We start from the raw sequence: 56,297 nt of genomic DNA on the forward strand, positions 1-56,297 counted from the left end.
AAGGTCCAGGCTGGCGGCCAGGTCAACGGGTCGGTTCATGGCCGCCATTGTCGCCATCGGGGCCGACATGGCGCGGCGCAGGGTCAATCGGCTTCGGACGGCACCGCGGCCTGCAGCTCGTCCAGGCCCTCGGGGCAGAGCAGGCGCGTGCGGTACTGGCCGGGCGACACGCCGAACCAGCGCTTGCTGGCCCGGAAGAAGTTGCTCTGGTCGGCAAAGCCCAGCATGTCGGCCACCTGGCCCAGCGCATAACGCGGCTCGGCCAGGTATTTCTGCGCCAGTTCGCGGCGCGCATCGTCCAGCAACTGCTGGAAGCTGGTGTCTTCTTCCTGCAGGCGGCGCTGCAGGGTGCGGTCGGCCATGGCGAGGCTGCGGGCGATGTCTTCGCGCCGTGGCTCGCCCAGGTGCAGGCGGCGCACGATTTCTTCGCTCACGCGGTGGCCGGTGCTGGCGTTGCCCAGGCGTTCCAGGCGCGCCTCGATCACGCGCTGGTGCATGCCGAACAACACCGGGTCGCTGGAGAGCAGCGGCGCTTCGAGGTCGGACTGGGCCAGCAGCATGCGGTTGCTGGGCTGGCCGAAGCGCACAGGGCAGCCGAAGGCGCGCCGGTAGGGTTCGTCGTTGTCCGGTTGCGGGTAGGTGAACTCCACCGCCAGTGCCTGTATGTCGCGCCGCGTGATCCAGCGGCACAGCGTGGCCACCGTGAGCAGGCTGTATTCAAGCCGCTGGCGGGGCAGGGGTTGTGCGTTGCCGAACAGGTCGATCGCCAGCCAGCAGCCGTCGGGCACCGGTTCGAACTCGAGCGTGATGGCGTCCGAGATCACCGCGTAATAACGCGCCAGGCTTTCCAGGCCGGCCATGAGCGTCTGGCTGGCCAGCATCACGTAACCGATCACGTCGAAGTTGACGTGGCGCCTTGGCTGCTCACGGTCCATGCCCAGCGTGGGGTCGCCCGAGCGGAGCACGGCCAGCTCCCACAGGCGGCTGATGGCATCGACGTCGATGCGCGCGTCGGGTTTGGCGAGCACGGCCACGTCGATGCCGGAGGCGGTGAGCAGGCGCTGCGCGTCCAGGCCCTGCGCGGCGAACATGTCGGCCAGGCCCTTGACCCAGATGGACGAACTGCTTCTTTTGCTGAGGGATTGGCGTCGTGAAGTCACTCGATTGGTCGTGTTGCGATAGCGGCCCATGGGCCATCGCTTCCTAGAATTTTCGTGGACGGTTCAGGTCGCCACACAAGAGCGATTCAACGGGATTTCAAAAGCGGGCGCAAGCGGATTTACGCCTACGGAAAACCAGCGGAGACAAGACATGAAGATCAAGACATCGGTGTACACGGCCCTGTGTGCGGGCGCGCTCGGCATGCTGCTGGCCGCCTGTGGTGGTGGTGGCGACAAAACGCCCGAGGTACCGGCGCCCGAAGTGCGCCAGACCAGCCTGGGCACGGTGACGGGCCGCAACGACGCTGCCAGCAACGGCACCTACGCCTGGAAAGGCATTCCCTATGCCCAGCCGCCCGTGGCCGCGCTGCGCTGGAAAGCGCCGCAGGCGCCGGCCAGCTGGACCGGCAGCCGCGACGCCACCCGCTTCGGCAACGCCTGCTTGCAGAACGGCCGCCTGTATGGGCCTGGCAGCAACAACCGCTACGACACCACCATCGGCACCACGCTGGGCACGCCGGTGGGCCACGAGGACTGCCTCACGCTCAACGTCTGGCGCCCGGCCAACGACACCACCGGCCTGCCGGTGATTGTGTTCGTGCACGGCGGCAGCAACATCACCGGCTACACCGCCGACCCGCTGTACGACGGCGCGGCCCTGGCGCGCAGCGCCAACGCGGTGGTGGTGACCATGAACTACCGCCTCGGCGTGCTGGGGTTCCTCAACCTGCCGCCGCTCAAGACCGGCCTGGATGCGCTGGAAGATTCGGGCAATTTCGCCTTGCTCGACATCGTGCAGGCGCTGAAGTTCGTGCAGCAGAACATGGGCAGCTTCGGCGGCAACAAGGACAACGTGACGCTGATGGGCCACTCGGCCGGCGCCACCAACATCTGGGCCTTGATGGCCTCGCCCAGCGCCGCCGGGCTGTTCCACAAGATCGTGCCGCTGTCGGGCGGCATCTCGCTGGCGAGCAACCTGCCGGCGAACACCATCCCCTCGCTGACCCCGGCCACGACAGCGCAGGGCAATGGCCTGCTGGCCGGGCTGGTGATCGCGGCCGGGCTGGCCACCGACGACGCGGGCGTGCAGGCCTGGCTCGCCACCCAGTCCACGGCACAGGTGGCGGCCTTTCTGCGTGCGCAGAGCGGCAACGAGGTGCTGCGCACCGTGCTCGCCCGCACGCTGGGCGGCTCGGGCCCGATCCCGGATGGCACGGTGCTGCCGCTGGACCCGATTGCGGCCTTCAGCGCCGGCCACTACAACAAGGTGCCCGTGCTCGCCGGCACGACGCTGGAAGAGGGCAAGCTGTTCCCGGGTTTCCTGCCCTTGCTGGGCGCGGCATTCCCGCCGGGCTTCACGGTCAACGACGCCCAGCTGTTCACGCTGCTGCATGACTTCAACCCCGATGCGCCGACCACGCTGACCGAGGGCGACATCCTGAACCCGGCCTACGTGCCGTCCACCACCCCGGGCACGGGCTGGACCGCGTTGACCGGCGTGCTCACCAACGCCTCGTTCACCGTCGGCCGCGACAACGTGCTCAACGCCCTGCGCACGCAGCAGAGCGACATCTGGTACTACCGCTTCGACTGGGCGCAGAACCCCGCGCCCTGGAACACGGTGTACGGCGCGGCGCACGGCTTCGACCTGCCGTTCGTGTTCGGCAACTTCGGCCCCTCGCTGCTGGCCAACGCCATCGGCAGCGGCGCCAACCGCCCGGGCCGCGAGGCCTTGGCGGGCCACATGATGGCCTCGCTGGCCAGCTTTGCGCGCACCGGCAACCCCAACCACACCGCGCTGGGCACCACCTGGCCGGCCTGGCCCGGTCAGCTGCACTTCAACGGCTCGCTCACGCAGGCCCAGATCAGCACGGCACCGTGAAGGGGGCAGCTGTCACGCAACGGACACGGCGCCACGGATTACGTGGAACCTCGGGGTTTGCCCGCAAGCCAAGCGGCTACGATGACCTGCATCCGTAACCCCCTCACCGACAGGAGACATCCCATGCTGGGCCAGATGCAGAGCCAACCCCTTTTGATTTCCTCACTGATCGTGCACGCCGAGCGGCACCACGCGAGCGGGGAAATCGTCTCCCGCCGTGTGGAGGGCGACATCCACCGCAGCACCTGGGGCCAGATCGCCAAACGTTCGCGTCAGGTGGCGCGTGCGATCGACGGCCTGGGCCTGGCGCAGGGCGACCGCGTGGCCACGCTGGCCTGGAACGGCTACCGCCACCTGGAGCTGTATTTCGGCGTCAGCGGCACCGGCCGCGTGCTGCACACGCTCAACCCGCGCCTGCACCCCGAGCAACTCGTCTGGATCGTCAACCACGCAGAAGACCGGGCCGTGTGTTTCGACATGACCTTCCTGCCGCTGGTGAAGGCCGTGGCCGCGAAGTGCCCGACGGTGAAGCACTGGATTGCCCTGTGCGACGCCGACAAGCTGCCGGCCGACAGCGGCATTCCCGGCCTGCAGAGCTACGAAGCCTGGATGGGTTCGCAGCCCGACACCTACGAATGGCCGACCTTCGACGAGAACTCCGCGTCGAGCATGTGCTACACGAGCGGCACCACGGGCAACCCCAAGGCCGCGCTGTACTCGCACCGCTCCACGCTGCTGCACGCGTTCGGCGCGGCGCTGCCCGATGCCATGTGCCTCTCGGCGCGCGACAGCGTGTTGCCGGTGGTGCCCATGTTCCACGTCAACGCCTGGGGCCTGCCGTATGCGGCAGCGGCCATCGGCTGCAAGCTGGTGTTCCCCGGCCCGGCGCTGGACGGCAAGTCGGTCTACGAACTGATCGAAGCCGAGCAGGTGACCATGGCCGCCGGCGTACCCACCGTGTGGCAGATGCTGCTGGCCCACCTGCAGTCGAACAAGCTCAAGTTCAGCACGCTCAACCGCACCGTGATCGGCGGCTCGGCCTGCCCGCCGGCCATGATCAGCGCCTTCAACGACGACTACGGTGTCGAGGTGCTGCACGCCTGGGGCATGACCGAGATGTCGCCGCTGGGCACGGTCTGCACGCTGAAGAACGCGCAGGTGGCGCTGCCGCCGGCCGAGAAGCTCGCGGTGCGCCTCAAGCAGGGCCGCGCCATCTTTGGCGCCGACATGAAGATCGTCAACGAAGCAGGCGACGAGCTGCCCTGGGACGGCAAGACCTATGGCGACCTGCTGGTGCGCGGCCCCTGGATCATCGCCAGCTACTTCAAGGGCGAGGGCGGTGACCCGCTGCACTACGACGCACAAGGCAAGGGCTGGTTCCCCACCGGCGACGTGGCCACCATCGACGCCGACGGTTTCATGCAGATCACCGACCGCAGCAAGGACGTGATCAAGTCCGGCGGCGAGTGGATCAGCTCGATCGACGTCGAGAACATCGCCATGGCGCACCCCTCGGTGGCGATGGCGGCCTGCGTCGGCATGAAGCACCCCAAGTGGGACGAACGCCCCATCGTGGTGGTGGTGAAGAAACCCGGCACCGAGCTCACGCGCGAGGAACTTCTGGCGTTCTACGAGAACAAGATTGCCAAGTGGCAGATCCCCGACGACGTGGTGTTCGTCGACGCGATCCCGCTCGGCGCCACCGGCAAGATGCAGAAGATGACCCTGCGCGAGCAACTCAAGGACTACGTGTTGCCGGGCGCGTGAGGGCGCGGCCCGCGGCACTTCACCAGGCGGCGTTTTGTCGCCTGCGTGATAGATGCCCGGGCAATCCCCTACGCTGCACTGCACCCGATGCCCTTACCCTGCGTTCATCGATTCCCGACACCTCAAACAGAAGGAGACAAAGAAATGAAATGGACCGTGAAAATGATTGCTGGCGCCGCCATGGTGGTGGCCGCAGGTGCTTCATTTGCCCAGGCGGGTGAAACCGTCAAGATGGTGCGGATCGACCCGCTGACCGGCCTTCTCGGTCCCGTGGGTGTGAGCCAGAACAAGGGCTACCAGTTCTTTGCCGAGAAGTTCAGCGGCAAGGGCAACCCGGCCGGGGTGAAGTTCGAAGTGGTCGCGGTCGACAACAAACTCAGCCCGGCCGAAAGCCTGAACGCGCTGAAGGCCGCCATCGACCAGGGCGTGCGTTACATCATCCAGGGCAACGGTTCGTCCGTGGCGCTGGCGCTGGCCGATGCGGTGGAAAAGCACAACGCCCGCAACCCCGGCAAGGAAGTGCTGTACCTCAACGACTCCGCGGTCGACCCCGACCTGACCAACAGCAAGTGCAGCTACTGGCACTTCCGTTTTGATGCCGACACCTCGATGAAGATGGAGGCCATGGCCAGCTACATCGCGACCCAACCCGACATCAAGAAGGTCTACTTCCTGAACCAGAACTACTCGCACGGCCACCAGGTGGTGAAGTACGGCAAGGAGTCCCTGGGCCGCAAGCGCCCCGACATCCAGTTCGTGGGTGAAGACCTGACCCCGCTGGCCCAGACGCGCGACTTCGCGCCCTACATCGCGAAGATCAAGGCCTCCGGCGCCGACACCGTGATCACCGGCAACTGGGGTTCCGACCTCTCGCTGATGATCAAGGCCGCGAACGAGAACGGCTACAACGGCAAGTTCTTCACCTACTACGCGGGCGTCACCGGCACGCCGGCCGCACTGGGCTCCAACGGCGCAGGCCGCGTCTACCAGATTGCCTACAACCACTACAACATGGGTGGGCAGATGGACAAGTGGATGCAGGAGTTCAACCAGAAGTACAACGACGACTTCTACACCGGCGCCACCATCCGCATCTTCGAATTCCTGGGCGCGGCCATGGCCAAGGCCAAGTCGACCGACCCGGTGAAGGTGGCAGCGGCCCTGGAAGGCCTGACCGTCAAGAGCTTCAACGGCGAAGTGCAGATGCGCAAGAACGACCACCAGCTGCAGCAGCCGCTGTACATGTCGGTCTGGCAGAAGGCCGACGCCAAGTACCCCTACAGCCCGGAAAAAACCGGCATGACGCTGGCACCGGTGGCGGAGTACCCGAACTACGTGTCGAGCACGCCGACCAGCTGCCAGATGAAGCGGCCGGGGTAACAAGAGCACCCCCGCCGCGCTGCGCGCGACCCCCTCCAGGGGGCGGCACTGGCGGCCCGGCTAAGCCGGTTCCGCGGTGCCTCTGGAAGGGGACACGTCGCGCCGGCTGCTGACACTTCTTTGGATGTGTCACCTCAAGAGCCCGATCGGGTTGCCGTATCGGGCTCTTCTATATTCCGCGATGAGAAAGGTCTGAGGGAATGGAGTTTTTCATCATCTCGATGCTGAACGGCTTGAGCTACGGGCTCCTGCTGTTCATGCTGAGTTCGGGTCTCACGCTGATCTTCAGCATGATGGGCGTGCTCAATTTCGCGCACGCCAGCTTCTACATGCTGGGGGCCTACATCGGCTACAGCGTGGCGCAGTTCGTCGGCTTCTGGCCGGCGCTGGTCATCGCCCCCATCCTGGTCGGCCTGCTGGGTGCCGGTTTCGAGCGCCAATGCCTGCGCAAGGTGCACAAGTACGGCCACGTGCCCGAGCTGCTGGTGACCTTCGGCCTGTCCTACGTGATCGTCGAGGTGGTGCAGCTGATCTGGGGCCGCATCGCGGTTGAGTTCCGCCCGCCCGAAGAGCTGCGTGGTCCGGTCTTCACTCTCATCAACCACGCCACCGAAGGCCTGCGGCTGGTCTGGGGCGCGGCCACGCCCGAGATGTGCAGTGCCGCCGACGCCGCCGTGCGCGTGGTCTGCTCGCCGTTCCCCGCCACGCGCGGCTTCATGATGCTGGTGGCGGTGGTGATGCTGGCCTCGGTCTGGCTGTTGCTCACGCGCACCCGCATCGGCCTGGTGATCCAGGCCGCGCTGACCCACCCGGACGCGGTGGAGTCGCTCGGCCACAACGTGCCCCGCGTCTTCATGCTGGTGTTCGGTGCCGGCTCCGCGCTGGCCGGCCTCGCCGGTGTGATTGGCGGCAGCACCTTCCTCACCGAGCCGGCCATGGCCGCCACGGTGGGCTCGGTGATCTTCGTGGTGGTGGTGGTCGGTGGCATGGGCTCGCTCTCGGGCGCCTTCGTCGCCTCCATCCTCATCGGCGTCATCCAGACCTTCGCCGTGGCCTTCGAGTACTCGCTGGCGACGCTGGCGCAGCAACTCGGCGTGCCCCTGTCCGACGCCGTGGCCAACAACTCGTACGTCAAACTCACGCTGTCGCAGGTGGCGCCGATCCTGCCGTACCTGTTCCTGGTGCTGATCCTGATCTTCCGGCCGCGCGGCCTTCTGGGCAAGCGGGAGACCTGAACGATGAGCGCACAACACTACAGTTTCAAACCGCTCAACGTCGGCCGCTGGCTGACCTGGGGCCTGTTCGCGCTGCTGCTGATCGTGGCGCCGAAGATGTTCACCAGCGGGCTGGCCATGACGGTGCTGTCCCAGATGGGCATCGCCATCATCGCCTGCCTGTCCTACAACATCCTGCTGGGGCAGGGCGGCATGCTCAGCTTCGGCCACGCGGTCTACACCGGCCTGGGTTCGTTCATGGCGATCCATGCGCTCAACCGCGTCACCGAGGGTGTGCTGAGCCTGCCGGTGTCGCTGGTGCCCATCGCCGGTGGCCTGGCGGGTGTGTTCTTCGCCGTGCTGTTCGGTTATGTGACGACACGCAAGGCGGGCACCACCTTCGCCATGATCACGTTGGGCCTGGGCGAGCTGGTGTTCGCGCTCTCGCTGATGATCCCCGAGTTCTTCGGCGGCGAGGGCGGGGTGTCGGGTGACCGCATGACGGGCGAGCCCTTCATGGGCATCACCTACGGGCCCCAGGTGCAGGTGTATTACCTCATCGCGGTCTACACCTTCGTCTCGGTGGCGTTGATGTTCGCGTTCACGCGCACGCCGCTGGGCCGCATGCTCAACGCGGTGCGCGACAACCCCGAGCGGGTGGAGTTCGTGGGTTACGACACGCAGAAGGTGCGCTACTTCTCGTTCATCATCGCCGGCTTCTTCGCCGGCATCTCGGGCGGCCTGGGCGCGATCAGCTTCGAGATCGTGACCGCTGAGGTGGTGGGCGCGGCGCGCTCCGGCGCTTACCTGCTGTTCACCTTCCTGGGTGGTGCCACCTTCTTCTTCGGCCCGATCATCGGCGGCATCCTGATGGTGCTGGCCTTCGTGCTGCTGTCGGAGTTCACCAAGGCCTGGCTGCTGTATCTCGGGCTCATCTTCCTGTTCATGGTGATGTACGCGCCCGGCGGCATCGCCAGCCTGATCATGATGAACCTGCGCGTGGCCGCCTTCGGCAAGCTGCGCGGCCTCTGGGTGAGTTACCTCGCGCTCGCAGGCACGGCGCTGGTGATGCTGGGCGGCGCGGCGGCCATGATCGAAATGATCTACCACCTGCAGCTCAACACCACGTTGGGTTCCGAACTGCGTTTCCTGGGTGTGCCGCTGGACGCCAAGGGCCTGGACAGCTGGTTCGGCGCCGGCCTGGTCACGCTCACCGGCCTGGGTCTGTTCGAGATCACGCGCCGCCGCTTCCTGAAGGAGTGGGGCGAGATCCAGGAGTACATCGAGAAAGAAATCAAGCGGAGGGAAAGCCTGTGAGCACGGCACCATCGACCTATGCGCTGGAGCTCAAAGACCTGCGCAAGAGCTTCGGCAAGACCGAAATCATCCGCGGCGTGAACCTGGCCGTGAACGCCGGCGAGCGCGTCGGCATCATCGGCCCCAACGGGGCCGGCAAGTCCACGCTGTTCAACCTGATCAGCGGCCGCTTCGCGCCCAGCAGCGGCGAGGTGCTGCTCAACGGCCAGCGCATCGACGGCAAGAAGCCGTTCGAGATCAACCGCGCCGGCCTCTCGCGCAGCTTCCAGATCACCAACATCTTTCCCAAGCTGAGCGTGTTCGAGAACCTGCGCTGCGGCGTGCTCTGGAGCCTGGGCTACAAGTACAGCTTCCTCAAGTTCCTGGCCAACCTGCACGACGCCAACGAACGCGCCGAGCAGCTCATGGAGATGATCAAGCTCGACCGCAAGCGCGACGTGCTGGCCATGAACCTCACCTACGCCGAGCAGCGCGCGCTGGAGATCGGCATCACCATCGCCGGTGGCGCCAACGTGATCCTGCTCGACGAACCCACCGCCGGCATGAGCAAGAGCGAGACAGCCCGTTTCATTGCGCTCATCAAGGAAGTGACCGTGGGCAAGACCCTGCTGACGGTGGAGCACGACATGGGCGTGGTGTTCGGCCTGGCCGACCGCATTGCCGTGGTGGTCTATGGCGAGGTGCTGGCCTTCGACACCCCCGCGGCCGTGCGGGCCAACGCACGCGTGCAGGAGGCCTACCTGGGCTCGCACGTGGCCGACACCCAGGGAGCGGCAGCATGAGCCATCCCCACGAGAGGGCACGGCCCTGCGGAGTACCGACATGCTGAAAATCGAGAACCTTCACGCCTACTACGGCAAGAGCCACGTGCTGCACGGGGTCAGTTTCGACGTGCAGCCGGGCGAGATCGTCGCGCTGCTGGGCCGCAACGGCTCGGGCCGCTCCACCACCGCCAAGGCGGTGATGGGCCTGGTGGACTGCGAAGGCAGCATCCACTGGAAGGACCAGCAGATCCTGGGCCGCAAAGCCTACGAGGTGGCCCACCTGGGCCTGGGCTACGTACCCGAAAGCCGTGACGTCTTCCCCACACTCACCGTGCAGCAGAACCTGATGCTGGGCCAGAAGGGCAAAGGGAAGGGCTCGCGCTGGAGCTTCGAAGACATGTACAACATGTTTCCGCGCCTGCGCGAACGCCAGCACACCGAAGCCGGCGTGCTCTCGGGCGGCGAGCAGCAGATGCTCACGCTGTGCCGCACCCTGATGGGCGACCCCGACCTGATCATCATCGACGAACCCACCGAAGGCCTGGCGCCGAAGATCGTCGAGCTGGTCGGCGAGTACCTGCAGACCCTCAAGTCGCGCGGCGTCTCGGTGCTGCTGATCGAACAGAAGCTGACGATTGCCATGGCGATCTCCGACCGGGCGCTGGTGATGGGCCACGGCAGCATCGTGTTCCAGGGCACGCCGGAGAGCCTGCGCGCCGATCCTTACACGCGCAAGGAGTGGCTGGAGGTTTAGATGGGTTCCCCCCGCGCCGCCTTCGGCGTCACCGCCCCAGGGGGCGATGCCCGTGGGCCGGCGCAGCCGGACCCTCGGCATCTCTGGACGCAGGCACGGGCGCCTGGTCATGCCTCTGCGTTGCGCGGGTCGACGGTCCGTCTGGCCCGCGCCTTCACCGTCCTGTCACGCACCTCGCCCAGGCAGGCAGAGACAAGCCGGCGACACCCGGCCCTTGCGGCGCTGCACAATCTTCCTAGAATCGAACGATCGTTCTTTTTAACAAAGAACGTCACAGTCAACGCCCCCCTCAAGCACTGCCTGACACAACGAAGGAGCTTCCATGACCGCTGAGTACAAGGTCCACGGCGATGTGGCCGTCATCACGATGAACAATCCGCCGGTCAACGGCCTGGGCCTGGCGACGCGCCAGGGCATCACCGATGGGTTGGCCAAGGCCGAAGCCGATCCGGCCGTCAAGGCCATCGTGCTCACCGGCGCCGGCAAGGCGTTTTCGGGTGGGGCGGACATCCGTGAATTCGGCTCGCCCAAGGCGCTGGCCGAGCCCAACCTGCTGTCGGTGATCCTGGCGGTGGAGAACGCATCCAAGCCGGTCGTGGCCGCGATCCACTCGGTGGCCATGGGCGGCGGCCTGGAGCTGGCCCTGGGTTGTCACTACCGCATTGCCGCGCCCGGCACCAACGTGGCGTTGCCCGAAGTCAAGCTCGGCCTGATCCCTGGCGCTGGTGGCACGCAGCGCCTGCCGCGCGCGCTGGGTGTGGAGCCCGCGCTGAACATGATCGTGAGCGGCGAGCCGGTGAAGAGCGAGATGCTGGCGCAGGTGCCCGGCCAGAAGCTGTTCGACAAACTGGCCGCCTCGGCCGAGAGCCTGGCCGAAGAAGCCTTTGCGCTGGCCCGTGAAGTGGCGGCCAAACACGCGGACGGCAGCGCGCTGCCCAAGGTGCGCAACCTGCCGTGCAAGCACCCGCAAGGCGACGCGTACTTCCAGTTCGCACGCAACATGGTCAAGGGCATGGCGAAGAACTTCCCGGCGCCCGCCAAATGCGTGGACGCGGTGGAAGCCGCGACCAAGAAGAAGTTCGACGACGGCATGGTGTTCGAGCGCGACATCTTCATCAACCTGATGTGGACGCCCGAGTGCCGCGCGCTGCGCCACCTGTTCACCGCCGAACGCGCCGCGAGCAAGATCCCTGACGTGCCGGCCGACACGCCCCAGCGCAACATCGCGTCGGTGGCCGTGATCGGTGCCGGCACCATGGGCGGCGGCATCTCCATGAACTTCCTCAACGCCGGCATCCCGGTGAAGATGCTGGAGATGAAGCAGGAGGCGCTGGACCGTGGCATCGCCACCATCCGCAAGAACTACGAAGCCCAGGTGAAGAAGGGCAAGCTCAAGCAGGACAAGTACGAGCAGCGCATGGCGCTGCTGAGCACCACGCTGAGCTACGACGACATCGGCTCGGCCGACCTCGTGATCGAGGCCGTGTTCGAAGAGATCGGTGTCAAGGAAAAGGTGTTCAAGGAACTCGACCGCGTGATGAAGCCCGGCGCGATCCTGGCCTCCAACACCTCCACACTGGACGTGAACGCCATCGCCAACTTCACCAAACGCCCGCAGGACGTGGTGGGCCTGCACTTCTTCAGCCCGGCCAACGTGATGAAGCTGCTGGAAGTGGTGCGCGGCGAGAAGACCGGCAAGGACGTGATGGCCACCGTGATGACGGTCGCCAAGAAGATCAAGAAGACCGCCGTGGTCTCCGGCGTCTGCGACGGCTTCATCGGCAACCGCATGATCGAGCAGTACGGCCGCCAGGGCGGTTTCCTGCTGGATGAAGGCTGCACGCCCGAGCAGGTGGACAAGGCGATGGAGAAGTTCGGCATGGCCATGGGCCCGTTCCGCATGGGCGACCTGGCCGGCAACGACATCGGCTGGGCGATCCGCAAGCGCCGCTACCAGGAACAGCCGGACATGAAGTACAGCAAGACCGCCGACCTGCTGTGCGAGAAGGGCCGCTTCGGCCAGAAGACCGGCGCCGGCTGGTACGACTACGTGCCGGGCAAGCGCGATGCGATCCCCAACGCCGAAGTGGTGAAGATGATCGAAGACCACCGCAAGTCGCTCGGCATCACGCCGCGCAAGATTTCCGACGAAGAGATCGTGCAGCGCCTGATCTACTCGCTGGTGAACGAGGCCGCGCACATCCTGGAAGAGGGCATTGCCAACAAGGCCAGCGACATCGACGTGGTCTACATCTTCGGCTACGGCTTCCCGATCCACCGCGGCGGTCCGATGATCTACGCCGACACCGTGGGCCTGTTCAACGTGGTGCAGAGCATGAAGCGCTTTGCGAAGAACCCGCTGGACGACGCGAAGTTCTGGGAGCCGGCACCGCTGCTCCAGCGTCTCGTGGCCGAAGGCAAGACCTTCAACTAAGCCCACCGCAAGAACACGACCGAACAGGAGAACATTTCATGACCAACGCCGTCATCGTTTCCACCGCACGCACGCCCCTGGCCAAGAGCTGGAAGGGCGCCTTCAACATGACCCACGGCGCCACCCTCGGCGGCCACGCGGTGCAGCACGCCGTGCAGCGTGCCGGCATCGAAGGCGCTGAAGTGGACGACGTCCTCATGGGCTGCGCCACGCCCGAAGGCGCCACAGGCGCCAACATCGCGCGCCAGATCGCGCTGCGCGCCGGCTTGCCCATCACCACCTCGGGCGTCACCGTCAACCGCTTCTGCTCCTCCGGCCTGCAGACCATTGCCATGGCCGCGCAGCGCATCATCGCCGGTGAGGGTGACGTGTACGTGGCCGGCGGCGTGGAGAGCATTTCCTGCGTGCAGCAGGAGATGAACACCCACATGCTGGCCGACCCGTGGCTGGCCAAGAACAAGCCCGAGATCTACTGGAACATGCTGCAGACCGCCGAGCAGGTGGCCAAGCGTTACAACATCGGCCGCGATGCCATGGACGAGTACGGCGCCGCCAGCCAGCAGAGGGCCACGGCCGCGCTGGAAGCCGGCCTGTTCAAGGCCGAGATCGCGCCCATCACCGTGACCGCCGGCGTGGCCGACAAGGTCATGGGCTTGACCACGAAGCAGGTGACGGTGCAGAACGACGAGGGCATCCGCGCCGGCACCACCTTCGAGGGCATTCACGGCCTGCGCTCGGCGCTGCCGGGTGGCCTGGTCTCGGCAGGCAACGCCAGCCAGTTCAGCGACGGCGGCGGCGCCTGCGTGCTGATGAACGAAACCCTGGCCGAGAAGCGTGGCCTGCAGCCGCTGGGCCGTTTCCTCGGTTTTGCGGTGGCCGGTTGCGAGCCCGACGAAATGGGCATCGGCCCGGTGTTCGCCATCCCCAAGGTGCTGGCGCGCCTGGGTCTCAAGATGGACGACATCGACCTCTGGGAGCTCAACGAAGCCTTCGCGGTGCAGGTGATCTACTGCCGCGACAAGCTGGGCATTCCGGGCGACCGCCTCAACGTCAACGGTGGCGCCATCGCGGTGGGCCACCCCTATGGCGTGTCGGGCCAGCGCCTGACCGGCCATGCGCTGATAGAAGGCAAACGCCGTGGCGCCAAGCGCGTCTGCGTGACGATGTGCATCGGCGGCGGCATGGGCGCGGCCGGCATCTTCGAAGTCCTCTGAAGCCGCCCCGCCATGGCCGAGGCCAGCAGCGTCAGCCCCGAGGAGTTTCTGGCCATGGGGCGCGAGGTGCTGGCAGCCCAGCCGTTCTCGCGCCTCATCGGCGCTGAACTCGCCGCGTTCTCCCGGGGGCGCTGCGAGCTGCATGTGCCCATCGGCGAATCGGTGAAGCAGCAACACGGCTTCGTGCACGGCGGTGTGCTGAGCTACGCCGCCGACAACGCGCTCACCTATGCCGGGGGCAGTGCCCTGGGCTTGCGGGTGGTCACGGCGGAGTTCAAGATCAACTACCTGCGGCCCGCCATCGGCGAGCGGCTGATCGCGCGCGCCGAGGCGGTGCACACCGGCAAGACGCAATCGGTCTGCCGTTGCGATGTGTTCGTGCTCAAGGACGGCGTGGAAAAACTCTGCGCCGTGGCTCAGGGCACCATCGCCGCGCTGCCGCCTCAGAACTGAAGAAGAGACCGATGCCATGAGCCTGCGCCCGACCGTCGATTTTTTGCTGAACGACTGGCTGCACGTCGAGACCCTGAACGGGCGCGAACGTTTCGCCGACCACAGCCGCGAAACCTTCGACGCCGTGCTCGACACCTGCGAGCGCATCGCGCGCGAGAAGTACGCCCCCTTCAACCGCGTGGTGGACACGCAGGAACCGCACTTCGACGGCGAGAAGGTGATCCTGCCGCAGGCCACGCACGACGCGCAGAAGGCCTACGCCGAGAGCGGCATGCTCAGCGCCGCGCAGGACTACGAGGTGGGCGGCATGCAACTGCCCTACACGGTGGAAGCCGCGGCCAACGCGTTTTTTGCCATGGCCTCGGTGAGCATCGGCAGCGGCATGCTCACCACCGGCAACGCCAACCTGCTCATGGTGCACGGCACCGAAGCGCAGAAGAGCGTGTTTGCGCTCAACGAATTCTCGGGCCGCTTTTCGGGAACCATGTGCCTGTCCGAACCGCAGGCCGGTTCGTCGCTGAGCGACGTGGCCACCCGCGCCGTGCCCGATGGCCCCGATTTCCAGAACGACCCGCTCGGGCCGCGTTACCGCCTCAAGGGCAACAAGATGTGGATCTCGGCCGGCGAGCACGAGCTCACCGAGAACATCATCCACCTGGTGCTGGCCAAGATTCCCGACGAGCACGGCAAGCTGGTGCAGGGCACACGCGGCATCTCGCTGTTCATCGTGCCGAAGAAGATGGTGAACACCGCCGGTGAACTGACCGGCGAACGCAACGACGTGGCCCTGGCCGGCCTCAACCACAAGTGCGGCTGGCGCGGCACCACCAATACGCTGCTCAACTTCGGCGAAGGCAAGTACCCGGTGCAGGGCGAGGCCGGTGCCGTGGGTTACCTGGTGGGGCAGGCGGGCAAGGGCCTGCACTGCATGTTCCACATGATGAACGAGGCCCGCATCGGTGTCGGCATGGCCGCCACCATGCTCGGCATGGCGGGTTACCACGCCAGCCTCGACTACGCGAAGAACCGCCCGCAGGGCCGCCCCATGGGCCCGGCCGGCAAAGACCCGGCGCAAGCACCGGTGCGCATCATCGAACACGCCGACGTGAAACGCATGCTGCTGGCACAAAAGGCGTATTGCGAAGGCGCGCTGGCGCTGGAGCTGTACTGCGCGCGCCTGGTGGACGAACAACACACGGCCGACGCCGCCACGGCGGACGATGCGCGCCTGCTGCTGGAGGTGCTCACGCCCATCGCCAAGAGCTGGCCGAGCGAGTGGTGCCTGGAAGCCAACAGCCTGGCGATCCAGATCCACGGCGGTTATGGCTACACGCGCGATTTCCCGGTGGAGCAGTACTGGCGCGACAACCGCCTGAACATGATCCACGAGGGCACACACGGCATCCAGGCCATGGACCTGCTGGGCCGCAAGGTGCTGATGGAAGGTGGCAAGGGCCTGAGCCTGCTGGCCGGGCGCATCAACGACACCATCCAGCGCGCGATCCACATTCCCGAGTTCTCTGCCCACGCCAACGCACTGGGCCAGGCGCTCGCGCAGGTGGGCAAAGCCACGAAAGCCGCCTGGGCCACGGGCGAACCGACCGACGCACTCGCCAACGCCGTGCCCTACCTGCAGGCCTTTGGCCACACCGTGCTGGCCTGGATCTGGCTCGATGTGGCGCTGGCCGTGCAGGCTGCGCCCGAATCAGCCGCGCGCACCGGCCGCCTCGCGGCCATGCGTTTCTTCTTCCACTACGAGCTGCCGAAGATCGGCGCCTGGCTGCAGGTGGTGAGCAGCCGCGACCAGACCTGCGCGGCCCTGCCCGAGGAGGCTTTCTGATGCTGCACCACATCGTCATGTGGAAGATCAAGGCCACGGCCGATGGCAGCAGCCGCGAGGCCAACATCGCCAAGGCCAGGGCGCTGCTCGATGCCTGCGCCCATCTGGTGCCAGGCATGGAGCGCTTCGAGGTGGCGGTGTCGCACGGCGACCTGGAATGCACCCACGACCTGGTGCTCAATAGCAGCTTCACCGACCGAGAAGCGCTGGCCGCGTACCAGAATCACCCCTCGCACGCCGCGCTCAAGCCGTTCATGCGGCTGGTCGTTCAGGACCGCCAGTGCATGGACTACGAGACCTGAGGCCATGAAACACCCCCTGCGCCGCTGTGCGGCTTCCCCCTCTCTAGCGCCTTCGGCTGGCAGGGGGACGGCACCTGGGGCCGGCGGAGCCGGACCCTCTGTGCCTCTGGCCGGCGCTGCTGCACGCGTTCCGGGTCGCGCGCCGACGCGATGAAGAGAACGATACAGATCGACACGACACACTCACCACAGGAGACTACACATGACCCGAACCATTCCCCAACTCTTCGACCTCAAGGGCAAGACCGCCCTGATCACCGGTGGCTCGCGTGGCCTGGGCCTGCAGATGGCACATGCGCTGGGTGAGGCCGGTGCGCGCGTGCTGGTGAGCTCGCGCAAGGCCGAAGACCTGGAGAGCGCCGTGGCCGAACTGCAGGCCGCCAACATCGACGCACGCTGGATCGCGGCCGACTGCTCGAAGGAAGAAGACATCCAGCGCCTGGCGGATGAAAGCCTGCAGCGCCTGGGCGACATCGACATCCTGGTGAACAACGCGGGTGCTGCCTGGGGCGCGCCGGCCGAAGACCATCCGGTGGAAGCCTGGGACAAGGTAATGAACCTCAACGTGCGCAGCTATTTCATCCTGAGCCAGCTGGTCGCCAAACGCAGCATGATCGCGCGCAAGTCGGGCCGCATCATCAACACGGCCTCCATCGCCGGCCTGGGTGGCAACCCCGCGGGCATGAACACCATCGCCTACAACACGTCCAAGGGTGCGGTGATCAACTTCACGCGCGCGCTGGCCGCCGAGTGGGGCAAGTACGGCATCACCGTCAACGCCATCTGCCCGGGCTTCTTCCCGAGCAAGATGACCGTGGGCACGCTCAAGACCATGGGCGAGGAAAAGCTCGCTTCGCACGCGCCGCTGCGCCGCCTGGGCGACGACGAAGACCTCAAGGGTCTGACCGTGCTCTACGCGTCCGACGCCGGCAAACACATCACCGGCCAGTGGCTGGCGGTGGACGGTGGCGTCAGCGTCATCACCGGAGGCTGATCGCTCCATGGAGTTTTCCGTCCGCATCCCTTTCGTCGAGCTGCTCGGCTTCGAACTGCACCGGTTCGAAGGCGGGGAGGCGGAACTGCGCTTCAACCCGGGGCCTGACCACCTGAACTCCTTCGACGTGGTGCACGGCGGCGCCAGCATGACCCTGCTCGACGTGGTCATGGCGCATGCCGCGCGCTCCACCGAGCCCAGCATGGGCGCGGTCACCATCGAGATGAAAACCAGCTTCATGCGCGCCGCCAAAGGGTCTTTGCGGGCCACCGGCCGCACACTGCACCGTACCGCCACAATGGTCTTCACCGAAGGCCAGATTGTTGATGCCGACGGCAAGCTCTGCGCGCACGCCACCGGCACCTTCAAGCTCATGCCGCGCCTGGCCACCGGCCCGGGCAGCACACAAGCCCTCAACCGCATCCGGACCGACTGACTGACTGAGACATCAAAGCCCCCTGCGTCGCTTCGCGCCTTCCCCCCGCCGGAGGGACGGGACCTGCGGCCTGGCAGAGCCAGTTCCGCGGTCTCGCTGGACGCAGCCTCGCATCCCTACACGCACACTGCGTGCCACCCCGTAACCTGATTGACCCGGAGAAACACCATGCCCGCCAACCAACAAATCCTTCTCGACAACCGCCCTGACGGCGAAGCCACCGTCAACAACTTCAAGCTGGTCACCACCCAGACGCCCGCGCTGGCCGATGGCCAGGTGCTGGTGCGCCACCATTTCCTGAGCCTGGACCCGTACATGCGCGGCCGCATGAACGACAGCAAGAGCTACGCGGCCTCGCAGCCGCTGGGCGAAGTCATGATCGGCGGCACCGTGGGCGAGGTGGCCGAATCAAAGAACCCCAAGTTCCAGCCCGGCGACAAGGTCGTGGGCATGGGCGGCTGGCAGGAATACAGCGTGGTCGATGCCGCCCAACCCGGCGCGCTGCGCAAGGTCGACACCACGCACGTGCCGCTGTCGCACTACCTGGGCGCCGTCGGCATGCCCGGCGTGACCGCCTGGTACGGCCTGGTGAAGCTCATCAACCCCAAGGCCGGCGACACCGTGGTGGTGAGCGCCGCCACCGGTGCGGTGGGCAGCGCCTTCGGCGCGCTGGCCAAGGCCCGTGGCTGCCGCGCGGTCGGCATTGCCGGCGGCCCGGAGAAGTGCAAGTACGCGGTGGAAGAGCTGGGCTTCGACGCCTGCGTCGACTACAAGCTGCACAAGGACGCGCACTCGCTGTCCAAGGCGCTCAAGGAAGCCTGCCCCGATGGCATCGACGGCTACTTTGAAAACGTCGGCGGCATGGTGCTCGACGCCGTGCTGCTGCGCATGAACGCCTTCGGCCGCATCGCGGTCTGCGGCATGATCGCCGGCTACGACGGCAAGCCGATGCCGCTGGCCAACCCGGCGCTGCTGCTGGTCAACCGCATCCGCCTGGAAGGTTTCATCATCGCCGAGCACATGGAAGTGTGGCCCGAAGCCCTGACCGAACTCGGCCAGCTGGTGGGCAGCGGCAAGCTGCGCCCGCGCGAGAGCGTGGCGCAAGGCATTGCGGCAGCGCCCGAGGCTTTCCTGGGCCTGCTCAAAGGCAAGAACTTCGGCAAGCAGCTGGTCAAGCTGATCTAACCCCCGCGCCGCCTTCGGCGTCACCCCTTCGGGGGGCGCCACTGGCGGCCCGGCGGAGCTGGTTCCGCGGTGGCTCTGGATGGGCGCCGCTTCTACTTTTGGAGGTTTGCCGTGAACGCCACCCATGAAGTGTTCAACCAGCCCGCGCCGCTGGTGGATGTGAACCTGTTCGAAGGCAACCGAGCCATGCAGGCGGCGCTGAAGTTCAACGCGCCGTCGCTCGACACCGCGCCGCTGCGGGCACTGGGTGCCAAGGCCGGCAGCGGCGAGATGCAGACCCATGCACGGCTGGCCAATGTGCACACGCCCGAACTCAAGACGCACAACCGCTTCGGCCAGCGCATCGACCAGGTGGAGTTCCACCCGAGTTACCACGCGCTGATGACGGCCGCCACCGGCGCCGGCCTGCACGGCACCGCGTTTTCGGCCGAGCAGCAGGACAGCGGCCACGCCCACCAGCTGCGTGCCGCCGGCTTCATGCTGTTCACCGAGCTGGAGCCCTCCATCCTGTGCCCGATCTCCATGAGCTACGCGGTCACGCCCGCGCTCAAGGACAACGCCGCCATCTACAAGGACTGGGCGCCCGGCCTCACCAGCCGCGCCTACGATCCCGCGCTCAAGGTCTGGCGCGACAAGCCCGGCCTGACCATGGGCATGGGCATGACGGAGAAGCAGGGCGGCTCCGACGTGCGCGCCAACACCACACGCGCCGAAGCCGTGGGCAGCGACGCCTGGGGTGAGCGTTACCAGGTGACGGGCCACAAGTGGTTCTTCTCGGCGCCGATGTGCGACGCCTTCCTGGTCCTGGCGCAAACCACCAGCGGCCTGAGCTGCCTGTTCCTGCCGCGCGTGCTGCCCGACGGCACGCTCAACCAGATATTCATCCAGCGCCTGAAGGACAAGCTGGGCAACAAGGCCAACGCGAGTTCCGAGGTGGAATTCGTCGGCGCGAGTGCCTGGTTGGTTGGCGACGAAGGGCGCGGCGTGCCGCAGATCCTGGCCATGGGCACCATGACGCGGCTCGACTGCGCGCTCGGCACCAGCGGCCTGATGCGCCAGGCCCTGTCCATCGCACTGAACCACACCGCGCAGCGCAAGGCCTTCGGCAAGGCGCTGATCGACCAGCCGCTGATGAAGAACGTGCTGGCCGACCTGGCGCTGGAATCCGAAGCCGCCACCGCGCTGGCCCTGCGCCTGGCGCGCAGCTTCGACCGCGCCAACGACCCGCACGAGCAGGTGATGACGCGCCTGCTGACGCCGGTGGCCAAGTTCTGGATCTGCAAACGCGGCAGCCACTTCGCCCAGGAGGCCATGGAGTGCCTGGGCGGCAACGGCTACGTGGAAGAGGGCGGCGAGGGCGTCATGGCCCGCATCTACCGCGAGATGCCGCTCAACTCCATCTGGGAAGGCGCCGGCAACATCATGGCGCTCGACCTGCTGCGCGCCCTGCGCAAGGCCGATGCCGCGGCCGCGCTGGCGCAAGAACTCAAACCCGCACGCGGCATGCACCCGGCGCTGGACCACCTGGCCGAACGCTTGCCCGCACGCGTCGAGGAAATGGCCACCGAAATGGAGGCGCGCCGCCTCGCGCAAGACGTGGCGCTGGCCGTGCAGGCCGCCTTGCTGGCGCAAACCGCGCCCGCCGCCGTGTTCGGCGCCTTCTGCGAATCGCGCCTGGGCGGCCGCTGGGGCCACAGCTTCGGCTCGCTCGACGCCGGCACCGACTTCGATGCCATCATCCAACGCGCCATGCCACGCTGAACAGCACACCAATCCACAGGGCCCGCCCCATGTTCGACTCTACGTCCGATCTCATCCTGCACCACTACGCCAGCTCGCCTTTTTCCGAAAAGGTGCGCCTGATGCTGGGCCACAAACACCTGGCCTGGCAGAGCGTGAACATCCCGCGCATCCTGCCCAAGCCCGACGTGCTCGCGCTCACCGGCGGTTACCGCCGCACGCCTTTCCTGCAGGTTGGCGCCGACATCTTCTGCGACACCGCGCTGATCTGCGACGTGCTGGAACACCGCCAACCCACGCCGCCGCTGTACCCCGAGCACCACAAGGGCGTGGCGCGCGTGCTGGCGCAGTGGGCCGACAGCACGCTGTTCTGGGCCGCCATGGGCCACAACCTCAGCCCCAAGGGCGCGGCCGCCCTGTTCGCCGGCCAACCACCCGAAGCCGCACAGGCCTTTGCGGCCGACCGGGGCGCCATGCGTGGCGGCATGACCAGCCTGCGCCCGGGCGACGCCACCGCCGCCTACCGCAGTTACCTGCGCCGCCTTGCGACCATGGTGGAAGAGCAGCCCTTCCTGCTGGGCGCGGCACCGTGCGTGGCCGACTTCGCGGCCTACCACCCGCTGTGGTTCACCCGCGTGGTCACCCCGGCCGTGGCCGGTGTGCTGGATGCCACGCCACAGCTGATCGAATGGATGGACCGCATGGCCGCAATCGGCCACGGCAAGATGAGCAAGATGTCGGCCTCCGATGCCATCGCCATCGCCATCGCCGCTGCCGCCGAACCGGCGCCGCTGGGCGACGAGGTGTTCCAGGACGATCACCACATTCCGCTCGGCAGCCGCGTCACCGTGGCCGCCGAGTCGTTCGGGCAGGAGCCCACCGAGGGCATTCTGCGCGCCGCCACGCGCACCCGCTACACGCTGGAGCGCGAGGACGCAAGGGCAGGGCGGCTGCACGTGCACTTTCCGCGCATCGGTTATGTCTTGAGGGAAGTGCGCGTTTGAGAGTCACCGAACTGCGCTGGCGCTGCCTGCCCTTTGACGCCTTGCACGCCCGCACGCTCTATGCCTTGCTGCAACTGCGCACCGAGGTCTTTGTGATGGAACAGGCCTGCATCTTTCAAGACATGGACGGCGCCGACGCCGCGTGTTTCCACCTGCTCGGCGAAGCGGCCGACACCGGCGTGCTGGTGGCCAGCGCGCGCCTGGTGCCGGCCGGCCTGAAGTTCACCGAGGCCAGCATCGGCCGAGTGGTCACGCGGCCCGACGCGCGCGGCGGCGGCCTGGGCCATGTGCTGATGCGCGAAGCGGTGAGCGCCCTGCACGGCCTGTGGGGCGTGCAGCCGATCCGCATCGGCGCGCAGGCGCGGCTGGAGGCGTTTTACCGCCAGCACGGCTTTGTGCCCGATGGCGGGATCTACATCGAAGACGGCATCGACCACATTGAAATGACGCGAGCCGCCTGAGCCTTTCACACCACAACACACAGGAGACAACAAGATGATTCAGGACTTCAAGGGCAAGACCGCGGTGCTCACCGGCGCGGGCTCGGGCTTCGGCCTGGAGTGCGCGCGCATCGGTGCGAAGCTGGGCATGAACCTGGTGCTGGTGGATGTGCAGCAGGACGCGCTCGACAAAGCCACGGCCGAGCTGCAGGCCACCGGCGTGCAACTGCTCTCGCGCAAGGTTGACGTGTCGGATCAGGCGCAGATGGAAGCCCTGGCCGCCGACGTGTTCAAGACCTTCGGCGCTCCGCACTTCGTCTTCAACAACGCGGGCGTGGGCTCGGCCGGCCTGATCTGGGAAAACTCGGTGAAAGACTGGGAGTGGGTGCTGGGCGTCAACGTCTGGGGCGTGATCCACGGCGTGCGCCTGTTCACCCCGATGATGCTGGACGCTGCCAGCAAAGACCCGAACTGGCGCGGCCACATCGTCAACACCGCCAGCATGGCCGGCCTGCTCACACCGCCCAACATGGGCATCTACAACGTGAGCAAGCACGCCGTGGTGAGCCTGACCGAAACGCTTTACCAGGATCTGAAGCTGGTGAGCGACCAGCTCAGCGCCAGCGTCTTGTGCCCGTACTTCGTGCCCACCGGCATCAGCCAGAGCCACCGCAACAAGCCGGCCGACCTGGCCGACGAGAAGGCCACGCAAAGCCAGCTGATCGGTCAGGCCATGAGCGACAAGGCGGTGAGCTCGGGCAAGGTGACGGCGGCCGAGGTGGCGCAGCTGGTGTTCGACGCCATCAGCGCCGACCGCTTCTACATCTTCAGCCACCCGCGCGCGCTGGGCAATGTGCGCGCGCGCATGGAAGGCATCGTGAACATCACCAACCCGGCCGACCCGTTCCTCGAACGGCCCGAGATCGGCGTCGGCCTGCGCGCGGCCTTGCGCAAGGCATAGCATGAGCCGGGCACCATGTCATGCGCTGCACGCGGCGCTCTGCGAGGTGGGGCGCTGACATGGGCGAGGGCGGCCATGCCCTGTTTGACACCGCGCTCGGTGCCTGCGGCGTGGCCTGGGATGCCGGCGGCGTGCTGGCGGTGCAACTGCCCGAACCCGACGCAGCCGGCACGCGCCGGCGCCTGCTGAAGGGCCTGCCGCCTTTGCCCGAGAGCAGCACACCACCGCCCGAAGCCCGGGCCGTCATCGAGGGTGTGCAGGCCCTGCTGGCGGGGCAGTCGCGCAGCGACCTGCGCGAGCTGGCTCTCAACATGGACCGCCTCACACCGTTCCAGCGCGAGGTGTACGCCATCGCCCGCGCGATTCCACCCGGCCAGGCCCGCACCTACGGCGAGATCGCACGCGAGCTGGGCGACGTGGGCCTGTCACGCGCGGTCGGGCAGGCGCTTGGCCACAACCCGTTCGCCCCGGTCGTGCCCTGCCACCGCGTGCTGGCCGCCGGCAACCGGCCCGGTGGTTTCTCGGCCGAGGGCGGCACCGTGACCAAGATGCGCATGCTGGCGATCGAAGGCGCCTGGCCTCAGGGCACGGCGCCCTTGTTTGACGATCTCTGAACGGCGTCGACCGCCGGCCGGGTCCGCTTGAGCTGCGGTGCGAGAGAAAACGGCCGCTCCACCAGCAGGAACAAGGCCGCGGAGGGCAACAAGGTCACCACAAACATGGGGGCCAGCATGGCCCAGAAGAACCAGCTGCCGAACTGCACCCCGGGCAGCACGCGCGAGAGCAGCAGGAACGCGGCGCTGATCGTCAGGCCGTGGATGAGGTAGTACGAGTAGCTCATGTTGCCGAGCCAGCGCAACGGCGTCCAGCAGAACGCGCGCGCCAGCAGCGAGTTTGGCCGGCTGAAGCAGGCCAGGCAGAACACCAGCAGGGCAGCGCTCTGGATCACGTAGCTCAGCACCACCGTGAAGGCATCCCAGGGGATGGAGGTAGCCGTGGCCGAGATGCCGATCATCAGGGCCATCGCCCCCACCAGGCTCGACGGTGCCCAGGCGCGCTGCGAAGACAACACCTCGTGCAGCAGGACTCCGGCGAAAAACCCCAGCATGCGCAGCGGACCGGCGTACGCCATGCAATAGGCACACAACAGCAGCGCCAAACCGATGAAGAAGATGCAGCGCAGCTCCCGGCTGCGGCGGCGCAGGGCGAACAGCGTGATCACCAGCGGGATCATCAGGTAGAAGAACATCTCGTAGCTCAGTGACCACGCCACCGTGATCATGGGCGGTATCGGAAACAGGCCCGGCAACAGCAGGAAGTTCTGCAGCAGATACACAGACCCGCCCAACCAGGACAGGGGAATCTTGTTTTCCGACGGAAACGCGAACGACAGCGCGATGTACAGCAGAAACACCGGGATGAAGGTCGGGTAGATGCGCTGTATGCGCCGCGCCATGAAACGCGCAAAGGGCTGCGGCCGGCCGATCAGCGAGCCGTAGATCAGGTAGCCGCTCAGCACGAAGAACAGGTCCACACCGGTGCCACCGATGGTGTGCAGGGTGTCGAGCCCCGACATGAAACCTTCACCCGCCGAGAGGAACGGCCTGGAGATGCTCACGTAGTGCACCAGGAACACCAGAAAGACCGCGAAACCCCGCATGCCCTCCATGGATTGCTGGTTGTGGATCTGTCCGCGGGACAGTTCGAACTGTTCTCTCAACCAAAGCATGGCGCTTGTTTCCAGGAGGGCATGAAGTGGAAGGCCTGTGGTCGGCCCATGGAGGCAAGCCGCAGCCGGTGGGGCTCGCCGGGCGCCACGAGTATAGGGCTGTGGTGTGCCGGGCCGGGCCTCCATGTGCCCGCGCGGCGAGCCCTGTTCCAGGAAAGTGCCACGCACGTTTCGCCGCGCTGAAATCGGCGTCAGAGTCGTCACCAGGGCGACATCCACCCCCTCCCCACCAGGGTTTTGGCCTGCCGAAGCGCATGAAACCGGGGTCAATCGAAATAATTATTTGTACGCTTGTGCAAAAATACCGCGCGAAGCACCGCTCCGCGCGTGTATCCGGACATTGAAAGGCATTCCCTCCATGACGAACAGAGATTCGCTCACTCCAACCACCAAGGCACCAGGGCGATGGCCGCTGGTGTTGTTTGGTGTCATCCTGGCCCTCATCGGCCTCGCGCTGGCCATTGGCGGCGTGCGCCTGGCGACGCTGGGTGGCTCCTGGTATTACCTCATCACCGGCGTGGCGCTGGTGCTCAGCGGCGCGCTGTTCGCGCGCAGCCGCATCGCCGGCTTCTGGCTGTTTGCGGCCGTGTTCGTCGGCACCGTGGTGTGGTCGCTGACCGAAGTGGGCCTGGAGTTCTGGCCGCTGGTGCCGCGCCTGGCGCCGGTGCTGGTGCTGGCGCTGCTGGCTTTCCTGGTGTTGCCGCGCATCACGCGCCGCAGCGGTCCGGCCTGGGTGGGTGCGGGTGCCACGGCCGTCGTGCTGGCGGCCGGTGGCATCTCGATGTTCACGCCGCACGGCGTGATCGAAGGCTCTGCCTCGGTGGGTGTGGCTGGTGCCGCGCCGGTCGAAACGGGTCCGACGAGCTGGCAGCACTATGGCCGCACGCCGAACGGCACGCGTTACGCGCCGTTCAACGAAATCAACACGGACAACGTCAAGCAGCTCGACGTGGCCTGGACCTTCCGCACCGGCGAAATCGCCGGCCCGGGTTCGGAAAACCAGAACACGCCCACGCAGATCGGTGACACGGTCTACGTCTGCACGCCGCGCAACAAGGTGTTCGCACTGGATGCCGACAGCGGCGAACAGAAGTGGACCTTCGACCCCGAGGCCAACGCCAAGATCTGGAACCGCTGCCGCGGTGTGGCGTACTACGAGCCGGCTTCGGTGAACGCCCGTGTCGGCGACATCCCGGCCCCGGCACCGTCCGCCGCCTGCGCCCAGCGCATCGTGATGACCACGGTCGACGCGCGCCTGATCCAGCTCGACGCCAAGACCGGCGAACCCTGTGCCGGCTTCGGCACCGGTGGCACGGTGGACCTGAAGCAGGGCATGGGCGAAGTCAAGCCGATGTACTACTTCCAGACCTCCATGCCAACCGTGGTGCGCAACCTCGTGGTGGTGGGTGGCTGGGTGTTTGACGGCCGCGACATCGACGAGCCTTCGGGCGTGGTGCGTGCGTTCAGCGCCGACACCGGTGAACTGGTCTGGGCCTGGGACCTGGGCAACCCGAACATCACCAAGCTGCCGCCTCCCGGCGAGAGCTACACCCGCAGCACGCCCAACGTCTGGTCCACCCCGGCGTTCGACGACAAGCTCGGCCTGATCTACCTGCCCACCGGCAACAACCCGCCCGACTTCTGGGGTGCACAGCGCTCCGAAGCGTCGGAAGCCTATTCGGCAGCCATCGTGGCCGTGGACGTGACCACCGGCAAGGAACGCTGGAAGTTCCAGACCGTGCACCACGACATCTGGGACTATGACGTGCCAGCGCAGCCGGCGCTCTACGACGTGCCGGACGGCAAGGGCGGCACCGTGCCGGCCCTGATCCAGATCACCAAGCGTGGCCAGACCTTCATGCTCGACCGCCGCGACGGCACGCCGATCGCCGAAGTCAAGGAACTGCCGGTGCCGCAAGGCGCCCAAGAAGGCGACTGGGTCAGCAAGACGCAGCCGTACTCGGTGGGCATGCCCGCCATCGGCAACGAGCCGCTGTCCGAAGCCCGCATGTGGGGCGCCACCTGGTTCGACCAGCTGGCTTGCCGCATCGCGTTCAAGCAACTGCGTTACGAAGGCGAGTTCACCCCGCCCACCACCACGCCCAGCCTGATCTACCCCGGCTACTACGGCGGCATGAACTGGGGCAGCGCCTCGATCGACGAGCACAACGGCATCCTGATCGTCAACGACATCCGCATGCCGCAACTGGTGCGCCTGGTGCCGCGTGCCGATGTGGACGAAAAGAAGATCACGCTCGGCCACGGTGTCGGCATGCACCCGCAAGCCGGTACGCCGTATGCGATCACGCAACAGGCCTTCAACTCGCCGCTGGGCATTCCTTGCCACGCGCCCGCCTGGGGCATGGTCACCGGCATCGACCTGAAGACCCGCCAGGTGATCTGGCAGCGTCCTGCCGGCACGGTGCAAGACACCGTGGTGCAGGGCGTCAAGGCCCGCCTGCCAGTGCCGATCGGCATGCCCACGCTGGGCGGCCCGATCACCACCGCCGGTGGCCTGACCTTCCACGCCGGCACGCAAGACTACTTCCTGCGCGCCTATGACACGCTGACCGGCAAGGAACTCTGGAAGGGCCGCCTGCCCGTGGGTGGCCAGGCCACGCCAATGAGCTATGTGTCGCCCACGAGCGGCCAGCAGTACGTGGTGATCTCCGCCGGTGGCGCGCGCCAGTCGCCCGACCGCGGCGACTACGTGGTGGCTTACCGCCTGAAGAAGTAATCTGACCCGACCAAAAAACCGCGGGCGCTGGCGTTTCCAGCGGCCCGCGGTTTTTTTTCGCCTGGCGCAGGGCCAGGCCCCGGCGCTCAGGCCGGTTGTTGCCCGGGCTCGGCGTCGGGCTCGGCCTTTTTCACGGCGTTGCCCAGCACCAGGTCGCGCCCGGCGAACAGGCCACCCGCGGCCTCCAGCGCCATGCGCTCGGCATCGCGCCGGCGCAGTTGCTCCATGACCTCGTCGGCTTCGTCTTCCACCGCGCCCAGGCTCAGCAGCGCCTGGCGGCCCATGGCCATGGCAGATTCAAAAGTCTCGCGCACCAGGTAGGCCACCTCGGCCTTGCGCAGCGCCAGCACGTGTTCGCGGTCAAACGCGCGCACCAGCAGCTCGGCGTGCGGGAATTCGTGGCGCGCCAGTTCCGCGATGCGCGTGGCGGCTTCCGGGTTGTCGATGCAGACCAGGATGGCCTGCGCCTTGTGGGCGCCGGCGGCGTGCAGCACGTCGGCGCGGCAGCCGTCGCCGTAATAGACCTTGAAGCCGTAACGCTCGGCGTCGCGGATCATCTGCACGTTGTTGTCGATGATGGTGATGCTCGCGCCGCGCGCAATCACGCCCTGGCTGGCGATCTGGCCGAACCGGCCGAAGCCGATCACCAGCACGCTGGCGCTCTGGCCGCCGGCGGTGTCGATGCCGTCCATGGACTCGCCCGCGACATGCCGGGCCGCCATGCGCTGGTGCACCACCACGACCAGCGGCGTCAGCGCCATGGACAGCACCACGATGGCCGTCATGTTGGCGTTGACCACCGGGTCGATCACGCGCGCGCCCAGCGCCGCGGCGAACAGCACGAAGGCGAACTCACCGCCTTGCGCCATCAGCACCGCGCGGTCAACGGCGTCGGCGTGTGAACTCTTGGCCAGGCGCGCGACGATGTAGATGCACAGCGCCTTGACGATCATCATTGCCACCACGCCGGCCAGGATGATCGGCCAGTTGCGCGCCACGGCGGCCAGGTCGAGCGACATGCCCACGCTGAGGAAGAACAGGCCCAGCAGCAGGCCGCGGAAGGGCTCGATGTCGGCCTCCAGCTGGTGGCGGAAGGTGGATTCGGACAGCAGCACACCGGCCAGGAAAGCGCCCATGGCCATGGACAGGCCGCCCACTTCCATCAGCAGCGCCGCGCCCAGCACCACCAGCAGGGCGGCAGCGGTCATCACCTCGCGCGCCTTGGCATTGGCAAGAATGCGGAACAGCGGGTTGAGCAGCCACACACCCGCGGCCACCAGCGCCACCAGTGCGCCCAGGGCCATGCCGATGTTGGCCCAGCGCGAGGTGGTGGCGGCCACCGCGCCGCCCGCGTCGGTGGGCGCCATGAAGGCCACCACCGCCAGCAACGGCACGATCAGCAAGTCTTCAAACAGCAGGATGGCCACGATCTTCTGCCCACGCGGCTGCGCCATGTCGCCACGCTCACCGAGCAGCTGCATCACCACGGCGGTGGAGGTGAGCACAAAACCCATGGCGCACACGAAGGACACGCCGAGCGGAAAGCCGAACGCCAGCCCGACCCCGGTGAGCAGCAGGCCGCACACCACCACCTGCATGCTGCCCAGCCCGAAGATGGCGCGCCGCAGGCCCCAGAGGTATGAGGGCTGCATCTCCAGCCCGATCACAAAGAGGTACATCACCACCCCCAGCTCGGCGGTGTGCAGGATGGTGGCCGGGTCGTTGATCAGGCCCATGCCGAACGGGCCGATGGCCAGCCCGCCGGCCAGATAACCCAGCACCGAGCCCAGGCCCAGGCGTTTGAACAAGGGCACCGCCACCACGGCGGCGCCCAGCAGGGTCACGACTTTGAGCAGGTCGCCTGCGCTACTTTCTACGGCCATGAGAAGGTTCTCCGAGGGGTGGGGGAGGGGGTATAGCGGGATGGGAGAGTACAACGAAATTGTGACTTTCAGCGCAAGGCCACATACCAGATCGGCCCGGTTTTTTCGCCGGCAAGGCCATCGCCCGAGGTAGCGACAATATGGGATGTTCTTTACCCGTTACCTCAAGATGGCCCTGATCCTGGGCCTGCTCACCGCCATTGGCCCCTTCGCCATCGACATGTACCTGCCGGCCCTGCCCAACATCGGGGCCAGCCTGGGCGCCGATGTCGGAGCCGTGCAGTTCAGCCTCACCGCGTTCTTCCTCGCGCTCGGTTTCGGCCAGCTGCTGTACGGCCCGATTTCCGACATGGTGGGCCGCAAACCGCCGCTGTACTTCGGCCTGATCCTGTTCACCCTGGCCAGCGTCGGCTGCGCGCTCGCCTCCGACATCCAGACCCTGGTGGCGCTGCGCTTCCTGCAAGGCCTGGGCGCGGCCGCCGGCATGGCGATTCCGCGCGCCGTGGTGCGCGACCTGCACACCGGCACCGACGCCGCGCGCCTCATGTCGCTGCTGATGCTGGTGTTCAGCGTCTCGCCCATCCTCGCCCCGCTGGCGGGCAGCGGCGTGATCGCCATGGCCGGCTGGCGCGGCGTGTTCTGGGCCGTGGCGCTGGCCTCGGTGGCCGGCCTGGTGCTGATCTACACCACGCTGCAGGAAACCCGCAGCGCCGCCGACCGCGTGGAAAGCAGCCTGGGCAGCGCCTTGCGCGCCTACGGCCTGCTGCTGCGCGACTGGCATTACCTCGGCCTGGTCGGCATCGGCGGCACCGCCATGGCCGGCTTCTTCGTTTACCTGGCCGGCTCGCCCTTCGTGCTCATCAACCACTACGGCCTCACGCCCGTGCAGTACAGCCTGGCGTTCTCGTTCAACGCCATCGCCTTCATCGGCGCCTCGCAGTTCACCGCCATGCTTGGCCGGCGCTTCGGCCTGGTGCGGCTGGTGAAAGCCGCGGCCACCGCCTCGGGCATCACCATGACCGCGCTGCTGGCCTACTACCTGGCGGGCGGCGACGAGCTGTGGGTGCTGATCACCCTGTACTTCATCGCCAGCGCCTTCATGGGCCTGGTGATTCCCACCTCGTCCGTGCTGGCGCTGGAGAAACACGGCGCCATTGCCGGCACCGCCTCGGCCCTGCTGGGCACGCTGCAGATGCTGGCCGGCGCCGCCGCCATGGCCATCGTCAGCCTGTTCGCCAACGGCGAGCCGCTGCCCATGGTGATCGGCATGGCCACGGGCGCGCTGATCGGCGTGTCCCTCACGTGGATCACCCTGTCGGGCGATGCCAGCCGGCACCTGGTGGCCGAGACGCACGGTTGACGGTGCCCGCGCCCATGCAAGCGACACCGGTGGTGGTGGACGGGCTGCCGCAGCCGCAACGCGGCCGCGCGGTGGTGGTCATCGTGCTCGGCATCTCCCTGTCCGTGCTGGACGGCAGCATCGTCAACCTGGCCTTGCCGGCCATGGCGCGCGAGCTGAACGCACCGGCCTCACACACCATCTGGGTCGTCAACGCCTACCAGATCGCCTCGCTCGTCATGCTGCTGCCCCTGGCCGCGCTGGGCGACCGCCTGGGCTACCGGCGCGTCTACCTGGTGGGCATGCTGCTGTTCGTGCTGGCCTCCATTGCCGCCATGCTGTCCACCTCCTTGCCCATGCTCACCGCCGCGCGCGCCCTGCAGGGCCTGGGCGCGGCCGGCGTCATGAGCGTGAACACCGCGCTGGTGCGGCTGATTTACCCGAGCACACGCCTGGGGCGCGGCATCGCCATCAACTCCATGGTGGTCGCCACCTCCACCATGGCCGGGCCCGCGGTGGCGGCGGCCATTCTCTCGGTGGCCTCCTGGCCCTGGCTGTTTGCGCTCAACCTGCCGCTGGGCCTGCTCACCCTGTGGATGGGGCGCCGCGCCTTGCCGTTCAACCCGCCGCGCAACAAGGATGCGGCCCCGCAGAAGTTCTCGTTGATCGACGTGCTGCTCAACGTGCTGATGTTCACCCTGGTGTTTGTCGGCGCCGACTACCTCGGTGTGCGCAGCGGCAGCGCCGAACACAGCGCGCCGGTGCTCGGCTGGGCCTTGCTGGCCGCCGGTGTGCTGGTGGGTGTGGTCTACGTGCGCCGCCAGTGGCACCTGGCCACGCCCCTGCTGCCGCTGGACCTGCTGCGCATTCCCGTGTTTGCGCTCTCCATGGGGTCGTCGCTCGGCGCCTTCTGCGCCCAGATGCTGGCCTTCATCAGCCTGCCGTTCCTGCTGCTGGATGTGCAAGGCCGCTCGCACATGGACGCCGGCCTGATCATGACCGCCTGGCCCATGGCCACGGTGCTGGTGGCCCCCATCGCCGGCCGGCTCATCGGACGCGTGCCCGCCGGCTGGCTGGGTGGCATCGGCATGCTGGTCTTCGCCAGCGGCCTGTTGCTGGCCGGCCTGCGCCCCGAACACGCCAGCAGCCTCGACATGGCCTGGCGCCTGGCCCTGTGCGGCGCGGGGTTTGCGCTGTTCCAGTCACCCAACAACCACACCATCGTCACCACAGCACCCCTGCACCGCAGCGGCGCCGCCAGCGGCATGCTGGGCACAGCCCGCCTGACAGGGCAGACGACTGGAGCCGTGCTGCTGGCCGCCATTTATGCGGTGTGGGACCAGCACGATGGCACGGGCGAGACGATTGCCCTGTGCCTGGCGGCGGGCTGCGCCTTGCTTGCAGGCGTCGCCAGCACGTTGCGCGTGAGGGCCAGCCGATGATCTACGGGGCGTGAACCGAACAAGGGGGCCCGCCAGATCCGGGCCTCGGTGCATCACGCGTTGCGCAGGTTTTGCGTTGCGTAGGTCTGAAGGAACGACAGAAGTGCGTCCAGCGCTTGCCCGCGGTCGGCTTCCGCGACCAGCACGCCGATGTCATCGAAAGGCATCTCCTGCGTCCAACGGATTTGCGTCAGCAGCCCTGTTTGCAGAAAACGTTGCATCACGCTCAACGGCACCAGGCTCAGCAACGGTTCCTTGCTCAGCAGTGTCCAAAGCATGGTCGGTGAAGCACAGACGATGTTGTAGTGCCGTACCGAGGGCGTGGCAGTGGAGAAAAAGCGGTCCAACACCTCTCTCGCGGCGATGGAACTGGGTGGCACCAACCAGGTGTTGGACAGGAGATCGCTCATGTTGACGCGGCGTTTTCGCGACAAAGGATGAGAGGCACCCGCCACGATGCCGAACTGGTCGGCCCAGAGCGGTATGAAGGACCAGCCTGCAGGCATGACGGAAGGCCTGCGGCAGATGGTGCAGTCCACCTCACGATTGGCCAAAAGGCTGGCGTGGCGCTGGGCATCGGCCTCGATCAGTTCGATCACCGTTTGTGATTGCTGGCGCGCAAACGCGGGCAAAGCCTCGCCAAGATGACTGCCAATGGCAGCGGAAATCGCCGCGATGCGGATCACCCCCACCGCACCTTGCGCGATCTCGGCAGCCCGTGTGGCGGTGTCGTCCACCAGACCCAGCATGCGCCGGGCCAGCGGCAACAGCAGTTCTCCGGCCCTGGTGAGCGCCATGCCTTGCGAATGGCGCAGAAACAGATTGCACTCGAGCAGCTTTTCCAGGTCGGCAAGGCACTGTGTGGCCGATGGCTGCGTGATGCCGACGGCATCGGCTGCTTTTTTGACCGTTTGCAGCTCGGCCACCTTCACGAAAACGTGCAGGTGGCGCAGGCGCGCGCGACCCAGGAGGCGGTTGCGCAGGGAAGTGGCTGAGACGGGCAAACCCATGGTGCCCTGGATGGTATAGGAGTTGCCAATTCAACCGTTCAATTCTTGATTGGACGGCTATATGAGGGCAAAGGACACTCGCCGCACCCCTACAAAACGGAGACAAACATGAGCATTCGTCGCAGAACCGTATTCGCTTCGCTGGCCTTGCTGGCCGTCGCATCGATGGCCAGCGCCCAGAACTACCCCAACAAGCCGATCACGCTTGTTGTGCCTTACCCGGCCGGTGCCGCCGTGGACCGCGTGGGCCGGGCGCTGAGTCTGGAACTTCAGAAACGGCTGGGGCAGCCCGTGGTGGTTGAAAACCTGGGCGGAGCCTCCGGCACCATCGGCGCCAAGAAGGTGCAGCGCGCCACGCCAGACGGGTACACGCTGCTGGTGGGCACGGTCAACGACATGCTGGTCGCTCCCGTGGTGCTCAAGGCGGGTTACACGAGCAAGGATTTCACCGCCATCACGCGCCTGTCGCACAACACCACGGCGCTGGTCGCGCACCCCAGCTTCGGAGCCAACAACGTCGACGAGTTGGTCGCGCTCGCCAAAAAACACAACGGCCCGCTGCTGGCAGGTGCATCCGGTGTGGCGATGATGCAGACGATCGGTGGCACCTTGCTGGCCGAAGCCGGCGGTTTTAGCCTCGACCATGTGCCTTACAAGGGGGGTGCCCCGCTTCTGAACGATCTGGCCGGCGGGCAGGTCCAGCTGGGTACGGTTGCGCTGATGTCGGCGTTGCCCATGATCCGCGAGGGCCGGCTCAAGGCCATCGGCGTCATTTCATCCCATCGTGACCCCACGGCACCCAACATTCCGACCGTGAACGAGGGCCAGCGTGTCAAAGGCGTCGAAGCCGATCTCTGGACAGGGGTGCTGGGCCCCGCCGGTTTGCCCGAGCCCGTTCTGGCAAGGCTGACTGCAGCGCTGAAGGACATCGCGACCGACGCGGCCTACCGGGATGCCGAGTTCAAGGCGGGCAGCATTGTGGTCGAACCCAATGACAGCAAAGCCTTCTCGCAGTTCTTGCTGCGCGAAGAAGCGCGCTTGAAGCCCACGCTGGTAAATGTGAAAGCGAACTGATGAGTGCACTCCTTGGCCTTCCGCTGCACAGAACCACCGTCTCCGGTGGCTTCGAGATCCACTTTGCAGAGGAGGGTCGAGGGACTCCCCTGGTGTTCATCCACGGGGGGATGGGCGACTGGTCATCATGGGCGCCGCAGTGGGACACCTTCACCCGGCACTTTCGCTGCATCACCTACAGCCGGCGCTTCAGCAGCCCCAATCAAAACGTGCTGGACAGCGGGACGCACTCGGTGTTCGCAGAAGCGCAGGACCTGGTGCAACTGCTCGAGCAGTGGTGCGAAGAGCCTGCCATTCTGGTGGGCACATCCTACGGTGCCTACACGGCACTCCAGACAGCGCTTGCCGCGCCCGGGCGGGTGCTTGCGCTGGTCCTGACCGAACCTCCGGTACTGCCTTTCGCAGATGAGGTGCCTGGCGGCCAAGAGGCGCGGCTGCAGTTTCAGCGCGAGGTGCTGGACCCGGCAACCGAGGCTTTCAGGCAGGGGGATGCAGACCGCGCGGTGCGGATGCTCACCGATGGCATCAACGGACAGGGCCCTGGAGAGGCGGGCACAGCCGACGGCCGCGCGCGCCGCCTTCGCAATGCAGAAGCCATTCGTGCGCTTTGTGTCTCCTCGGACGCTTACCCCGCATTGGACCGCGATGCGCTCAGGGCGTTGAGGCAACCTGTTTTGCTGACACACGGTGATCGCACCCAGGCCATTCATCGTGCAACGACCTCGGCAGTCTCTCGTTATCTGGCGCATGCACGTGTCGCCCAGGTGCGCGACAGTGGTCACGGAGCTCATCGTGACAATCCATCGGACTTCAACGCACTGGTGCTGGACTTCCTAAGAGAAAGTTGCCCGGACGCGTTGCGCGGCGCTCTCCCGACAGCAGGGCGCGCCAGTTCCTGCTAGGCCTTGCGGCCCGCCAACAACCCCTCCGCCAACGCCCGCACCGACAAAGGCGCACACCCCTCCGCCTTGTTGCTGATCGTCACGTAAACGTTCTGCCCCGCGCCGCTCACGCCGGCGATGGTGCGCACCAGCAGGTCGCGGGTGTCCTGGTCCACGTCGTGGACGCGGTCGTAGGGGCTGTACTCGCGTTGCGCGTCTTCGTAGCCGTAGGCGCCGTGCAGCGGGTTGAGGTTCCAGCGGCAGACCATCGGGCCCGGCCAGAGTTTGCGCAGCAAGGGCAGTTGGTCTGCCAGGCGCGGCATCTTGGCGTGCAGGCACAGGCACCAGGTGGCGCCGGCTTCGCGCAGCACGGCGGCGAGTTCGGGCATGAAGACCGGGTCCAGCCACTCGGGGTCACGTACTTCCAGTGCCAGCACGCCATCCGGCGCGGTGGGCGAGAGCGACGGCTGGGCCAGCAGCAGGGTGCGCACGCGTTGCAGCACCAGCGGCAGGTTGTGCAACAGGTGCCGGGGCAGCGGGCTGAGCTGGAACACCAGCGCGCCCACCTTGTGGCCCAGGCCTGCGAGCGCGGGCGCCACGAAATCTTGCGTGGCCAGCACCGGGTCGAGGAACGCGGGGTTGGGCTGCAGGCCGCGGCCGTCTTCGCCGCGCACCATCGCATCGGTCACGTGGCTCGGCGCCTTGACCACGAAGCGGAAATCGTCCGGCACCTGGGCCGCATGGCGTGCGTACTGGTCTTGCGTGAGGGGGCGGTAGAAGCTGCGGTCCACGCTCACGGTGCGCAGCAGGGGGTGTTGGCCGTAGGCGGTCAGGCCTTCGCGGGAGAGCAGGCTGTCGCTGTAGCTGCCGCCGTCCCAGACCAGGTTGGCCCAGCCCGGGTAGCTCCACGACGAGGTGCCCAGGCGCACCCGGGGCGACAAGGCCGCGCCCAGTGCCTGCAGGGTGGCGTCGGGCGGGGCAGGGCTCACCTCGGCCGCGCGCTTGCGCCGTGCCGGGGCAGCAGCGGGCTCGGCTTGCGGCTGGGGCGGGGCAGGTGCGGAGGGAGGGGAGGGCGGATCGCCGAACAGGTCGTCTTGCATGGGGGAACAACGGGCGTGCGTACCACAAACGCCACCCGGACCCGTGGGATGTTAGCCGTGACGGGTGTGGCAAACTTCCGCGCTTCTTTTGTTTCCACAGCGACGGTGCATGCAGCAGATCATCCGGCAGATCGCCACAGAAATCAGGGTTGAAGAACGACAGGTGTTGGCAGCGGCCGAGCTGCTGGATGGTGGGGCCACGGTGCCCTTCATCGCGCGTTACCGCAAGGAGGTCACCGGCGGCCTGGACGACGTCCAGCTGCGCGAGCTGGCCTACCGCCTCGACTACCTGCGCGAGCTGCAAGACCGCCGCGCCACCGTGCTCAAGAGCATTGACGAACAGGGCAAGCTCACCGACGCGCTGCGCGCCGCGATTGCCGCCGCGCCCACCAAGCAGGAACTGGAAGACCTCTACCTGCCGTTCAAGCAGAAGCGCCGCACCAAGGGCCAGATTGCGCGCGAGTTCGGCATCGAACCCCTGGCCGACAAGCTCTTTGCCGACCCCACGCTGGACCCGGCCACCGAAGCCGACGCCTTCACGCGCGAGCCCGAGGTGCTGGACGACGGCAAACCCGGTGCCGATTTCTCCACCGTGCCGGCCGTGCTCGACGGCGTGCGCGACCTGCTGAGCGAGCGCTGGGCCGAAGACCCTTCGCTGGTGCAGAACCTGCGCGAATGGCTCTGGGCCGAAGGCCTGCTGAAAAGCACGCTGGTGGCGGGCAAAGACGAAAACAACCCGGACGTGGCCAAGTTCCGCGACTACTTCGAGTACGACGAACCGATTTCCCGCGTGCCCTCGCACCGGGCCCTCGCCGTGTTCCGTGGCCGCGCGCTGGAAATCCTCGACGCCAAGCTGGTGCTGCCGGAGCCGCCCGACGCGGTGCCGGCCGGCAAGCCCGGTGCCACGCCCTCGCTGGCCGAAGGCCGCATTGCCCTGCACCTGGGTTGGAGCCACCAGGGCCGCAAGGCCGACGACCTGCTGCGCAAATGCGTGGCCTGGACCTGGCGCGTGAAGCTCTCGCTCTCCAGCGAGCGTGACCTGTTCGCCCGCCTGCGCGAGAGCGCCGAGGCGGTGGCCATCAAGGTGTTTGCCGACAACCTGCGCGACCTGCTGCTGGCCGCACCGGCCGGCCCGAAGGTGGTGATGGGCCTGGACCCGGGCATCCGCACCGGCGTGAAGGTGGCCGTGGTGGATGCCACCGGCAAGCTGGTGGACACGTCCACCGTCTACCCGCACGAACCCCGGCGCGACTGGGACGGCTCGCTGCACACCCTGGGCCTGCTGGCGCGCAAACACGGCGTGAACCTGATCGCCATCGGCAACGGCACCGCCAGCCGCGAAACCGACAAACTGGCCGCCGACCTCATCAAGCTGCTGGAGAAGGCCGGCCAGACCGGCATCCAGAAGGTGGTGGTGAGCGAGGCCGGTGCTTCGGTGTATTCCGCCAGCGAGTTCGCCTCGCAGGAAATGCCCGACGTGGACGTGAGCCTGCGTGGCGCCGCCTCCATCGCACGCCGCCTGCAAGACCCGTTGGCCGAGCTGGTGAAGATCGACCCCAAGAGCATCGGCGTGGGCCAGTACCAGCACGACGTGAACCAGAGCGAACTGGCCCGCACGCTGGAAGCGGTGGTGGAGGATTGCGTGAACGGTGTGGGTGTGGACCTGAACACCGCCAGCGTGCCGCTGCTCTCGCGCGTGTCCGGCCTGTCGGGCAGCGTGGCCAAGGCCGTGGTGCGCTGGCGCGAGGCGCACGGTGCCTTCAAGAACCGCCAGCAGCTGATGGACGTGGCCGGCCTGGGCGCCAAGACGTTTGAACAGAGCGCGGGTTTCCTGCGCATCCGCGGCGGCGACAACCCGCTGGACATGACCGGCGTGCACCCCGAAACCTATGCGGTGGTGGAGCAGATCATGGCCAACACCGGCAAGCCGGTGGCCGAGCTGATGGGCCGCGCCGACATGCTCAAGACGCTGCGGCCCGAGCTGTTCGCCAACGACAAGTTTGGTGTGATCACGGTCAAGGACATCCTGGGCGAACTGGAAAAGCCCGGCCGCGACCCGCGCCCCGATTTCCAGGTGGCGCGCTTCAACGACGGCGTGGACGACATCAGCGACCTGCGCGAGGGCATGATCCTCGAAGGCACGGTGAGCAACGTGGCCCAGTTCGGCGCTTTCATCGACCTGGGCGTGCACCAGGACGGCCTGGTGCACGTGAGCCAGCTCTCGCACAAGTTCGTGAACGACGCGCGCGAAATCGTCAAGACCGGCGACATCGTCAAGGTCAAGGTGATGGAAGTGGACGTGGCGCGCAAGCGCATCGGCCTGTCGATGAAACTGGGTGATGCACCCGGGCGCAGCAGCGGCGGTGGTGCCGGTGGCGGCGCACGCGACAACCGCTTTGAGCCCATGCGCGGCAACGGCGGACGCCAGGGCGGTCGCGCCCCCGAGCCGGCCGCGCCTTCGGCCATGGCCTCGGCGTTTGCCAAGCTGAAAAGGTAAGCCGCGGAGTAAGCCGAAAGGGATCAAGTTGCGGGGCAGGGTGCCGATAGAAGGGGGAACCCAAAAACCTCTGCACATCCTTGCTGCCCGATGGAACTTGAAGCCCTACTGAACTACCCGCGGGCCTTGCCCGCCATGTCCCGCACCGTCAGCGACCTGTTGACGGAGATGAACAAGGAAGACCCGGACCCGCGGCGGGTGGCCGACCTGATCTCGCAAGATCCGGCGCTCACCACCCGCGTGCTGCGGCTGTCGAACTCGGCTTTTTTCCGGGTCAGCCGGCAGGTGGGCAACGCGCAGGAGGCGGTGTCCCTGCTGGGCATGACGCACGTGCGCTCGCTGGTGATGGCCGCCGCGCTGGGATCGAGCTTCAAGAACGTGCCGGGCGTGGACATGGTGCAGTTCTGGCGCTACAGCCTGCGCGTGGCCGCCATCTCCAAATCACTCGCGGGCCTGCTGCGGCAGAACGAGGGCAATGCCTTCACCGCCGGCCTGGTGCACGCCATTGGCGACCTGATCATGCACATCGCCATGCCCGACGTCATCGGCCCGCTCGACATGGGAACACCGCCGCTGGACCTGCGGCGCGCCGAGGTGGAGCAATCGTTGCTCGGCTACAGCTATGCCGACGTGGGCGCCGGCATGGCCGAGCGCTGGCAGTTCCCCGAATCCATCGTGCTGGCGCTGCGCCACCAGGTGCACCCGTTTGACGGCGAGCACTACGAGCCGCTGGCCGGCGTGCTGAACCTGGCGTCTTGGCGCGCGCGGGCGGAAGAAATCCAGCTCGACGAAGGCGGCCTGGCCGCAACCTTCCCCGACATGGTGGGCCTGACGCTGGGCCTCGATCTCGACAGTGTGCTCGGCAAAGACCCGACCGAGTGGTCGTTCAGCCAGGCGTTGACGGCATTCATCGACTGACACGGGTTCCCGGCAGTTTTTTGTCGGGCCACGCTCAAGTCGCGCGCGCGACTGTCGATAAGTGACATAGAACCGCACCGCCCGCAGCACACCAACGAAGGCAGAACACCATGCAACTCGAAAAGCTCCTCAAGCAACCGAATGCCCTGCCGTCCGTGCCCAAGGTCATCCGCAAACTCATCGAAACCTTCGACGAGGAAGATGTGGACGCCATCCTGGTGGCGAGGCTGATCGAAGAAGACCCGGTGCTCACGGCCAAGCTGCTGAAAACCGCCAACTCCGCCTTCTTCGGCCTGAACCGCTCGGTGAACACCGCGCGCGAAGCCATCAACGTGCTGGGCCTGATCAAGGTGCGTGCCCTGGTCATTGCCGCCTCGCTGGGCGACGGTTTTCACACCGTGGGCGGCGTCAACCTCAACCAGTTCTGGCGCTACAGCCTCAACACCGCAGCGCTCTCGCGCTACATCGCACTGCCGATCAAGATGGACGAGAACACCGCGTTCACGGCCGGCCTGATCCACGGCATCGGTGAGCTGGTGATGCACGTGGGCATGCCCGAGGCCATGATCGACCTCGACCGCAGCGTGCCCATGCTGGACCTGAAACGCGCCAAGGCCGAGCGCGGCCTGTTCGGCTACAGCTATGCCGAGGTGGGCGCGGCGCTGGCGCGTGAATGGCATTTCCCCAAGCGCATGATCAATGCCATCCTTCACCAGACGGCACCGTTCGACAACGACGTCTACGAGCCGATTGCCGGCGTGATCCACATCGGCTCCTGGCGCGCCCGCGCCGAAGAGCAGCAGATGCGCTCGGAGCTGCTGATCAACACCTACCCCGACCCGGTCGGCCTGGTGCTGGGCATCGACCCCGACACCGTGGTGGTGGAAGACATCCCCTCGATCTCGCGCCACGCCGAGTCGAGCGAAACCCCTGCCTCCACCTTCTGACGCCGGCAGTGGCGGGGCTGCGCGACAATCGCAGCCCTATGTCCGCATTGCGCTTCTATGCCGGCCCCAAGGCCCGGCACCACATCGAACAACATGGCCTGCGTCCGCAAGACGTCGGCATCATCCCCGCCGCTGCCGGCGGGCCCAAGGGCCTGATCCTCGGCCCGCTGGACCGTTTCCTGTTTGGCGACTGGCTGCCGCGCAGCGAACAGCCGGTGCACCTGGTGGGCGCGTCCATCGGCGCCTGGCGCATGGCCACAGCCTGCCTGGAGCAGCCCGCCGCCGCCTTCGAGCGGCTGGAGCGCGACTACATCGCCCAGCACTACGAGCTGCCGCCCGGCCAGAAGCGGCCAACAGCCGACCAGATCAGCGAGCGTTTTGCCGACAACCTGCGCCTGTTCTACGGTGGCCGCGTGACAGAGGTGCTGAACCACCCGCGTTACCGGCTGCACATCGTCACCTCGCGCGGGCGCAAGCTGCTGCACCAGGGCGGCAGTGTGCGCACCACCCTCGGCTACCTGAGCGCCTTTGCCGCCAACGCGCTGGACCGCAAGGCCCTGGGCGCCTGGCTGGAGCGGGTGGTGTTTTCCTCTGCGGTGCCGGGCAAGGGTGTGTTGAGCCCGCTGCCGTTCTCCATCCGTGACTACCGCAGCCGCCAGATTGGACTGGCGGACGACAACTTCATGGACGCGCTGCGCGCCAGCTGCTCCATTCCCTTCATGCTGCGCCCGGTGCGGCACATTGCGGGCGCGCCGCCCGGCACCTACTGGGACGGCGGCCTGACCGACTACCACCTGCACCTGCAATACCAGCCCGCAGCCGGCTCCCCCATCGTGCTCTACCCGCACTTCCAGAAGGCGGTGGTGCCGGGCTGGCTCGACAAGGCCTGGAAAGGCCGCCACATCAGCAGCCCGGCGCTGGACAGCATGCTGGTGATCGCACCCGATCCGGCCTGGGTAAGGGGTTTGCCCAACGGCAAACTGCCCGACCGTGCCGACTTCACCCGCTACGGGCAGGACGTGCAGGCACGCATGAAGGTCTGGAACGGTGCCACCAGCGCGGCGCGGCAACTGGCCGACGAGTTCGCGGCCTGGGTTGAGCAGCCCGACCTGTCGCGGCTGGAGCCGCTTTAGGCGTTTCGAGGTTTCAGGGTTTTGGCGCGTCGAGCAGGTACAGCGTGCTCGCCCGCTCCAGCAGCCATTCGCTGAAGCCCACGCTGCACACCACGTCCTGCCGCAGCGGCAGGTCTCGGCCGAGATTGAATGCCATCAGCACATGGCCCTGGCCGGCATCCCGGTGCACGCGCACGAAGTCCACCCCATGGGCCATCGCCCGGTACGCGAAGCGCGCCGCGTAACCTTCGCGCGCGTCCGGGTCCCGGCACAGCAGTTGCACACGCGGGCCAGGCAGGGTCCAGTCCACGCGTTCATCGGGGTGCAGGTGCAACTCCAGTTGCAGGCGGCGCGGTGTCTCGGCGCGCAGGCGCAGCCCGTGCAGCACCCGGGTGTCGTGGATGTGTTCGATGCGGCGTTCCAGCAGCGGCTCAAACGGCGCGCCGCGCAGGTCTCGCGGCGCCACGTTGCGCGCGTCGAGGAGGGCCACACGCTCGCCGTAGGCGGTGCGCAGGCAGTCGGCATCGCCGCAGGCGTTGCGAACCTGGCGCAACCAGCGCCGCTGTTCGGCACGCAAACGGGCCGCCGCGGGCCGGTCGGCCTTGCGCAGCAGGGCACGGTAGAGCGTTTTGAGGCTCTCGTCGGCCCGGGCCAGGTCGGGCGTGGTGCACACCAGCCGCTCCGCGCTGCGTTCGGCCCGCGCGCAGTCGAAGCCGGGCGACTGCGCGCGGGCGGCCGTGCCACCAAGCAGCGGCGCAAGCAGGGCAAGAGCAGACAGAAGACGTTTCATCGGCGCGCAAGGTAGCACAGGCCCGGCGCGGCCGAGCGCGGGATAATCCCTGCCATGCAAGCCTTTCTCACCGCCGCCCTGTACCAGTTCGTGGACCTGCCCGACTTTGCCGACCTGCGCGAGCCGCTGCAGGCCTGCTGCGACGCGAACGAGGTCAAGGGCACGCTGCTGCTGGCGCGCGAAGGCATCAACGGCACCATTGCCGGGCCCGAGGCCGGCGTGCGGGCGGTGCTTGCCCATCTGCGCGCCGATCCGCGCCTGGCAAAGCTGCCGCACAAGGAATCTTGGAGCGACCACCCGCCGTTCCACCGCATGAAGGTGCGGCTGAAGAAGGAAATCGTCACCCTGCGTGTGCCCGGCCTGGACCCGAACCAGACCGTGGGCCAGTACGTGAAGCCGCAGGACTGGAACGCCTTGCTGGCCGAGCCCGACGTGCTGGTGATCGACACCCGCAACGACTACGAGGTGGCCATCGGCACCTTCAATGGCGCGGTGAACCCGAACATCAAGACCTTCACCGAACTGCCGGCCTGGCTGGATGCGCAACCGGCCCTGCAGGGCGAGGGCAAGAAGCCCAAGGTGGCGATGTTCTGCACCGGCGGCATTCGCTGCGAAAAATCCACCGCGCTGATGAAGATGCGTGGCTTCGACGAGGTCTACCACCTCGAAGGCGGCATCCTCAAATACCTGGAAGAGGTGCCGCCCGAGCAGAGCACCTGGCAGGGCGAGTGTTTCGTGTTCGACGAGCGCGTGAGCGTGGGCCATGGCCTGGCGCAAGGTCCGCACGAGCTGTGCCGCTCCTGCCGCTGGCCGCTGGGCCCGGAAGACAAGGCCTCGCCGCTGTACGTGAAGGGTGTGAGCTGCGCGCACTGCCACGACCAGCGCAGCCCGGAAGAAAAAGCCCGCCTGGCCGAACGCCAGCGCCAGGTGGAGCTGGCCGAAGCGCGCGGCGAGGTGCACGTGGGCGCGCGCATGCCCGGGCCGGAACCGCTGGCCTGAACCGCCGGCGTGAATTGAAGCCACCGCGCGGGTGGCCTCCCATCACATCGATGCGTGCAGCATCGCCCGGTAGTCGTCGGCGCTGGCCAGGCGTGGGTTGGTTTTGTGGCAATGGTCGGCCAGCGCGCCTTCGATCACGCGGTCAAACAGGTCTGGCGTGACGCCCATCGCGGCCAGGCCGGAAGGCAAGCCGAGCCGGGCGCTCATGTCCTTCACCGCTTCGGGCACCTCGCTGCCGCTGGCCAGGCCCATCGCCTGGGCCATGCGCTGCAGGCGTTCGTCTTTCCGCATCGACTCGGCCTCGGCGTTGAAGCGGATCACGGCCGGCAAAAAGACGGCGTTGAGCGTGCCGTGGTGCAGGCGCGGGTTCACGCCGCCCAGGCTGTGGCTGAGCGAGTGCACGCAGCCCAGGCCTTTCTGGAACGCCATCGCGCCCTGCATGGAGGCGCTCATCATGTTCAGGCGCGCCTCGCGGTCCTGCCCGTCTTTTGTGGCGCGTTCGATGTGCGCCCAGCCGCGCCGCAGGCCGTCCAGGCCGATGCCGTCGGCCGGCGGGTTGAAGGCCGGCGCCATGAAGGTTTCCATGCAGTGGGCAATGGCGTCCATGCCGGTCGCGGCGGTCAACATGGGCGGCAGGCCGAGCGTGAGTTCGGGGTCGAGCAGGGCGGTGCGGGGCACCAGGTACCAGCTGTGGAAGCCGAGCTTGCGCCCGTCGTCCACGATCACGATGGCACCACGCGCCACCTCGCTGCCGGTGCCGGCGGTGGTAGGCACCGCAATCAGCGGCGGCACGCGTTCGGTGATCTTCGGCGAGCCGCCTTCGATGGTTGCGTAGGTCTTGAGCGGGCCTTCGTGCGTGCAGGCAATCGCCACGCCCTTGGCGCAGTCGATGGCGCTGCCGCCGCCCAGGGCAATGAGTCCGTTGCAGCCGGCCTCGCGGTACACCGCCACCGCGGCGCGCACCGCGGCTTCGGTGGGGTTGGACGGGGTTTGGTCAAACACGGCGGGCTGCTGGCCGGGCAGGGCGGCGAGCGCCTTGTCCAGCAGGCCGGCGGCTTTCACGCCGGCGTCGGTGACGATCAAAGGGCGGCTGATGCCGACGCGTTCGCACTCGGCCTGCAACTGGGCCAGCGCGCCGAAGTCGATGAGGATGTTGGTGACGTAGAGGATCTGGGCCATGGGGGTGTCTCCTGGAGGGCGCCCGGGCGTCTGCGGCCCGGTGTGCGAAAACTATACGGATGGCCTGCGGCCTTGCCTATGGCGGCAGACCCGCACGGGTCGCGCAAAAGACAGCCACAATGCATTCCCATGGCCCACCCCCAAGACCCCCGCAACCTGCTCACACCCGCCATGCGCGGTGTGCTGGACCGCATTGCACGCGCCGGCCATCCGCCGCTGCACGCCCTGCCGCCCGACCAGGCCAAGGCCGCCTACGAGGCCGGGGCCGGTGTGCTCGAAGTGCCCTCGCAAGCGCTGGCCCGCGTGGAAGACCTGCACATTCCGGCGCGCGATGGCGTGGCCTTGCCGGCGCGGCTGTTCGCCCCTGCGTCCGCGCAGCCGCTGCCGGTGCTGCTGTATTTTCATGGCGACGGCTTCACGGTGGGCAGCGTGGCCACGCATGCGCCGCTGTGCCGCCAGCTCGCGCACCTGGCGCAGTGCGCCGTGCTGTCGGTGGACTACCGGCTGGCGCCAGCGGCGCAGTTTCCAACCGCCGTGCACGACGCCTGGGACAGCCTGGACTGGCTGCGTGCGCAGGCCAGCACGCTCGGCCTGGACGCCTCGCGCATCGCACTCGGCGGCGACAGCGCGGGCGGCACGCTGGCGGCGGTGACCGCCATTGCCGCGCGTGACGCGAACTGGCCGATTGCGCTGCAATGCCTGTTCTACCCCGGCTGCGCGGGCCACCAGGACACCGCCAGCCACCAGACCTTCGCCGAAGGTTTTCTGCTGGAAGAAGCGGACGTCACCTACTTCTTCGGCCACTACCTGCGCAGCGCCGCCGACCGCGACGACTGGCGTTTTGCGCCGCTCGATGGCGTGGATGAAAGCGGCCACGTGCGCGAACTCGACGACGTGGCACCGGCCTGGATCGGCCTGGCCGAATGCGATCCGCTCATCGACGAGGGCGTGATGTACGCCGACCGCCTGCGCCATGCCGGTGTGCCGGTAGACCTGGAGATCTACGCCGGCATGGTGCACGGCTTCATCAACTTCGGTCGCGCCATTCCCGAAGCGCGCACCGCCCACCAACACGCCGCACTCGCGCTGCGCAACGCTTTTGGAGCGTCCTGAGATGAGCTTGACCCGGTCCGACTTCCGCTTCTTCCATCGCATGCGGGTGCGCTGGGCCGAGGTGGACATGCAGAAAATCGTGTTCAACGCCCATTACCTGATGTACTTCGACACCGCCATCAGCGACTACTGGCGCGCCCTGGCCCTGCCGTACCAGGAAAGCATGGAGCAGCTCGACGGCGACCTGTACGTGGTGAAGGCCACGGTGGAGTTCCTCGCCTCGGCGCGCATGGACGACCAGATCGAGGTCGCCATGAAGTGCAGCCGCATCGGCACCTCGTCGCTCACGTTCACCGGTGCCATCTTCCGGGGCGAGGAGCACCTCATCAGCGGTGAGCTGATCTACGTGTTTGCCGACCCGGCAACACAGAAATCGCGCCCGGTGCCGCCGCTGCTGCGCGAAACCCTCAACGGCTTCGAGGCCGGCGAACCCAGCACCCACGTGCGGGTTGGGCCGTGGAGCGAACTCGGCCCGGATGCCCAGCGCCTGCGCACCGCCGTGTTCGTGGAAGAGCAGCGCATTCCGAAAGAGCTGGAATGGGACGAGGCCGACCAGCACGCGCTGCATGCCGTGGCCTACAACCGCCTGGGCCGGCCGGTCGCCACAGGGCGGCTGCTGCCGCACGAACCCGGCGTGGCGCGCATCGGCCGCATGGCGGTGGAGCGTTCGCTGCGCGGCACCCGCCTGGGCCGCGACGTGCTGCACGCGTTGATGGGCGCGGCACGCGAACGTGGTGACAACCAGTTGATGCTGCACGCCCAGCAAAGCGCCAAACCCTTTTACGCCCGCATGGGATACACACCACGCGGTGAGGCGTTTGAAGAGGCCGGCATCCCGCACCAGGAGATGGTGATCCGGCTCTGAGCCGGAGCGCGTCTTACCAGCGCAGGGATTCGTGCCGCGCCGCGGCGCCGGCCAGCGCCACACCGGCGTCGTTCGCGCTGTGGGTCCATTCGTCCATCTCGACCTGCCAGCCCGCACCGCCTTCTGCGGGCCGTGTGCGCACCAGCAGGCTGCTGCGCGTGCCGTAGCCGCGGCCGGGCATGTGCACGAAGGGGCTGGAGAGTGCGCGCTCCAGATCGTCGGGCACTCCGGTGTGCGGCAGTTCGGCATCGGGCGCGGCGCTGCGGTCGGCCAGGCTGCGGGTCAGCGGCTGCTGCCAGGCCTGGTCTGCCGCGTCCAGCCGGCGCAGGCTGTCGTGCAGGGCCTGCTTGAGGCGTTGCGTCTTGGGCCAGGGCGTGTCGAGGCTGGCGTTGGACAGGCCGTAGACGCCAGGTGCCAGCGTCTGGCGGTGCAGCATGGGCATCTCTGCCGCGCCGTGCGCCGTGTCGGGCTGGCGGTTGCTCAGCCAGGTCCACTGGCGCCGGTGGAAGTCGCCCACCACCAGGTTGAAGCCGCTGTAGGCCGCCGGGTCCAGGCCCTCGGCCAGTTGGTCCACGTCGCCGTCACCCTGCAACCAGCGTGTGACCAGTTCGCCGCGGCTGCGTGGGCCGGAGCCCAGCGGCAGTTGCCGCACGTTGGTGAGCATGGCCACGCGGCCTTGAGCGTTCAGGCCCAGCCAGGTGCCGCCTTCGCGCAGGTCGCGCCCGCCCAGCACCTCGCCGCCGTCGGGCAAGGCCCAGCGGTGCAGGGCGGCGGTGGGGCGCTCAAAGGACTCGTCGCGGTTGGCGGCGATGAGCAGCGGGCAGGCCGGGTCGGCGTGCAGGGCGAAGGCGATCAGGCACATGGCGCGGGCTGGGGGTCGGCGATCAGATGTCGTCGAGCAGGGGGTAGGGCAGGGGCAGCAATTGCAGTGCCGCGCCCGTGGCGCTGCCCGCATGCAGGCCGCCTTCTGCGGCCGCGCTGATCTGCAGCGAGACGATGGCGTCGAAGCCACCGGCCGGGTGGGCGGCGGCCTGCACCACGGTACCGCAGGGCTGTTCGGCATCGGCTTGCTGGAACACCTCTTCGCCAGCGTTCAGCGGCGTGTCCGCGTGCACGATGTAAGCGCGGCGCTTCAGCGTGCCGCGGAACTGGCTGCGCGCCACCACCTCCTGGCCGGGGTAGCAGCCCTTCTTGAAGTTCACGCCGCCGATCGACTCGTAGTTCAGCATCTGCGGCACGAAGGCGTCGAACACCGGCTGGCTCAGCGTGGCCACACCACTGCGCACTTCCAGCCACTGCCACAGGGGCTCGGCCAGCGCATCACCCGCCGGCGCAGGCTGGCCGGCCGGGGCCACCCACAGCGCACGCGCCAGGCCTTCGGCCGGGTACAGGCGCACCACACTGGCCTCGCCGTCGCGCCACTGGCTCCAGGCCGGGGTCGGCAGGGACGGCGGCACGGTGCTGCCAACCAGGCCGTACACCGCATACGCCTCACTGGCGTCGCTGAGCCGGGCCTTGGCGCGCAGCACGAACATCGACAGGCGCTTGAGCGTGCTGGCCAGCAGGTCGCGGTTGCAGACCAGCAGGATCTCTTCATGGCTGCGCTTGAAGCCCACGAAGCTGGCCTGCATGCGGCCCTTGGCCGAGCAGAAGGCGGCCAGGCGGGCTTCGGACAGGCCGAGCAGGGCGAAGTCCTGCGTCAACTGGCCTTGCAGGAACTTGGCCGCGTCTTCACCCTCGACGCGGATCACGCCCAGGTGCGACAAGGGGGCCGCGCCATGCGTGGCCAAACCGTGGGGGGTACTGCTGGGAATGGTCGAGGTGCTCATGGCGTCGATTATCATGGCCGGCCCGTTTGCCCGCCTTCCCGGCGCGCCTTGTCCCTGCCGAAAACAAGCCTGTGATCCGTCTTCTGAAACTGCTGGTGATCGTGCCCCTGCTGCTCGCCATCCTGGCTGCCGCGGGTGGCCTCTGGTGGCTGCAGCGCCCCCTGCCACTGGCCGCCGGCGCGACCGAGCAGAACCCGCTGCTGGTCACCATCGCGCCCGGCTCGTCCGCGCAGTCGGTGGCCGACACGCTGGAGAACGGTGGCGTCAACACCCCGTCGCTGCTGCTGTACGCCTGGTTCCGTTTTTCCGGCCAGGCGCGCGACATCAAGGCCGGCACCTACGAGTTTGCGCCCGGCACCACGCCACGCACGCTGCTGTCCAAGCTGGTGCGGGGCGAACAGGCCCTGCGCAGCGTGATCTTTGTCGAAGGCTGGAACGTGCGCCAGGTGCTGCAGGCGGTGCGCAGCTCGCCCGACCTCACGCAAGACCTTGAAGGCCTGAGCAACGCCGAGATCATGGCGCTGATCGGTTACCCCGGCCGCCACCCCGAGGGGCGGTTCTTCCCCGACACCTACCGCGTCGTCACGCGCGCGCCGGCCTCCAGCGTGCTGCGCCAGGCTGCGCAGGCGATGGACACGCGGCTGGCCCAGGTCTGGGCGCAGCGCGACCCGTCGACACCGCTGCGCACGCCCGAAGAGGCGCTGATCCTGGCCAGCATCATCGAAAAGGAAACCGGCCTGGAAAGCGACCGCCGACGCGTGGCCGGGGTGTTCTCCAACCGCCTGCGCATCGGCATGCGGCTGCAGACCGATCCGTCGGTCATCTATGGCCTGGGCGAACGGTACGACGGCAGCCTGCGCCGCATCCACCTCGACACCGACACGCCCTACAACAGCTACACGCGTGCCGGCCTGCCACCCACGCCCATCGCCATGCCCGGCATGGCCTCGCTGCTGGCGGCGGTGCGGCCGCAGGAAACCAACGCGATCTACTTCGTCTCGCGCGGCGACGGCTCCAGCCAGTTCAGCGCCACGCTCGAAGAGCACAATGCGGCGGTGCGGCGCTACATCCTGCGCCGCTGACGCCTCCCGTTTCTTTTTTTCTTTTTTCTTCACCCGAGAGCACATGTCCGCCGCCGGCCTCTTCATCAGCTTCGAAGGCATCGACGGCGCGGGCAAATCCACCCACGTCGCCGCACTGGCCGACGCGTTTCGCGCCGCCGGCCGCCAGGTCACGCTCAGCCGCGAACCGGGTGGCACACCGCTGGCCGAGAAGCTGCGCGAGCTGGTGCTGAACGACGCCATGGACCCGCTGAGCGAAGCCCTGCTGATGTTCGCAGCGCGCCGCGACCACCTGCAGCAGGTGATCGAGCCGGCGCTGGCGCGTGGCGACGTGGTGCTGTGCGACCGCTTCACCGACGCCACCTTCGCCTACCAGGGCGGCGGCCGCGGCTTCGACATGGCGGTGCTGCAGCAGCTGGAGCGCTGGGTGCAGGCCATACCCGGCAGCGAACAGTTGCGCCAGCCCGACCTCACGGTCTGGTTCGATCTGCCACCCGCGGTCGCGGCCCAACGCCTGGCCGCCGCACGCGTGCCGGACCGCTTCGAGTCCCAGCCGCAGGTGTTTTTTGAACGCGTGGCCGCCGGTTACGCGCAGCGTTTGCAGGGCGAGCCGGGCCGCTTTGCCCGCATCGCCTCCGACCAGTCGAAAGAAGCGGTGTGGCAGCAGGTGCGGCAGGCCTTCGAGCAACGTGGCTGGCTCGCGCCCACCGGAGGCGCGGCATGAACCCGCCGCTCGCACCCTGGCTGCAACAGCAGCTGCGCAGCCTGCTCGCGCAACGTGGCCATGCCTTGCTGCTCTCCGGCCCGAGCGGCCTGGGCCAGTACGACCTGGCGCTGGCGCTGGCGCGCAGCTGGCTGTGTGAACAACCCGGCCCCGACGGCGCCTGTGGTGCCTGCGGCAGTTGCCACGCCATCGACGTGCGCACCCATGCCGACCTCTGCGTGCTGATGCCCGAAACGCTCAGCCTGGAGCTGGGCTGGCCGCTGGACGAGGGCGCGCAGAAAGAAATCGACGACAAGAAACGCAAGGCCAGCAAGCTGATCCGGGTCGAGGCAGCACGCGATGCGGTGAGCTTCACCCAGTTCACCCGGTCGCGCGGACGCACCAAGGTGATCCTGGTCTACCCGGCCGAGCGCATGAACATCGAGTCGGCCAACACCTTGTTGAAGACCCTGGAAGAGCCCAACGGCGAAGTGCTTTTCGTGCTCGCCACCGAGGCCGCACACCAACTGCTGCCCACCATCCGCAGCCGTTGCCAAAGCCACGCCATGGTGTGGCCCGGCGAAGCCGAAGCGCTCGACTGGCTGTTGCAGCAAGCCACCGAAGCCAGCAAGCCGGTGGCGCGTGAACAAGCCGCGGTCTGGCTCCAGGCCGCAGGTGGCCGGCCTGAAGATGCCATGGCGTGGGCCGCGACCGGCCTGCAAGGCACCACCTGGGCGCAGCTGCCACAGGCGCTGGCGCGCGGTGACTGGGGCACCCTGGCCGGCTGGCCGCCGGCACAACAGTTGGCGGTGCTGCAGAAGCTGTGCCACGACCTGATGGCGCTGGCCTCTGGCGCACCTGCGCGTTTTTTCCCCACCGAACAGCTGCCGCCCGCACCGCGCTGGACCGCGCTGGCGCAGTGGTCGCGCGAACTCATGGGCGCGGCACGTTCGGTCGAACACCCCTACAACGCCGGCCTGATGCAGGAGGCCTGGGCGGCGCGCACGCGCCAGGTGCTGGCCAGCCGACCCAGCGCACGCAGTGCCTGACACGGCGGCACGGGCCGGGTGTCTCTGGCCACAAATGCCGGGTGAAACGCCGATATGTCACGGAAAGCCGCTGCGCCTCCGGGTTCCCCCGCCCCCATTCCCTTGCCAGCAGCACGGCCATTGCCGCTAAACTCGCGATTCATGAGCACCAATCCCTCTGCATCGGCCGCGGCAGCGCGCCCGAGCGTGATCCAGCTCTCCATCAAGGAGAAAGCTGCGCTGTATGCGGCGTACATCCCCTTGTTTGCCGACGGCGGCATCTTCATTCCCTCATCGCGCGAGTACCGCCTGGGCGACGACGTGTACGTGCTGCTCAGCCTGCCGGATGACCCGCAGCGTTACCCGGTGGCGGGCAAGGTGGCCTGGGTCACGCCACCCAAGGCGCAGGGTGCACGCACGCAAGGCGTGGGCATCCGCTTCCCGTCCGACGAGAAGTCGCGCCAGCTCAAGCTCAAGATCGAAGAGATCCTGGGCGCCAACCTCGGCTCGGACCGCGCCACGCAGACGCTCTGAAGCCTTCAATCGACCGAAGCCGATGCGGCGCACAATGCGGTGCCCATCGGCTTTTTCACGCCGCCATACTTTTCGCTGCCCATGTTCACCGATTCCCATTGCCACCTCAGCATGCCCGAGCTGCGGGCCCAGTTGCCTGACATCCTGCAGGCCATGTCCCAGGCCCAGGTCGACCGCGCCCTGTGCATCTGCACCACGCTGGAAGAGTTCGAAGACGTTTACGCCCTGGCCCATGACCACGACCACCTCTGGGCCACGGTGGGGGTGCACCCGGACAACGACGACGTGCAGGAAGCCAGCCTGGAAGATCTGCTGAGCCGGGCGCAGCGCCCGCGCGTGGTCGGCATCGGCGAAACCGGGCTGGACTACTACCGCCTCGGGGAGCGCACGGTGGCCGACATGGAATGGCAGCGCGAGCGTTTCCGCACCCACATCCGGGCCGGGCGCCAGACCGACCTGCCGCTGGTGATCCACACCCGCAGCGCCTCCGACGACACGCTGGCCATCCTGCGCGAGGAGGGCGGCTTTGCCCCCACGGCCGGCCAGGGCTCGAAGCTGCCGGCGGCGCGCGGCGTGTTCCATTGCTTTACCGAGAGCATGATGGTGGCGCGCGCGGCGCTCGACCTGGGCTTCTACATCTCGTTCTCGGGCATCCTGACTTTCCGCAACGCCGCCGACCTGCGCGAGGTGGCGGCCTTCGTGCCGCTGGACCGCACGCTGATCGAGACCGACAGCCCCTACCTGGCGCCCATGCCCTACCGCGGCAAGACCAACACCCCCGCCTACGTGCCCTGGGTGGCCAAGCAGGTGGCCGAGTTGAAAGGCCTCAGCGTGGAGGCCGTGGCCGAGGCGACCAGCCTCAACTTTGAGCAGCTGTTCAACCGGGTGCCGGCGACCGCCAGGTCGGTCATGATCTGATGTAAAACATCAAGAATCCAGAAAAACACTTTGATTTAAAAGCATTCGAAAGTCAGCAACTGACGGCAGACAGCTCATGCGGTCCACTACCCGTGGCATCGGAATACCGGCAAGCAAAGCCTCACCAACATCTAATGCAAAACATGAAATTCCTGAAAAAGATCTTTGTTTTTAAATGGATGTTGGCCGCATCCGTGGTGTTGGGCTCGCTCGCGCAGGCCAGTTCCTTCGACGATTTCTTCATCGCCGTCAAACGCGACGACGTGCCGGCCCTGCAGCAGCTGGCGCAGCGGGGGTTTGACCTCAACACCCGCAATCCGAACGGCGAGGGCGCGCTGTTCCTGGCCTTGCGCGATGGCGCTCCCAACGTGGTGAACTACCTGGTGGCGCAGAAGAAGGTGGACGTGGAGTTGCGCAACAGCAAGGACGAGAGCCCGCTGATGATGGCCGCCATCAAGGGCCAGCTGGAAGCGGCGCGCAAGCTGATTGCGCGCCAGGCCGAAGTCAACAAGACCGGCTGGACGCCGCTGCACTACGCCGCCTCCCGGCCCGGTGACGACAGCGCCACCATGGTGCGGCTGCTGCTGGAACACCATGCTTACATCGACGCCGAGTCGCCCAACAAGACGACGCCCTTGATGATGGCGGCGCAGTACGGCAACGCAGGTGTGGTGAAGCTGCTGCTGGAGGAGGGCGCCGACCCGCTGCTGCGCAACCAGCTCGGGCTGACGGCGATCGACTTCGCCCACCGTGCCAACCGGCCGTCCGCGGCCGAACTCATTGCCGCAGCGGTGCGCGCCAAGCAGCCCAAGGGCAAGTGGTGAGTTGAAGCGCGGGGCGCACCTGCACGGTGCGCCATGCCGCGTTGGCGACACAGTTGGTTCACGTAGGTGAAACCCACATGCGCCGGGTTGGCCGCGCGCCTCAAAATCGCGCCACACCCACAAAACTGAGGAGACGCCATGAAACTGGCAAGTCAAAAAGACTTTTTCTCTGGACTCATGTTCACCATCGTCGGCATTGCATTTGCCGTCGGAGCAACCAACTTCACGGTTGGCAGTGCAGCCCGCATGGGGCCAGGTTACTTCCCCCTCCTGCTCGGCATCGTGCTGTCGATTCTCGGCGTGGCGATCACGCTGCAGTCGTTCAAGAGCAAGGCCGAGGACGGCGATCCGATCGGCCGCTTTGCCTGGCGACCGCTGGGCTACATCATCGGCGCCAACGTGGCCTTCGGCGTGCTGCTGGTGGGCGTGCCCGCGCTGGGCATCCCAGCTTTCGGCATGTTCGTCGCGATCTACGCGCTGGTCATCATCTCCGGCTATGCCCGCCAGGGCTCCAGCCTCAAGGAATCGCTGGTCCTGGGCACCATCCTGGCGCTGGGCAGCTATTTCGCCTTCGTGTACTCCCTGAACCTGCAGTTCCCGGTGTGGCCTGCGTTCCTGTCCGCCTGAGCCGGAGACAACTCTCATGGAACTCTTTGAACATCTGGCACTGGGCTTCGGTGTCGCCTTCACTTTCCAGAACCTGCTGTACGCGCTGGTCGGCTGTCTGCTGGGCACCCTGATCGGCGTGTTGCCGGGCGTGGGCCCCGTGGCCACCATCGCCATGCTGTTGCCCGCCACCTACGGCCTGCCCCCGGTGGCGGCGCTGATCATGCTGGCCGGCATTTATTACGGTGCCCAGTACGGTGGCTCGACCACCGCCATTCTGGTGAACCTGCCGGGCGAATCCTCGTCGGTGGTGACCGTGATCGACGGCCACCAGATGGCCAAGAAGGGCCGAGCCGGCCCCGCGCTGGCGGCTGCCGGCCTGGGCTCGTTCTTCGCCGGTTGCGTCGGCACTCTGGTGCTGGCGGCGTTCGCGCCGCCGCTGACCGAGGTGGCGCTGAGCTTCGGCCCGGCCGAGTACTTCTCGCTGATGATCGTCGGCCTGATCGGCGCCGTGGTGCTGGCCTCGGGCTCGCTGCTCAAGGCCCTGGCCATGATCGTGCTGGGCCTGCTGCTGGGTCTGGTGGGCACCGACGTGAACTCGGGCGTGGCCCGTTTCAGCTTCGACATCCCCGAACTCACCGACGGCATCAGCTTCGTGGTGATCGCCATGGGCGTGTTCGGCTACGGCGAAATCATCCACAACCTGTCGCAACCCGAAGACGAACGCCAGGTGTTCACCGACAAGGTGCACGGCCTGATGCCGACCAAGGAAGACTTCAAGCGCATGACGCCGGCCGTGCTGCGCGGCACCGCGCTGGGTTCGGCCCTGGGCATCCTGCCCGGTGGCGGCGCGCTGCTGTCGGCTTTTGCCGCCTACACGATCGAGAAGAAGATCAAGCTCAAGCCCGGTGAAGTGCCGTTCGGCAAGGGCAACATCCGCGGTGTGGCAGGCCCCGAGTCGGCCAACAACGCCGGTGCACAGACCTCCTTCATTCCGCTGCTGACGCTGGGCATTCCGCCCAACGCGGTGATGGCGCTGATGGTGGGTGCAATGACCATCCACAACATCCAGCCCGGCCCGCAGGTGATGACCTCCAACCCCGAGCTGTTCTGGGGCCTGATCGCCTCGATGTGGATCGGCAACCTGATGCTGATCGTGCTCAACCTGCCGCTGATCGGCATGTGGATCAAGCTGCTGTCGGTGCCATACCGCTGGTTGTTCCCAGCCATCGTGCTGTTCTGCGCCATCGGTGTGTACTCGACCAACAACAACAGCTTCGACATCTGGATGGTGGCGATGTTCGGTGTGATCGGCTACGTCTTCATCAAGCTGGGCTGCGAACCCGCACCCTTGCTGCTGGGCTTCATCCTGGGCCCGATGATGGAAGAGTACCTGCGCCGCGCGCTGCTGATCTCGCGTGGTGACTGGTCGGTGTTCGCGACGCGCCCGATCTCGGCATCCCTGCTGGCGGTGGCCGCGCTGTTGCTGATCATCGTGTTGCTGCCCTCGATCAAGAAGAAGCGCGAAGAAGCCTTCGTCGAGGAGTGAAGGCAGGGCGCCCCGCGCCCTGTCCACCTCACACCAGCCCGGGCCGCGCAAGCAGCCCGGGCTTTTTGTCGTCTGCGGTGTACTCCAGCGCACAGACCATGGCGGGGGCGGGTTGCACCATGGTCACCTGTCCGACCTCCAGCGACCCCTGTCGGGTGTCCGCGAGTCTCGCGTTCCCCCGTTGGCCGCGCCCATGAGCACCGCCAAAACCCCGCCGCCCAAGCGCACGCCCGACCCGTTGCAGCACTACCGAGCCAAGCGCGACTTCGCGCGCACACCCGAGCCCGAAGCGGGAGGCCAGGCGGCGAGCCAAAAGGACGCGCTGGTGTTCGTGGTGCAAAAGCACTGGGCCAGCAGCCTGCACTACGACTTCCGCCTCGAACTGGACG

At 67.2% G+C, this 56,297-nt stretch carries 51 protein-coding genes (2 of these 51 only partly in view); 41 read left to right on the forward strand and 10 right to left on the reverse strand.

All coding sequences use genetic code 11. The features are described 5' to 3' along the window. A protein-coding gene (locus HPA01S_RS01025) for a protein adenylyltransferase SelO (RefSeq protein ID WP_370670973.1) crosses the window boundary here: on the reverse strand, positions 1-69 show its start. It extends 1,449 nt beyond the left edge of the window; only the first 69 of its 1,518 coding nucleotides appear in the window; the start codon lies at positions 67-69; the stop codon falls past the left edge of the window. Positions 70-83: 14 nt separating this feature from the next. Then, entirely contained in the window at positions 84-1,160 is a 1,077-nt protein-coding gene (locus HPA01S_RS01030) for an AraC family transcriptional regulator (protein WP_306307098.1), read from the reverse strand. Positions 1,161-1,311: 151 nt separating this feature from the next. Between HPA01S_RS01030 and HPA01S_RS01035 the strand changes: the two genes are divergently transcribed. The 20 genes from HPA01S_RS01035 to HPA01S_RS01130 all read left to right on the forward strand — a co-directional run bounded on the left by HPA01S_RS01035 (position 1,312) and on the right by HPA01S_RS01130 (position 23,855). Next, positions 1,312-3,042, forward strand: a complete 1,731-nt coding sequence (locus HPA01S_RS01035) for a carboxylesterase/lipase family protein (protein ID WP_066265515.1) — start codon at positions 1,312-1,314, stop codon at positions 3,040-3,042. 123 nt (positions 3,043-3,165) lie between these two features. Continuing rightward, a complete protein-coding gene (locus HPA01S_RS01040) occupies positions 3,166-4,809 on the forward strand; it encodes a 3-(methylthio)propionyl-CoA ligase (protein ID WP_066265518.1) in 1,644 nt (547 codons plus the stop codon). 144 nt (positions 4,810-4,953) lie between these two features. Continuing rightward, positions 4,954-6,189 carry a branched-chain amino acid ABC transporter substrate-binding protein gene (locus HPA01S_RS01045; RefSeq protein ID WP_066265523.1) on the forward strand — a complete coding sequence of 412 codons (1,236 nt, stop codon included), beginning with the start codon at positions 4,954-4,956 and terminating at the stop codon, positions 6,187-6,189. 200 nt (positions 6,190-6,389) lie between these two features. Continuing rightward, positions 6,390-7,424, forward strand: coding sequence for a branched-chain amino acid ABC transporter permease (locus HPA01S_RS01050; RefSeq protein WP_066265525.1), 1,035 nt, complete (start codon positions 6,390-6,392; stop codon positions 7,422-7,424). A 3-nt stretch (positions 7,425-7,427) separates the two neighbouring features. Continuing rightward, entirely contained in the window at positions 7,428-8,720 is a 1,293-nt protein-coding gene (locus tag HPA01S_RS01055; protein WP_066265526.1) for a branched-chain amino acid ABC transporter permease, read from the forward strand. Continuing rightward, on the forward strand, positions 8,717-9,502 hold the full coding sequence (locus HPA01S_RS01060; protein ID WP_066265529.1) for an ABC transporter ATP-binding protein: 786 nt from the start codon (positions 8,717-8,719) through the stop codon (positions 9,500-9,502). Before HPA01S_RS01055 ends, HPA01S_RS01060 begins: the two co-directional genes overlap by 4 nt. A gap of 40 nt (positions 9,503-9,542) precedes the next feature. Further along, a complete protein-coding gene (locus tag HPA01S_RS01065) occupies positions 9,543-10,238 on the forward strand; it encodes an ABC transporter ATP-binding protein (protein ID WP_066265532.1) in 696 nt (231 codons plus the stop codon). Positions 10,239-10,560: 322 nt separating this feature from the next. Beyond that, a complete protein-coding gene (locus HPA01S_RS01070; protein ID WP_066265535.1) occupies positions 10,561-12,672 on the forward strand; it encodes a 3-hydroxyacyl-CoA dehydrogenase NAD-binding domain-containing protein in 2,112 nt (703 codons plus the stop codon). A gap of 38 nt (positions 12,673-12,710) precedes the next feature. Beyond that, complete coding sequence (locus tag HPA01S_RS01075) at positions 12,711-13,886, forward strand: acetyl-CoA C-acyltransferase (protein ID WP_066265538.1); 1,176 nt, start codon at positions 12,711-12,713, stop codon at positions 13,884-13,886. Between the two features lie 12 nt (positions 13,887-13,898). After that, positions 13,899-14,339 (forward strand): PaaI family thioesterase, encoded by a 441-nt coding sequence (locus HPA01S_RS01080; RefSeq protein WP_066265540.1) that lies wholly within the window; start codon positions 13,899-13,901, stop codon positions 14,337-14,339. A gap of 16 nt (positions 14,340-14,355) precedes the next feature. Further along, positions 14,356-16,179 carry an acyl-CoA dehydrogenase gene (locus HPA01S_RS01085; protein WP_066265542.1) on the forward strand — a complete coding sequence of 608 codons (1,824 nt, stop codon included), beginning with the start codon at positions 14,356-14,358 and terminating at the stop codon, positions 16,177-16,179. After that, positions 16,179-16,481, forward strand: a complete 303-nt coding sequence (locus tag HPA01S_RS01090) for a Dabb family protein (protein ID WP_066265545.1) — start codon at positions 16,179-16,181, stop codon at positions 16,479-16,481. Before HPA01S_RS01085 ends, HPA01S_RS01090 begins: the two co-directional genes overlap by 1 nt. A gap of 202 nt (positions 16,482-16,683) precedes the next feature. Continuing rightward, positions 16,684-17,475, forward strand: coding sequence for an SDR family oxidoreductase (locus HPA01S_RS01095; protein ID WP_066265551.1), 792 nt, complete (start codon positions 16,684-16,686; stop codon positions 17,473-17,475). 7 nt (positions 17,476-17,482) lie between these two features. After that, positions 17,483-17,911 carry a PaaI family thioesterase gene (locus tag HPA01S_RS01100; RefSeq protein WP_066265553.1) on the forward strand — a complete coding sequence of 143 codons (429 nt, stop codon included), beginning with the start codon at positions 17,483-17,485 and terminating at the stop codon, positions 17,909-17,911. A 168-nt stretch (positions 17,912-18,079) separates the two neighbouring features. Further along, positions 18,080-19,096, forward strand: coding sequence for an NADP-dependent oxidoreductase (locus HPA01S_RS01105; RefSeq protein ID WP_066265555.1), 1,017 nt, complete (start codon positions 18,080-18,082; stop codon positions 19,094-19,096). A 111-nt stretch (positions 19,097-19,207) separates the two neighbouring features. Further along, positions 19,208-20,857 (forward strand): isovaleryl-CoA dehydrogenase, encoded by a 1,650-nt coding sequence (locus HPA01S_RS01110; protein WP_066265558.1) that lies wholly within the window; start codon positions 19,208-19,210, stop codon positions 20,855-20,857. A 29-nt stretch (positions 20,858-20,886) separates the two neighbouring features. After that, a complete protein-coding gene (locus HPA01S_RS01115; RefSeq protein WP_066265561.1) occupies positions 20,887-21,840 on the forward strand; it encodes a glutathione S-transferase family protein in 954 nt (317 codons plus the stop codon). Continuing rightward, on the forward strand, positions 21,837-22,301 hold the full coding sequence (locus HPA01S_RS01120; protein ID WP_066265563.1) for a GNAT family N-acetyltransferase: 465 nt from the start codon (positions 21,837-21,839) through the stop codon (positions 22,299-22,301). The genes HPA01S_RS01115 and HPA01S_RS01120 overlap by 4 nt, the downstream gene beginning before the upstream one ends. Positions 22,302-22,335: 34 nt before the next feature. Beyond that, positions 22,336-23,241 (forward strand): SDR family oxidoreductase, encoded by a 906-nt coding sequence (locus HPA01S_RS01125; RefSeq protein ID WP_066265566.1) that lies wholly within the window; start codon positions 22,336-22,338, stop codon positions 23,239-23,241. A gap of 59 nt (positions 23,242-23,300) precedes the next feature. Continuing rightward, positions 23,301-23,855: a methylated-DNA--[protein]-cysteine S-methyltransferase gene (locus tag HPA01S_RS01130; protein WP_066265573.1), complete on the forward strand. Its 555-nt coding sequence runs from the start codon at positions 23,301-23,303 to the stop codon at positions 23,853-23,855. Here the strand turns inward: HPA01S_RS01130 and HPA01S_RS01135 are convergent. Further along, positions 23,822-24,970 (reverse strand): acyltransferase family protein, encoded by a 1,149-nt coding sequence (locus HPA01S_RS01135; protein WP_066265575.1) that lies wholly within the window; start codon positions 24,968-24,970, stop codon positions 23,822-23,824. The two genes, HPA01S_RS01130 and HPA01S_RS01135, sit on opposite strands and share 34 nt — an antisense overlap. A 358-nt stretch (positions 24,971-25,328) precedes the next feature. Between HPA01S_RS01135 and HPA01S_RS01140 the strand changes: the two genes are divergently transcribed. Next, positions 25,329-27,707: a membrane-bound PQQ-dependent dehydrogenase, glucose/quinate/shikimate family gene (locus tag HPA01S_RS01140; RefSeq protein ID WP_066265578.1), complete on the forward strand. Its 2,379-nt coding sequence runs from the start codon at positions 25,329-25,331 to the stop codon at positions 27,705-27,707. A gap of 86 nt (positions 27,708-27,793) precedes the next feature. Here the strand turns inward: HPA01S_RS01140 and HPA01S_RS01145 are convergent, their stop codons facing one another. After that, complete coding sequence (locus HPA01S_RS01145; protein ID WP_066265580.1) at positions 27,794-29,590, reverse strand: monovalent cation:proton antiporter-2 (CPA2) family protein; 1,797 nt, start codon at positions 29,588-29,590, stop codon at positions 27,794-27,796. 145 nt (positions 29,591-29,735) lie between these two features. Between HPA01S_RS01145 and HPA01S_RS01150 the strand changes: the two genes are divergently transcribed. Together HPA01S_RS01150 and HPA01S_RS01155 are read left to right on the forward strand one after the other, a co-directional pair. Further along, the gene (locus tag HPA01S_RS01150; protein WP_066265582.1) at positions 29,736-30,950 is read left to right on the forward strand and encodes a multidrug effflux MFS transporter; all 1,215 of its coding nucleotides are present in this window, start codon (positions 29,736-29,738) and stop codon (positions 30,948-30,950) included. A gap of 14 nt (positions 30,951-30,964) precedes the next feature. Further along, the gene (locus tag HPA01S_RS01155; RefSeq protein ID WP_066266171.1) at positions 30,965-32,371 is read left to right on the forward strand and encodes an MFS transporter; all 1,407 of its coding nucleotides are present in this window, start codon (positions 30,965-30,967) and stop codon (positions 32,369-32,371) included. Between the two features lie 53 nt (positions 32,372-32,424). On the opposite strand, the gene HPA01S_RS01160 is transcribed toward HPA01S_RS01155, so the two are convergent. Then, positions 32,425-33,381, reverse strand: a complete 957-nt coding sequence (locus HPA01S_RS01160; RefSeq protein WP_066265584.1) for a LysR family transcriptional regulator — start codon at positions 33,379-33,381, stop codon at positions 32,425-32,427. Positions 33,382-33,489: 108 nt separating this feature from the next. On the opposite strand from HPA01S_RS01160, the gene HPA01S_RS01165 reads away from it, so the two are divergent. Further along, positions 33,490-34,455 (forward strand): Bug family tripartite tricarboxylate transporter substrate binding protein, encoded by a 966-nt coding sequence (locus tag HPA01S_RS01165; RefSeq protein WP_084360375.1) that lies wholly within the window; start codon positions 33,490-33,492, stop codon positions 34,453-34,455. Then, positions 34,455-35,357, forward strand: a complete 903-nt coding sequence (locus HPA01S_RS01170; protein ID WP_066265588.1) for an alpha/beta fold hydrolase — start codon at positions 34,455-34,457, stop codon at positions 35,355-35,357. The genes HPA01S_RS01165 and HPA01S_RS01170 overlap by 1 nt, the downstream gene beginning before the upstream one ends. Here HPA01S_RS01170 and HPA01S_RS01175 read toward each other — a convergent pair. Beyond that, entirely contained in the window at positions 35,354-36,436 is a 1,083-nt protein-coding gene (locus HPA01S_RS01175) for a DUF72 domain-containing protein (RefSeq protein WP_066265590.1), read from the reverse strand. The genes HPA01S_RS01170 and HPA01S_RS01175 overlap by 4 nt on opposite strands. A 109-nt stretch (positions 36,437-36,545) precedes the next feature. On the opposite strand from HPA01S_RS01175, the gene HPA01S_RS01180 reads away from it, so the two are divergent. From HPA01S_RS01180 to HPA01S_RS01195, 4 genes are all read left to right on the forward strand, one after another. Further along, complete coding sequence (locus HPA01S_RS01180; RefSeq protein WP_066265592.1) at positions 36,546-38,933, forward strand: Tex family protein; 2,388 nt, start codon at positions 36,546-36,548, stop codon at positions 38,931-38,933. Between the two features lie 135 nt (positions 38,934-39,068). Then, the gene (locus HPA01S_RS01185; RefSeq protein WP_245638541.1) at positions 39,069-39,851 is read left to right on the forward strand and encodes an HDOD domain-containing protein; all 783 of its coding nucleotides are present in this window, start codon (positions 39,069-39,071) and stop codon (positions 39,849-39,851) included. Between the two features lie 110 nt (positions 39,852-39,961). Continuing rightward, positions 39,962-40,798, forward strand: a complete 837-nt coding sequence (locus HPA01S_RS01190; protein WP_066265600.1) for an HDOD domain-containing protein — start codon at positions 39,962-39,964, stop codon at positions 40,796-40,798. A 38-nt stretch (positions 40,799-40,836) separates the two neighbouring features. Then, positions 40,837-41,931, forward strand: a complete 1,095-nt coding sequence (locus HPA01S_RS01195) for a patatin-like phospholipase family protein (RefSeq protein ID WP_066265603.1) — start codon at positions 40,837-40,839, stop codon at positions 41,929-41,931. A gap of 13 nt (positions 41,932-41,944) precedes the next feature. Here the strand turns inward: HPA01S_RS01195 and HPA01S_RS01200 are convergent, their stop codons facing one another. Then, entirely contained in the window at positions 41,945-42,700 is a 756-nt protein-coding gene (locus tag HPA01S_RS01200) for a lysozyme inhibitor LprI family protein (RefSeq protein WP_066265605.1), read from the reverse strand. A 54-nt stretch (positions 42,701-42,754) separates the two neighbouring features. On the opposite strand from HPA01S_RS01200, the gene trhO reads away from it, so the two are divergent. After that, complete coding sequence (trhO, locus tag HPA01S_RS01205; RefSeq protein WP_066265606.1) at positions 42,755-43,699, forward strand: oxygen-dependent tRNA uridine(34) hydroxylase TrhO; 945 nt, start codon at positions 42,755-42,757, stop codon at positions 43,697-43,699. Between the two features lie 42 nt (positions 43,700-43,741). Here trhO and gbd read toward each other — a convergent pair whose 3' ends face one another. Further along, a complete protein-coding gene (gene gbd, locus HPA01S_RS01210; RefSeq protein WP_066265607.1) occupies positions 43,742-44,878 on the reverse strand; it encodes a 4-hydroxybutyrate dehydrogenase in 1,137 nt (378 codons plus the stop codon). 129 nt (positions 44,879-45,007) lie between these two features. On the opposite strand from gbd, the gene HPA01S_RS01215 reads away from it, so the two are divergent. Together HPA01S_RS01215 and HPA01S_RS01220 are read left to right on the forward strand one after the other, a co-directional pair. Then, entirely contained in the window at positions 45,008-45,991 is a 984-nt protein-coding gene (locus HPA01S_RS01215; RefSeq protein ID WP_066265609.1) for an alpha/beta hydrolase, read from the forward strand. A gap of 1 nt (position 45,992) precedes the next feature. Then, positions 45,993-46,856 carry a YbgC/FadM family acyl-CoA thioesterase gene (locus HPA01S_RS01220; RefSeq protein ID WP_066265610.1) on the forward strand — a complete coding sequence of 288 codons (864 nt, stop codon included), beginning with the start codon at positions 45,993-45,995 and terminating at the stop codon, positions 46,854-46,856. Between the two features lie 13 nt (positions 46,857-46,869). Here the strand turns inward: HPA01S_RS01220 and HPA01S_RS01225 are convergent, their stop codons facing one another. Together HPA01S_RS01225 and ygfZ are read right to left on the reverse strand one after the other, a co-directional pair. Further along, positions 46,870-47,718 carry an NRDE family protein gene (locus HPA01S_RS01225; protein ID WP_066265613.1) on the reverse strand — a complete coding sequence of 283 codons (849 nt, stop codon included), beginning with the start codon at positions 47,716-47,718 and terminating at the stop codon, positions 46,870-46,872. 22 nt (positions 47,719-47,740) lie between these two features. Beyond that, positions 47,741-48,685: a CAF17-like 4Fe-4S cluster assembly/insertion protein YgfZ gene (ygfZ, locus tag HPA01S_RS01230; RefSeq protein ID WP_066265615.1), complete on the reverse strand. Its 945-nt coding sequence runs from the start codon at positions 48,683-48,685 to the stop codon at positions 47,741-47,743. 74 nt (positions 48,686-48,759) lie between these two features. On the opposite strand from ygfZ, the gene mltG reads away from it, so the two are divergent. The 9 genes from mltG to ligD all read left to right on the forward strand — a co-directional run. Beyond that, positions 48,760-49,767 carry an endolytic transglycosylase MltG gene (mltG, locus tag HPA01S_RS01235; RefSeq protein ID WP_174525271.1) on the forward strand — a complete coding sequence of 336 codons (1,008 nt, stop codon included), beginning with the start codon at positions 48,760-48,762 and terminating at the stop codon, positions 49,765-49,767. A gap of 43 nt (positions 49,768-49,810) precedes the next feature. Beyond that, positions 49,811-50,470: a dTMP kinase gene (gene tmk / locus HPA01S_RS01240; RefSeq protein ID WP_066265617.1), complete on the forward strand. Its 660-nt coding sequence runs from the start codon at positions 49,811-49,813 to the stop codon at positions 50,468-50,470. After that, positions 50,467-51,498 carry a DNA polymerase III delta subunit-related protein gene (locus HPA01S_RS01245; protein ID WP_066265620.1) on the forward strand — a complete coding sequence of 344 codons (1,032 nt, stop codon included), beginning with the start codon at positions 50,467-50,469 and terminating at the stop codon, positions 51,496-51,498. The genes tmk and HPA01S_RS01245 overlap by 4 nt, the downstream gene beginning before the upstream one ends. 141 nt (positions 51,499-51,639) lie before the next feature. After that, positions 51,640-52,011, forward strand: a complete 372-nt coding sequence (locus HPA01S_RS01250; RefSeq protein ID WP_066265621.1) for a PilZ domain-containing protein — start codon at positions 51,640-51,642, stop codon at positions 52,009-52,011. Between the two features lie 81 nt (positions 52,012-52,092). Continuing rightward, positions 52,093-52,929: a TatD family hydrolase gene (locus tag HPA01S_RS01255; protein WP_066266174.1), complete on the forward strand. Its 837-nt coding sequence runs from the start codon at positions 52,093-52,095 to the stop codon at positions 52,927-52,929. Between the two features lie 143 nt (positions 52,930-53,072). Continuing rightward, positions 53,073-53,753 carry an ankyrin repeat domain-containing protein gene (locus HPA01S_RS01260; protein ID WP_066266175.1) on the forward strand — a complete coding sequence of 227 codons (681 nt, stop codon included), beginning with the start codon at positions 53,073-53,075 and terminating at the stop codon, positions 53,751-53,753. Between the two features lie 138 nt (positions 53,754-53,891). Continuing rightward, positions 53,892-54,380: a tripartite tricarboxylate transporter TctB family protein gene (locus tag HPA01S_RS01265; RefSeq protein WP_066265622.1), complete on the forward strand. Its 489-nt coding sequence runs from the start codon at positions 53,892-53,894 to the stop codon at positions 54,378-54,380. Positions 54,381-54,396: 16 nt separating this feature from the next. Then, positions 54,397-55,908, forward strand: coding sequence for a tripartite tricarboxylate transporter permease (locus HPA01S_RS01270; RefSeq protein ID WP_066265623.1), 1,512 nt, complete (start codon positions 54,397-54,399; stop codon positions 55,906-55,908). 193 nt (positions 55,909-56,101) lie between these two features. After that, positions 56,102-56,297 carry the 5' portion of a DNA ligase D gene (gene ligD, locus HPA01S_RS01275; protein WP_066265625.1) on the forward strand. The gene runs 2,441 nt beyond the window's last position, so only the first 196 of its 2,637 coding nucleotides appear in the window; it begins with the start codon at positions 56,102-56,104; its stop codon lies beyond the right edge, outside the window.

The sequence above is a fragment of the Hydrogenophaga palleronii NBRC 102513 genome (genome assembly GCF_001571225.1).
In the GTDB taxonomy this organism is placed as follows: domain Bacteria; phylum Pseudomonadota; class Gammaproteobacteria; order Burkholderiales; family Burkholderiaceae_C; genus Hydrogenophaga; species Hydrogenophaga palleronii.

What these genes read in the sequence shown, in the direction of transcription:
- HPA01S_RS01080 (WP_066265540.1), top strand. Translation starts at nt 13,899, where the DNA reads ATGGCCGAGGCCAGCAGCGTCAGCCCCGAGGAGTTTCTGGCCATGGGG.
- HPA01S_RS01195 (WP_066265603.1), top strand. Translation starts at nt 40,837, where the DNA reads ATGTCCGCATTGCGCTTCTATGCCGGCCCCAAGGCCCGGCACCACATC.
- HPA01S_RS01185 (WP_245638541.1), top strand. Translation starts at nt 39,069, where the DNA reads ATGTCCCGCACCGTCAGCGACCTGTTGACGGAGATGAACAAGGAAGAC.
- HPA01S_RS01155 (WP_066266171.1), top strand. Translation starts at nt 30,965, where the DNA reads ATGCAAGCGACACCGGTGGTGGTGGACGGGCTGCCGCAGCCGCAACGC.
- HPA01S_RS01265 (WP_066265622.1), top strand. Translation starts at nt 53,892, where the DNA reads ATGAAACTGGCAAGTCAAAAAGACTTTTTCTCTGGACTCATGTTCACC.
- HPA01S_RS01085 (WP_066265542.1), top strand. Translation starts at nt 14,356, where the DNA reads ATGAGCCTGCGCCCGACCGTCGATTTTTTGCTGAACGACTGGCTGCAC.
- ygfZ (WP_066265615.1), bottom strand. Translation starts at nt 48,685, where the DNA reads ATGAGCACCTCGACCATTCCCAGCAGTACCCCCCACGGTTTGGCCACG.
- HPA01S_RS01055 (WP_066265526.1), top strand. Translation starts at nt 7,428, where the DNA reads ATGAGCGCACAACACTACAGTTTCAAACCGCTCAACGTCGGCCGCTGG.
- HPA01S_RS01075 (WP_066265538.1), top strand. Translation starts at nt 12,711, where the DNA reads ATGACCAACGCCGTCATCGTTTCCACCGCACGCACGCCCCTGGCCAAG.
- HPA01S_RS01160 (WP_066265584.1), bottom strand. Translation starts at nt 33,381, where the DNA reads ATGGGTTTGCCCGTCTCAGCCACTTCCCTGCGCAACCGCCTCCTGGGT.
- HPA01S_RS01250 (WP_066265621.1), top strand. Translation starts at nt 51,640, where the DNA reads ATGAGCACCAATCCCTCTGCATCGGCCGCGGCAGCGCGCCCGAGCGTG.
- HPA01S_RS01215 (WP_066265609.1), top strand. Translation starts at nt 45,008, where the DNA reads ATGGCCCACCCCCAAGACCCCCGCAACCTGCTCACACCCGCCATGCGC.
- HPA01S_RS01115 (WP_066265561.1), top strand. Translation starts at nt 20,887, where the DNA reads ATGTTCGACTCTACGTCCGATCTCATCCTGCACCACTACGCCAGCTCG.
- HPA01S_RS01270 (WP_066265623.1), top strand. Translation starts at nt 54,397, where the DNA reads ATGGAACTCTTTGAACATCTGGCACTGGGCTTCGGTGTCGCCTTCACT.
- HPA01S_RS01200 (WP_066265605.1), bottom strand. Translation starts at nt 42,700, where the DNA reads ATGAAACGTCTTCTGTCTGCTCTTGCCCTGCTTGCGCCGCTGCTTGGT.
- HPA01S_RS01180 (WP_066265592.1), top strand. Translation starts at nt 36,546, where the DNA reads ATGCAGCAGATCATCCGGCAGATCGCCACAGAAATCAGGGTTGAAGAA.
- trhO (WP_066265606.1), top strand. Translation starts at nt 42,755, where the DNA reads ATGCAAGCCTTTCTCACCGCCGCCCTGTACCAGTTCGTGGACCTGCCC.
- HPA01S_RS01130 (WP_066265573.1), top strand. Translation starts at nt 23,301, where the DNA reads ATGGGCGAGGGCGGCCATGCCCTGTTTGACACCGCGCTCGGTGCCTGC.
- HPA01S_RS01050 (WP_066265525.1), top strand. Translation starts at nt 6,390, where the DNA reads ATGGAGTTTTTCATCATCTCGATGCTGAACGGCTTGAGCTACGGGCTC.
- HPA01S_RS01145 (WP_066265580.1), bottom strand. Translation starts at nt 29,590, where the DNA reads ATGGCCGTAGAAAGTAGCGCAGGCGACCTGCTCAAAGTCGTGACCCTG.
- HPA01S_RS01105 (WP_066265555.1), top strand. Translation starts at nt 18,080, where the DNA reads ATGCCCGCCAACCAACAAATCCTTCTCGACAACCGCCCTGACGGCGAA.
- HPA01S_RS01040 (WP_066265518.1), top strand. Translation starts at nt 3,166, where the DNA reads ATGCTGGGCCAGATGCAGAGCCAACCCCTTTTGATTTCCTCACTGATC.
- HPA01S_RS01095 (WP_066265551.1), top strand. Translation starts at nt 16,684, where the DNA reads ATGACCCGAACCATTCCCCAACTCTTCGACCTCAAGGGCAAGACCGCC.
- HPA01S_RS01165 (WP_084360375.1), top strand. Translation starts at nt 33,490, where the DNA reads ATGAGCATTCGTCGCAGAACCGTATTCGCTTCGCTGGCCTTGCTGGCC.
- HPA01S_RS01225 (WP_066265613.1), bottom strand. Translation starts at nt 47,718, where the DNA reads ATGTGCCTGATCGCCTTCGCCCTGCACGCCGACCCGGCCTGCCCGCTG.
- HPA01S_RS01070 (WP_066265535.1), top strand. Translation starts at nt 10,561, where the DNA reads ATGACCGCTGAGTACAAGGTCCACGGCGATGTGGCCGTCATCACGATG.
- tmk (WP_066265617.1), top strand. Translation starts at nt 49,811, where the DNA reads ATGTCCGCCGCCGGCCTCTTCATCAGCTTCGAAGGCATCGACGGCGCG.
- HPA01S_RS01100 (WP_066265553.1), top strand. Translation starts at nt 17,483, where the DNA reads ATGGAGTTTTCCGTCCGCATCCCTTTCGTCGAGCTGCTCGGCTTCGAA.
- HPA01S_RS01045 (WP_066265523.1), top strand. Translation starts at nt 4,954, where the DNA reads ATGAAATGGACCGTGAAAATGATTGCTGGCGCCGCCATGGTGGTGGCC.
- HPA01S_RS01260 (WP_066266175.1), top strand. Translation starts at nt 53,073, where the DNA reads ATGAAATTCCTGAAAAAGATCTTTGTTTTTAAATGGATGTTGGCCGCA.
- HPA01S_RS01170 (WP_066265588.1), top strand. Translation starts at nt 34,455, where the DNA reads ATGAGTGCACTCCTTGGCCTTCCGCTGCACAGAACCACCGTCTCCGGT.
- HPA01S_RS01190 (WP_066265600.1), top strand. Translation starts at nt 39,962, where the DNA reads ATGCAACTCGAAAAGCTCCTCAAGCAACCGAATGCCCTGCCGTCCGTG.
- HPA01S_RS01150 (WP_066265582.1), top strand. Translation starts at nt 29,736, where the DNA reads ATGTTCTTTACCCGTTACCTCAAGATGGCCCTGATCCTGGGCCTGCTC.
- HPA01S_RS01245 (WP_066265620.1), top strand. Translation starts at nt 50,467, where the DNA reads ATGAACCCGCCGCTCGCACCCTGGCTGCAACAGCAGCTGCGCAGCCTG.
- HPA01S_RS01175 (WP_066265590.1), bottom strand. Translation starts at nt 36,436, where the DNA reads ATGCAAGACGACCTGTTCGGCGATCCGCCCTCCCCTCCCTCCGCACCT.
- gbd (WP_066265607.1), bottom strand. Translation starts at nt 44,878, where the DNA reads ATGGCCCAGATCCTCTACGTCACCAACATCCTCATCGACTTCGGCGCG.
- HPA01S_RS01035 (WP_066265515.1), top strand. Translation starts at nt 1,312, where the DNA reads ATGAAGATCAAGACATCGGTGTACACGGCCCTGTGTGCGGGCGCGCTC.
- HPA01S_RS01135 (WP_066265575.1), bottom strand. Translation starts at nt 24,970, where the DNA reads ATGCTTTGGTTGAGAGAACAGTTCGAACTGTCCCGCGGACAGATCCAC.
- HPA01S_RS01140 (WP_066265578.1), top strand. Translation starts at nt 25,329, where the DNA reads ATGACGAACAGAGATTCGCTCACTCCAACCACCAAGGCACCAGGGCGA.
- HPA01S_RS01125 (WP_066265566.1), top strand. Translation starts at nt 22,336, where the DNA reads ATGATTCAGGACTTCAAGGGCAAGACCGCGGTGCTCACCGGCGCGGGC.
- HPA01S_RS01255 (WP_066266174.1), top strand. Translation starts at nt 52,093, where the DNA reads ATGTTCACCGATTCCCATTGCCACCTCAGCATGCCCGAGCTGCGGGCC.
- HPA01S_RS01090 (WP_066265545.1), top strand. Translation starts at nt 16,179, where the DNA reads ATGCTGCACCACATCGTCATGTGGAAGATCAAGGCCACGGCCGATGGC.
- HPA01S_RS01220 (WP_066265610.1), top strand. Translation starts at nt 45,993, where the DNA reads ATGAGCTTGACCCGGTCCGACTTCCGCTTCTTCCATCGCATGCGGGTG.
- HPA01S_RS01065 (WP_066265532.1), top strand. Translation starts at nt 9,543, where the DNA reads ATGCTGAAAATCGAGAACCTTCACGCCTACTACGGCAAGAGCCACGTG.